Origin of the sequence: Enterobacter sp. 120016 (assembly GCF_018383635.1) — a bacterium.
GTDB classification, from domain to species: domain Bacteria; phylum Pseudomonadota; class Gammaproteobacteria; order Enterobacterales; family Enterobacteriaceae; genus Enterobacter; species Enterobacter asburiae_D.
In genome coordinates this window covers 1-55841 of the sequence record NZ_JAHAWC010000020.1, presented here as the reverse complement: position 1 = coordinate 55841, position 55841 = coordinate 1, and the positions used below count along the sequence as shown (strand labels likewise).

Below are 55841 nucleotides of genomic sequence, written 5' to 3'. Positions count from 1 at the left end.
TGACCTTCTTCTATCGTCAGATGCCTGAAATCGTTGAGCGTGGCCACGTCTACATTGCACAGCCACCGCTGTACAAAGTGAAGAAAGGCAAGCAGGAACAGTACATTAAAGACGACGAAGCGATGGATCAGTACCAAATCGCAATCGCCCTTGATGGCGCGACCCTGCACGCGAACTCGCACGCCCCTGCACTGGCCGGTGAGCCGCTGGAGCGTCTGGTGTCCGAGTTCAACGCGACGCAGAAAATGATCACGCGTATGGAACGCCGCTATCCGAAAACGCTGCTGAAGGAGCTGGTTTATCAGCCAACCCTGACCGAAGCCGATCTGAGCGACGAGCAGACCGTGACCCGCTGGGTGAACGCTCTGGTGACCGATCTCAACGAGAAAGAGCAGCACGGCAGCATGTGGAAATGCGATATCCAGCAGAACGCCGACAAGCAGTTCGAGCCTATTATTCGCGTGCGTACCCACGGCGTTGATACCGACTACCCGCTGGAACACGAGTTTGTGACCGGTCCGGAATACCGCCGTATCTGCACGCTCGGCGAGACGCTGCGCGGCCTGATTGAAGACGATGCGTTCATCGAACGTGGCGAACGTCGTCAGCCGGTAGCCAGCTTCGAGCAGGCGCTGGACTGGCTGGTGAAAGAGTCCCGTCGTGGCCTTGCGATCCAGCGCTATAAAGGTCTGGGCGAAATGAACCCGGACCAGCTGTGGGAAACTACCATGGATCCGGAAAGCCGACGCATGCTGCGCGTAACCGTTAAAGACGCGATTGCTGCGGACCAGCTGTTTACGACCCTGATGGGCGATGCGGTTGAACCACGTCGTGCCTTCATTGAAGAGAACGCCCTGAAAGCGGCAAATATCGATATTTAATCGTCGTTTTACCGCACGATAACTGGCCGCGCTTTTAGCGCGGCTTTTTTATGGGCGCAGGCATATCCAGCGACATCACGGACGGTAAACGGCTCGCCAGCGTATCTATCGCTATTCTTACCCTCAGCGGCAGATGCGGCGTCTGCTGCCACACGGCATGAACGTTGAAATGCACATCCGGTGCCTGCTTCAGGAGCGGGACGAGTTTACCCTGGTGAATATCTTTGACGACCATCCAGCAGGGCAGCCATGCAATGCCGTGTCCGGCCAGCGCAGCGTCGCAGATCGCCTGCAAATCATCCATATTGAGCGACGATCGGGGCGTAAAGGTGTGCGACGTTCCTTCGTTATCCATCAGCTGCCAGGATAACACTCTGCCTGCGCGCAAATAGTTAATGGCCGTATGCTGGGGTAAATCAGCAACGCTTTGTGGCTGGCCTTTCTTCTGCAGATAATCCGGCGCGGCGCACAGCACCATGCGGTGTTCTCCCAGCTTTCTGGCGACCAGCACGCTGCTGTCCTGAAGCGTGCCGTTACGCACCGCCATATCAAACCCTTCCTCCACCAGATCCACCACGCGGTCGCTGAATGACATTTCCAGCTCAAGCCCGGGGTGTTCCTGCGCCAGCGCTATCAGCAGCGGGGCGACACACTGGCGACCAAACAGCACCGGCATGGCAACGCGCAGGCGACCGGTGACCTGCTGTTTCCCTGTTTCAAGCAGCGATTCCGCACCCCTAATCTCCTCCAGCGCGCGCAGGCAGCGTTCATAAAAAAGGGCGCCGTTATCGGTCAGACTCTGGCTGCGGGTGGTGCGGTGAAAAAGACGTACCCCCAGCCGCTCTTCAAGGCGGGCAATGCTTTTTCCTACCGCCGAGCGTGACAAATGCAGGCGAACTGCGGCCTGCGCAAAACTACCCGCCTCCACGGCGGCCACAAAAACAGGAATATCCTTCAGCGTATCGGTCATGGATTGTATCCATTATGGCGTCAATGAAGAGAAAACTTATCGCCACTGGCGACAGTTAGTCAACGGTAGACTGTCAGGACTAAAGCTCATCTGATGGCAGGAGAAATAAAATGACAGAGACAATGCAACGCTGGTCCATGGACGCCCTCGGGCGCGAGAACCTCAAACTGACTCAGGCACCCGTTCCACAGCCCGGCCCAGGTGAAGTGCGCGTAAGGGTGAATGCCGTTGCGCTTAACTATCGCGATAAAATGGTTGTTGAAGGCACAATGCCTATCCCGCTTTCCTTCCCGTTTACCCCGGCGTCTGACATGGCGGGCGTGGTGGACAGCATTGGTGAAGGCGTTACGCGCTTCAAACCCGGCGCGCGCGTCATCTCAACCTTTTTCCCTGAGTGGATCGACGGTAAGCCGCAGGCGGACGCGCGCAATCTGCCCTATAAAACGTCCGGCGGATACTTCCAGGGCATGCTGTCCGAGTATGTGATTGTGAAGGAAGACGCGCTGGTGGCCTCCCCGGGGACTCTGGATGACGCCGAGGCCAGCACGCTGCCCTGCGCAGGGCTCACCGCCTGGTTTGCGCTGGTGGAGCGCGGCCAGCTGCGCGCCGGGCAATCGGTGCTGGTGCAGGGCACGGGCGGCGTAGCGATATTCGCCCTGCAAATTGCAAAAGCGCACGGGGCGGAGGTGTTTGTCACCTCGGGGAGTGATGAAAAACTGGCGCTGGCTAAAACGCTGGGGGCCAGCCAGGGCATCAACCGGCTGAAAGGCGACTGGGCTGAAAATACGCTGACGCTCACGCAGGATCGCGGCATCGACCATATTATCGAGACCGTAGGGGGAGAGAACCTGAAGCATTCCCTGCGCGCCGTTGCCGTTCACGGACGTATCTCCGTTATTGGCGTGCTGGCCGGGACGGAGATTACCCTCTCTGCTGGCGAACTGCTGCTGAAATCCCCCGTCATTCAGGGGATTGGCGTGGGGCACCGCCGGGCGCTGGAAGATTTTGTCCGCGCTGTTGACGTCACCGGACTGAAGCCGGTGATTGAGCATCGCTACCGTTTTAACGAGCTTGAACAGGCGTTTGAACATCTCGATCGCGGGGCGTTTGGTAAAATCGTTCTCACCCGCGAGTAAGCCTTTGTTCCCCGGGATAAGCGTAAAAGGGGTGTTTCTGTTGCGCAATGTAGCTCTATTTTTGTGGGCTTAATCGCGATAGCATGAGGCAGCACTCATTTATCCCGGGGAACTCATGGCTATCAAACTCATTGCAATCGATATGGACGGCACGCTGCTGCTGCCAGACCACACCATCTCTCCAGCCGTTAAAAACGCGATCGCCGCGGCGCGCGCGAAGGGCGTGAATGTGGTCCTGACCACGGGGCGTCCGTATGCGGGCGTACACAGCTACCTGAAAGAGCTGCACATGAATCAGCCTGGCGACTACTGCATCACCTATAACGGCGCGCTGGTGCAGAAAGCCGCGGACGGCAGTACCGTTGCGCAAACCGCGCTGAGCTACGATGACTACCTGTTCCTGGAAAAACTGTCCCGGGAAGTGGGGTCCCACTTCCACGCGCTCGATCGCAATACGCTCTATACCGCCAACCGCGATATCAGCTACTACACGGTGCATGAATCCTACGTTGCGACCATTCCTCTGGTGTTCTGTGAAGCGGAGAAAATGGACCCGGCGACGCAGTTCCTGAAAGTGATGATGATCGACGAGCCGGAGATCCTGGATAAAGCGATTGCCCGCATTCCGGCAGAGGTAAAAGAGAAGTACACCGTGCTGAAAAGCGCGCCGTACTTCCTCGAAATTCTCGATAAACGCGTCACTAAAGGCACCGGCGTGAAATCGCTCGCTGATGCGCTGGGCATTAAGCCGGAAGAGATCATGGCGCTGGGTGACCAGGAAAACGACATCGCGATGATTGAGTTCGCGGGTATGGGCGTGGCGATGGATAACGCGATCCCGTCGGTGAAAGAAGTGGCTAATTTTGTGACCAAATCCAACCTCGAAGACGGCGTGGCTTACGCCATTGAGAAGTTTGTGCTGAACTAAAAACCCGCTTGCGATACCCTGATGCGATAACTGCGCATCAGGGTATCCTCATGAAACAAATCACCTTCGCCTCCCGTAACCACCAGCTGACAAACATCAATACCTGGACGCCGGACAGTCAGTGGCTGGTCTACGACGTGCGCCCGTCCGGTGCGTCGTTCACCGGCGAAACCATCGAGCGGGTCAATGTCGGTACGGGTGAGGTAGAGGTGGTTTATCGCGCCACCGACGGCGCGCACGTCGGCGTGGTAACCGTTCATCCCGCACAGGACAAATACGTCTTTATCCACGGCCCGAAAAAACCGGATGCAGACTGGCACTACGATTTTCATCATCGCCAGGGGGTGATTGCGCAAAACGGTCAGGTGAGCAACCTGGACGCGATGGATATCACTGCGCCCTACACCCCAGGCGCGCTGCGCGGTGGCAGCCACGTCCATGTCTTCAGCCCGAACGGGCAGCTCGTCAGCTTTACCTATAACGACCATGTCCTGCACGAGCGCGATCCTAAACTTGATTTACGCAACGTCGGCGTGGCTGCGCCTTACGGCCCGGTGAACCCGCAGGGGAACCATCCCCGTGAGTATCCAGGAGCCTTCTGGAGCGTGCTGGTTAGCCGCACGACGCCTGACCCACAGCCGGGCAGCGATGAAATCAACCGCGCTTACGAAGAGGGCTGGGTGGGAAACGACAGGCTGGCGTTTATCGGCGACACCCTCTCTGCGCAGGGCGAAAAAGTACCCGAACTGTTTATCGTCGACCTACCGAAAGACGAGCAGGGCTGGAAGCGTGCGGGCGATGCGCCTCTGCAGGGCACGGCAGAGACCCTGCCAGCGCCGCCTGCCGGGGTGATGCAGCGTCGATTGACCTTTACGCATCAGAGGGCATATCCGGGCCTGGTGAACGTACCGCGCCACTGGGTACGCAGCAACCCGCAGGGGACGCAGATCGCGTTTCTGATGCGGGATGATAACGGCATTGTGCAGCTGTGGCTGATCTCTCCTGAGGGCGGCGAGCCACGCCAGTTGACGCGCACCGGGAGCGATATTCAGTCTGCATTTAACTGGCATCCTTCAGGCGACCGTCTGGGGTTTGTGCTCGAAAACCGGATCGCCTGCTGCGACGCGCAGACCGGAGAGGTGACGTTTTTGACGTCCGATCACGGCAACCCGCCGTCTGCTGATGTGGTCGTGTTTTCCCCGGACGGGCGCGTTATTGCATGGATGGAAGAGACAGGCGGTTTCCGTCAGCTTTGGGCAACGGAAACCGCGCAGAACTAGCGTGGAGGCATCTCAGCGGGCGGGATGACGGCGTTTGTGGCCAGATTCTCCTGCTCGCTTTTTTCTACCCGTGAGCGCACGGAGTTGTCCTTACGAAACATATCCCACGGTAGCAGAAGCGTATCCGCCACGGCCGTAAACGGCATGTCCAGGATAACCAGGGATTTGGTGCCCCAGTTTGTATCGTCATCGGAGATCATCGCCGCGCTGGCGCGCGTCCCCGGATATGTTCCTTCTTTACCGCCGGTGTGAGACATCACGCTCGAACACCCGCAAAGTAAAACTACCCCGCTGAACGTCGTCAGCTTTATCAGAACATTTTTCATCATCACTCAGTCATCGTTAATGGCACTGCATAGACCTGCAACTCAGGGTTATAGCGAGCCTTATCCAAAATGGATAGCCCGATAACCCCGCACTGTGGCAGCCATCGCAATTTAACCCTTTGTGCTGTTGTCCCAGTCTAAGCGAGATGCCGGAAAGTGCAAAAAAAAGTGCAGCTGTCGTGCTTGAAAAGCCCGATTGCAGACCCATTTTAAGAATGTGGCCCGATAACGAACTCGCCTGATGGGTGTTCGGGGGCGCAAAGGCCTGTCCATGGTGGAAGGCTACAATTTCTCGCTGATTTCAGGAGTTTTATTTATGCGTAACTTCGATCTTTCTCCGCTATACCGTTCTGCAATTGGTTTTGACCGCCTGTTTAACCATTTAGAAAATAACCAAAGCCAGAGCAACGGCTACCCTCCATACAATGTTGAGCTGGTTGACGAAAACCACTACCGCATCGCCATTGCCGTCGCCGGTTTCGCAGAAAACGAACTGGAGATCACCGCGCAGGATAACCTGCTGGTGGTGAAAGGTTCCCATACGGCCGAGCAGAAAGAACGTACCTACCTGTATCAGGGCATCGCCGAGCGCAACTTTGAACGCAAGTTCCAGTTAGCCGAGAACATTCACGTTAAAGGCGCGAACCTGGTCAACGGCCTGCTGTTTATCGAACTGGAACGTGTGATTCCGGAAGAGAAAAAACCGCGTCGTATCGAAATTAACTAATTACGCGGGTCGCGTGAGCGGCCCACCCAGAATTGCTTGCCGTAACGGGAGCATATGCGAATCCATCGGGATTTGCAGGAACAACTGCGCACAAAATTGAACTGTGCCGAACTCGCTTCTCAGAAGGAGATTTAGTATGCGTAACTACGATTTATCCCCCCTGCTGCGTCAGTGGATTGGTTTTGACAAACTGGCTAACGCCCTGCAAAGCAGCAATGAGCAACAGACGTTTCCGCCGTACAACATCGAAAAAAGCGACGATAACCACTATCGCATTACCCTTGCGCTGGCCGGTTTCCGCCAGGACGATCTGGACATCCAGCTTGAAGGCACTCGCCTGACCGTGAAGGGGTCGCCGGAAAAACAAGAGACCGAGACCAAATGGCTGCATCAGGGGCTGGTTAATCAGCCGTTTAGCCTGAGCTTTACCCTGGCAGACCATATGGAAGTGTCCGGCGCAACGTTTACCAACGGGCTGCTGCATATCGACCTGCTCCGCAACGTGCCGGAAGCCATCGCGCCGCAGCGTATCGCCATTAGCGAGCGGCCGGCGTTAAACAGTTAACAATCCCGCCGAACCTGTAGGTCGGGTAAGGCGCAGCCGCCACCCGACAATACTCACAGACTGCACGAAGCCCTGCCCCGGCAGGGCTTTTTTGTGCGCCATCGCCCATACAATCGCATCCGGCTCTGAGAGAATCCTTATCATAACTAAGGTTATGCACAGGAAGTGGATCATGAGTGATATCGCGTTAACCGTAAGCGTGTTGGCCCTGGTCGCTGTTGTTGGCCTGTGGATAGGGAATATCAAAATCCGTGGCGTCGGGTTTGGGATAGGCGGGGTGCTGTTTGGCGGCATTTTTGTCGGGCACTTCGCCGACAAGCTCGGGCTGGTCCTCAGCGCCGAAATGCTCCACTTCACTCAGGAGTTCGGCCTGATCCTCTTCGTTTATACCATCGGTATTCAGGTGGGGCCGGGCTTTTTCGCCTCACTTCGGGTCTCCGGATTGCGGCTCAACCTGTTTGCCCTGGGCATTGTGGTGATGGGCGGGCTGGTCACCGCAATTCTGCACAAAATCTTCGATATCCCGCTGCCCGTGGTGCTGGGGATTTTCTCCGGGGCGGTCACCAACACGCCTGCGCTCGGTGCCGGGCAGCAAATCCTGCGCGATTTGGGTATCGAACCCGGCATTGTCGACCAGATGGGGATGAGCTACGCCATGGCCTATCCGTTTGGGATTTGCGGCATTCTGCTCTCCATGTGGCTGGTACGCGTCCTGTTTCGCATTAACGTCGACAAAGAGGCGAAGGACCACGAAACCACGCTCACCAACGGCCATATGCCGATCAAAACCATCAACATTCGGGTCGATAACCCCAACCTGAACAATATGGCGATTCAGGACGTGCCGATCCTGAACAGCGCCAATATCATCTGCTCCCGCCTTAAGCGCGACGATATGCTGATGGTACCCGCGCCAGGCACCGTCATTCAGCAGGGCGATCTGCTGCACCTGGTCGGCCAGCCCGGCGATTTAAACAACGCGCGGCTGGTGATTGGTCAGGAAGTGGATACTTCGCTCTCAACCCGCGGCACCGATATGCGCGTGGAACGCGTTGTGGTGACTAACGAGCACGTTCTGGGCAAGAAAATACGCGATCTGCAGGTAAAAGAGCGCTACGACGTGGTCATCTCCCGCCTCAACCGTGCGGGCGTCGAGCTGGTCGCCAGCCCGGAGGCCAGCCTGCAGTTCGGGGATATCCTCAACCTGGTCGGGCGTCCGTCGTCCATCGACGCCGTGGCGGATATGGTGGGTAACGCCCAGCAAAAACTGCAGCAGGTGCAGATGCTGCCGGTGTTTATCGGTATCGGACTCGGCGTACTGCTCGGCTCTATTCCGGTGTACGTGCCGGGCTTCCCGGTGGCGCTCAAGCTGGGCCTGGCGGGCGGGCCGCTGATTATGGCGCTGATCCTCGGGCGTATCGGCTGTATCGGCAAGCTCTACTGGTTTATGCCGCCGAGCGCCAACCTGGCGCTGCGCGAGCTGGGCATCGTCCTGTTCCTGGCGGTGGTCGGGCTAAAATCCGGCGGGGATTTTGTCGATACCCTGGTGAAGGGCGAAGGGATGAGCTGGGTCGGTTACGGCATCTTTATCACGGCGATCCCGCTGCTGACGGTGGGAATACTGGCGCGGATGTTCGCCAAAATGAACTACCTGACCCTGTGCGGCATGCTGGCGGGCTCCATGACCGATCCGCCCGCGCTGGCCTTTGCCAACAACCTGCACGCCACCAGCGGCGCGGCCGCGCTCTCCTATGCCACCGTCTATCCGCTGGTGATGTTCCTGCGCATCATCACCCCGCAGCTACTGGCGGTGCTGTTCTGGGGGATGAGCTAGCAGGTCGTCCGGGTGGATGCGCCGCAGATGGTAGTCCACCTGGTAATCACTGGTATTTCGGAACATCACGGAATAATTGAGGAACTCGCCGCTGTCGCTGTAGGAGAGAGAGGTAATGCGCAGCAGCGGCGTCTGTTCCGGCAGGTTCATATAACCGGCCAGCGTTTTATCTGCCAGCACCGGCGTCAGGCTCTCGTAGTTGCCGCTGATGGTGATCCCGCACTCCTTCTCGATGTAATCAAACTTAGACCCCTCAAGATGCGCCAGCGAGAGGTTGCGAAACAGCTTCACCGGCATAAAGCTGTCTTCCAGCATCAGCGGCTTCCCGTCCACGTAGCGTACCCGCCGGGAAAAGTAGATCCGCTCATCCACCTGGATCCTCAGCTGGCTGGCGATGGCGGGTGGAGCAGGCATCACTTCGAACTGCAGCACCTTGCTTTTTACCTCTTTCCCCAGTTGACGCAGCACCTCCACCAGCCCTGTCAGGTTGGTGGTTTCGTGGTGGACGTCTTTGCGTGACACAAACGTGCCGCTGCCGTGCCGCCGCTCAACCAGCCCCCAGCTCACCAGCAGTTCTAGCGCCTTGCGGATGGTCATTCGCGCCACGCCGAACTCCTGCGCCAGCGCTTTTTCGCCGGGCAGAGGGCTGCCGATGTTGTAGTCCGACGAATTCAGCCGCAGCCGCAACCTGTCGGCGATAGATTTGTAGATCACAAGTAGACCTCTCTGCCCTTATCAGGGCGTGGATTGCGTCCTGACATGTCCATATTTACCGCAAAAAGTAGACCTCATTGGTCAAAATAAAACCATGAATGCGATCACGAATCGCAGCGGCACGCCATGTTCGCGCATCAGTAAGTTCTTATGCTCACCTCAGGCCAGCAAAAAACCATAAAGGCCTCTACCCCTACAGGTTGTTTCATGAGGATTTAAAAATGCTCAGTCAAATACAACGTTTTGGCGGTGCCATGTTTACCCCGGTGTTGCTGTTTCCATTCGCCGGGATCGTGGTGGGAATCGCCATCATGCTTCGCAACCCGCTGTTTGTCGGCGAAGCGCTAACGGCCCCCGATCATCTTTTCGCGCAGATCGTTCACATCATTGAAGAGGGCGGCTGGGCGGTGTTTCGCAACATGCCGCTGATTTTTGCCGTTGGTCTGCCGATTGGCCTGGCGAAGCAGGCGCAGGGCCGCGCCTGTCTGGCGGTGCTGATTAGCTTTCTGACCTGGAACTACTTCATTAACGCGATGGGGATGACCTGGGGCCACTTCTTTGGCGTCGACTTCTCCGCCGAACCGACGGCCGGTAGCGGGCTGGCGATGATTGCCGGGATCAAAACGCTCGATACCAGCATCATCGGTGCCATCGTGATTTCAGGCATCGTCACCGGCATCCACAACCGCTACTTCGACAAGCCGCTGCCGGTGTTTCTGGGGATTTTCCAGGGCAGCTCGTTTGTCGTTATCCTCGCGTTCTTCGTCATGATCCCCTGCGCCTGGCTGACGCTGCTGGGCTGGCCGAAAGTACAGATGGGCATTGAGTCCCTGCAGGCGTTCCTGCGCTCTGCCGGCGCGCTGGGCGTGTGGGTGTATACCTTCCTGGAACGCATCCTGATCCCAACCGGATTGCACCACTTCGTCTACGGTCCGTTTATCTTCGGCCCGGCGGCGGTGGAGGGCGGGATTCAGGTCTACTGGGCGCAGCATCTGCAGGAGTTCAGCCAGAGCACTCTGCCGCTGAAAACCCTCTTCCCGGAAGGCGGATTCGCGCTGCACGGCAACTCAAAAGTGTTTGGCTCGGTCGGGATTGCGTTCGCTATCTGGTACACCGCGTCGCCGGAAAACCGCGTCAAGGTGGCGGGGCTGCTGGTCCCGGCCACGCTTACCGCCGTGCTGGTGGGTATTACTGAACCGCTCGAGTTCACCTTCCTGTTTATCTCGCCGCTGCTGTTTGCCGTCCATGCGGTGCTGGCGGCGACTATGGCAACGGTGATGTACGCCTTCGGCGTGGTCGGGAACATGGGCGGCGGCCTGCTGGACCAGTTCCTGCCGCAAAACTGGATCCCGATGTTCCATAACCACGCCTCGACGGTATTCACCCAGATTGGCATCGGCGTCTGCTTCACCGGAATTTACTTCGTGGTCTTCAAAACGCTGATCGAACGTCTGAACCTGAAAACCCCCGGCCGGGAAGAGAGCGAAATCAAGCTCTACAGCAAGGCCGACTATAAGGCGGCGCGGGGGCAAACCACCGCCCCGGCAGCGGCCAGCCAGCAGGTCGGGCAGGCCGCCGGGTTCTTACAGGCGCTCGGCGGCGCGGCTAACGTCGAAAGCATCAACAACTGCGCCACCCGCTTGCGTATCGCCCTGGTCGATATGGCGAAAACGCAAAGCGATGACGTCTTCAAAGCCCTCGGCGCCCACGGCGTGGTGCGACGCGGCAACGGCATTCAGGTGATTGTCGGCCTGCACGTTCCTCAGGTGCGCGACCAGCTGGAATCGCTGATGAAAACCCCTTTATCGAATGAACAAACCACCCTGACAGAGGCTATATCATGAAAAAATTCTCAGTTGTCATTGCAGGCGGCGGCAGCACCTTTACGCCTGGTATCGTCCTGATGCTGTTAGCCAACCGCGACCGTTTCCCGCTGCGCGCCCTGAAGTTTTATGACAACGACGGCGCGCGTCAGGAGACCATTGCCGAAGCGTGCAAAATCATCCTTAAGGAACAAGCCCCGGAGATTGAATTCAGCTACACCACCGATCCTAAAGCGGCGTTTACCGATGTGGATTTCGTGATGGCGCATATCCGCGTGGGCAAATACCCGATGCGCGAAAAAGATGAAAAAATCCCGCTGCGCCACGGCGTGCTGGGCCAGGAAACCTGTGGACCGGGCGGGATTTCCTACGGCATGCGCTCTATCGGCGGCGTGCTGGAGCTGGTGGATTATATGGAGCAATACTCCCCGAACGCGTGGATGCTGAATTACTCCAACCCGGCGGCGATTGTCGCGGAAGCCACGCGCCGCCTACGCCCGAACGCCAAAATCCTCAACATCTGCGATATGCCGATCGGCATTGAAGGGCGCATGGCGCAGATTGTCGGCCTGAAGGACCGCAAAGAGATGCGCGTGCGCTACTACGGCCTGAACCACTTCGGCTGGTGGACGTCGATTGAAGATCTGAACGGCAACGATCTGATGCCGAAACTGCGCGAATACGTGGCGAAAAAGGGCTATGTTCCGCCTTCAGAAGATGCGCATACCGAAGCGAGCTGGAACGATACCTTTGCCAAAGCAAAAGACGTGCAGGCGCTGGATCCGGACACCATGCCGAACACCTACCTGAAGTATTACCTGTTCCCGGACTACGTGGTTGCGCACTCCAACCCGGAACGTACCCGCGCCAATGAAGTTATGGATCACCGTGAGAAGCACGTGTTCAGCGCCTGCCGGGCGATTATCGAAGCCGGTAACTCCGCCGCCGGTGAGCTGGAAATCGACGAACATGCGTCGTACATCGTCGATCTGGCGACGGCAATTGCCTTTAACACCCAGGAGCGGATGCTGCTGATTGTGCCAAACAACGGGGCCATCCATAACTTTGATGCTGACGCGATGGTGGAGATCCCGTGCCTGGTAGGCCATAACGGCCCTGAGCCGCTTACGGTGGGCGATATTCCACACTTCCAGAAAGGGCTGATGAGCCAGCAGGTGGCGGTGGAAAAACTGGTGGTGGATGCCTGGGAGCAGCGCTCGTACCAGAAACTCTGGCAGGCGATTACCCTGTCGAAGACCGTGCCGAGCGCATCCGTCGCGAAAGCGATTCTGGATGACCTGATCGAGGCCAACAAAGAGTTCTGGCCAGAGCTGCATTGATTTTCCTGACCGGCATCGTGGTGGTGCCGGTTTTCCTCTAATAAAAATAACCTTCAACCTTCAGTAAAACCGGGCTTTTCTCCTAATTCTCTCTCGATGTGACAATTTGCGTGCTAATCATATTTTTTACCTGCAAACCGGGCGTATAGTCCGGCGCACCAGGCACACTTTTCATACGGATATGAAATGCTCCACTCTGTCAGTATTAATGGACTTGAGCTTGCCCTTGACGGGGATGAAACCACCACCGGCGCCAGCTGTATCAGCTCCCTTCGCACCCATCAGGATACCGGAAGAGGCATGGTTCGCGTGGGCGATACAACGACGGTTTGCCCGGTCTGTAAATGCCCGGGCATCGTTGTCACCGGCACATCAGATTTCATTGTTGATGGTGCCAGGGCTGCTGTTCATGGCTCTGAAGTGAAATGTGGCTGCCCGGCAGGACAAAACCGCATTATCGTCTCTTCTTCCGCTGCCCTTTCGACAACGCCGGCCACCTTACAGAGCGCCGGACGCCCGTCATCTCGCACACAAACACAGGAACCCACCGCGGCGTCTTCTCCGCTGCCATCCTTCCCGGCTCCGGCGGCACCCGGGGCCGGGCCGCAAGAGGTGACGCTGACGATCGGCCTGTTTTTTGACGGTACGGGGAATAACGCCGTTAACACGGAGAACATGATTAAAGCCTGTACGGCCAGACACTACGACTACACCAGCGCGGAAGCCGAGGTCATTATGGCCCGGTGCGCGCGGGAGGCGTTCGGGGTATCCGGCACTGGCGCAGGCAGCTACATCGGGTATTACACCAACGTGCACTGGCTGCATACCCTCTATCAGACGGACCTGCTGCCCGACAGTACAGCGGTTCAGGCGTCACTGTATATCGACGGTATCGGCACCGAAGCGGGCAAACCCGACAGCCTGATTGGCCAGTCGATGGGGATTGCGGATACGGGCGTGATTGCCAAAACGGATAAAGCGGTAGCGGGTCTGATATCAAAAATTGAGCAGACTCTTCGAAATTTAAACAACCTTCTAAACAGACCACTATTGATTGTTAAATCAATCCAGTTCGATATTTTCGGGTTCAGCCGTGGTGCCGCTGCGGCACGTCATTTTGCCAACCGCGTCCTGGCTCAGGACAGCGCGATTATTGCCGCCATACGTCAGGGGCTGAACGGCGTTATCTTTCTGGGGCTGCCAGCCGGAAAGACCCGATTTATTGGCCTGTTTGACACCGTTGCGGCCATCGGCAGTCCGGTGAACGGCATGAATCCACACTCAGCCAGTACCGGCGAGGTGAAAATCACGCTGCCTCCCGGCATCGCGGAGAAGGTCTTCCATATCACGGCGGGAAATGAGTGCCGGTTTAACTTTGCCCTGAACAGCGTCCGGCCCGTATGGCCCGAACTGGTTCTCCCTGGCGCGCATTCCGACACTGGCGGCGGCTATCTGCCCCTGGTGCGGGAAAACCTGTTCCTGACCCGCCCCGCCACGGAAACGGTCCCCCTCAGCCAGCCGGGAAGCCAGACGCGAAGCTATACGCAGCTGATACAACAACTCCCGCAGCTGGATACGTTTCCCTGTCTCGCCCCCGTTCTGCGGACCAGCCGCATTATGGCCGAAACCTGGTATGACGACCGGCTTCCACCGGATCGCTACGGGCAGTTTCAGAAACGAAGTTTTTCGGCGCTGACGCTGCGAAACCGGTTAATTCGCAACGACTGGGCAAAGGTGGTACTGCGGGTGATGATCGAGGCGGCGAAAGAGGCTGGGGTGAATTTTAAATCTGTTCAGGATAATGATGCTCTCGTTATCCCGGAAGATTTAAGTCACTTATGTAACAAGTCCCTGCAGATGGGAAAAGCGGTACGTGATGGCAAAGTGCCGCCTGCTTTTACCCCGCAGGAAATGAACATTCTGGCTCGTTCATATATCCACTGCTCTGCTAACTGGAACCCTGTCATAAGAAATACCCGCGGTGAGATTCAGGGCGGTGCCGCGCTGGCTGAACTGCTCAGCTTTGTTAATCGTCCCGATGAAGACTGGCGGCGTACGCGCTACAACATGGAAGGAGAGTCATTTTGAAACAATGCTGCTTGTGGCTGTTTTTAATCCTGGCCACCCTGACGGGCTGCCATACAGGTGAGCCAGCAACCCCCGAAGAGACCGGCGGAATGCCTTACGGGAAATGGGACTTCGCTTTCTTCACCCCGAAAGCGCTGTATGCCGACGTCACGCAGGCGCTGGTTATTGATGAGAAGGGGGTGGTGTATTCCTTCCGGACGCTGGACTCCGTGCAGGACAGCGCTATTACTGTGGGGGCATGGAATAACGAGGTGCGGCGGCATGCCCAGTTTAACAAGGCACGTCACCCGCCCGTGATGATGCTGTTCTGCTGGGATTCGGTCATCGACAAGAAGACCTATGAGACCCGGATAGTCTTTCCGGCCTCGCTCAGGACCAGAATGCTGGCTCCTACAGGCCAGGACTCATACGGCACCACGTGGTATGACACGTTGCTGATAGGCCTGGCCCCGGAAGGCAGGGTGCGAGTCTGGCTGCAGAACAGCGGGATTGGCGAGAACCTGCCGGTAGAGCCGCAGCGGCTCACCACGCTGTCCGGTGAAAAACTGGATGCCTGCAAGGGAATTACTCAGCACCCGTATGGTTATGCTTATTACGGAGAAACGCCGGAGTTTATCAAAGGCAAAACCTACCCGTACGGACAGTGGTAAGGAAAACCAATGAAAAGGAGATTCACCGCCGTACTGGCCAGCCTCTTCCTGCTGTCCGGCTGCCATACCGGAGGGACAGCAACCCCCGAAGAGACCAGCGGAATGCCTTACGGGAAATGGGACTTCGCTTTCTTCACCCCGAAAGCGCTGTATGCCGAGGTCACCCAGGCGCTGGTTATTGATGAAAAAGGGGTGGTGTATACCTTCCGGACGCTGGACTCCGTGCAGGACAGTGCCGTTACCGTGGGAACATGGAGTAACCGGGTGCGACGGAACGCCCAGTTTAATCAGGCGCGTCACCCGCCCGTGATGATGCTGTTCTGCTGGGATTCGGTCATCGACAAAAAAACCTATGAGACCCGGATAGTTTTTCCGGCGTCGCTCAGGACCAGAATGCTGGCTCCTACAGGCCAGGACTCATACGGCACCACGTGGTATGACACGCTGCTGATAGGCCTGGCCCCGGAAGGCAGGGTGCGAGTCTGGCTGCAGAACAGCGGGATTGGCGAGAACCTGCCGGTAGAGCCGCAGCGGCTCACCACGCTGTCCGGTGAAAAACTGGATGCCTGCAAGGGAGTAACACAGTTTTCGCATGGTTACAGGTATACAGAAGATACGGTGGAGTTTATCAAAGACAAAACCTACCCGTACGGACAGTGGTAAGGAAAACCAATGAAAAGGAGATTCACCGCCGTACTGGCCAGCCTCTTCCTGCTGTCCGGCTGCCATACCGGAGGGACAGCGACTCCCGAAGAGACCGGCGGAATGCCTTACGGAAAATGGGACTTCGCTTTCTTCACCCCGAAAGCGCTGTATGCCGACGTCACGCAGGCGCTGATAATTGATGAGAAGGGGGTGGTGTATACCTTCCGGACGCTGGATGCAGTGCAGCCAAGTGGCGTTACCGTGGGAACATGGAGTAACCGGGTGCGACGGAACGCCCAGTTTAATCAGGCGCGTCACCCGCCCGTGATGATGCTGTTCTGCTGGGATTCGGTCATCGACAAGAAGACCTATGAGACCCGGATAGTTTTTCCGGCGTCGCTCAGGACCAGAATGCTGATCCCGACCGGTAAGACTACAGCCGGCGCTACCGCCTGGTATAACACGCTGCTGATTGGCCTGGCTCCGGAAGGCAGGGTGCGTGTCTGGCTGCAGAACAGCCGTGGCGGGAATGATAATCTGCCGGTAGAGCCGCAGCGGCTCACCACGCTGTCCGGCGAAAAACTGGATGCCTGCAAGGGAGTAACACAATTTTCGCATGGTTACAGGTATACAGAAGATACGGTGGAGTTTATCAAAAACAAAACCTACCCGTACGGACAGTGGTAAGGAAAACCAATGAAAAGGAGATTCACCGCCGTACTGGCCAGCCTCTTCCTGCTGTCCGGCTGCCATTCAGGTGAGCCAGCAACCCCCGAAGAGACGGGCCGGATGCCTTACGGGAAATGGGACTTCGCTTTCTTCACCCCGAAAGCGCTGTATGCCGAGGTCACCCAGGCGCTGGTTATTGATGAGAAGGGGGGGGTATACCTTCCGGACGCTGGACTCCGTGCAGGACAGCGCTATTACTGTGGGGGCATGGAATAACGAGGTGCGGCGACATGCCCAGTTTAACAAGGCGCGTCACCCGCCCGTGATGATGCTGTTCTGCTGGGATTCGGTCATCGACAAGAAGACCTATGAAACCCGGATAGTCTTTCCGGCCTCGCTCAGGACCAGAATGCTGGCTCCTACAGGCCAGGACTCATACGGCACCACGTGGTATGACACGCTGCTGATAGGCCTGGCCCCGGAAGGCAGGGTGCGAGTCTGGCTGCAGAACAGCGGGATTGGCGAGAACCTGCCGGTAGAGCCGCAGCGGCTCACCACGCTGTCCGGTGAAAAACTGGATGCCTGTAAATATGTTCCACCTCGCATTAATTTCAGTTATGCCGTGCCTGACGGATATGATCGGGAGACAAAAGAGTTTATCAAAGGCAAAACCTACCCGTACGGACAGTGGTGACGGAAACAGATAAATGGGCGCTACGTTCTGGGACTCCTGCAAAGGTCCATTCGAAATACTTAACCAGATCGACTCGCCGCGCTATGCTGAGCAAAGTAACATTCTGCCCACCGTCTTGTCTGTTGTGCTCGATAATTACACCGGCCGTGCGATGTACGGGGAACAGAAGAAGCAGACGTTGTGAGGAGTACCAATGAAAATTTCCCGCCTCGGCGAAGCGCCGGACTACCGCTTCTCTCTGGCTAATGAACGTACTTTTTTAGCGTGGATCCGCACCGCGCTGGGCTTTCTTGCCGCAGGGGTCGGTCTCGATCAGCTCGCGCCTGATTTCGCTACGCCGCTGATCCGTGAAGTGCTAGCGCTGCTGCTGTGCCTGTTCGCGGGCGTGCTGGCGATTTACGGCTATCTGCGCTGGCTGCGTAATGAGAAGGCGATGCGTCTGAAGCAGGATCTGCCCTATACGCGCGGGCTGCTGATCATCAGCACGATTCTGCTGACGGTGGCGGGCGTGGTAATGGTGCTGGTGTTCTATGGCGGATAGCCGCAAAGCGCGGCGCGAAGCGGACCCCGGCCTGCAGCCGGAGCGGACGTCACTCGCCTGGCTGCGCACGCTGCTGGGGTATGGCGCGCTGATTGCCCTGGCGATTAAGCACAACTGGCACCGCACGGGGGTGCCATTCTGGGTTTCGCTGGTTGTACTGGCGCTGGTGGCTATCATTTTATGGCGCTATACCCGCAGCCGTAACCTGATGGACGTGGCGCAGAACGACTTTGTCCAGCCGAAAGCGGTGCGGGATAAGTTCCTGATCGCGCTGGCTGTTCTCTCGCTGTCGCTGCTGTTTGCCGTAACCCACATTCAGCAAATTGTGAGCCTGTAAGCCCGAGGGCGGCTACGCCTTACCGGGCCTACAACTGCCGCGAACCGTAGGCCGGGTAAGGCGCAGCCGCCACCCGGTATAATTACTTCCCTTTCGCCAGATACTTCGCCATCTCGTCTTCCGGCACCATCCCGCCGCCGGTCGCCCACACCAGGTGGGTAACGTTGGTATGCGAATGAACGCGCACCGGCCCGGCCATCCCCGCCAGCGCCGACGGCTCCAGGCGGATCCCTTCCTCCTGCGCCAGCCAGCCGAGCATGTCGTACATGCTCTGATCGGAAAGCGTATAGAACCCGTCGAGCAGTCGCTCCATCGCGCGGCCCACGAAGCCGGAGGCGCGTCCTACCGCCAGACCGTCCGCCGCCGTGACGTTATCAATGCCCAGATCCTGCACTGCAATCTCATCGTGCAGGCCGGTGTAAACGCCCAGCAGCATGCACGGGGAGTGCGTAGGCTCCGCGAAGAAGCAGTGGACGTTATCGCCAAAGGCCAGCTTCAGGCCAAACGCCACGCCGCCGGGGCCGCCGCCGACGCCGCACGGCAGGTAGACGTACAGGGGATGATCGGCATCCACCACGCGGCCCTGTTCGGCAAACTGCGCCTTCAGGCGCTCGCCTGCAACGGCATAGCCCAGGAACAGGGTGCGGGAGTTTTCATCGTCGATGAAGAAGCAGTTCGGATCGCTTTCCGCCGCTTTTCGTCCCTGCTCTACCGCCACGCCGTAATCCTGCTCATATTCCACGACGATGACGCCGTGGCTGCGCAGTTTGGCTTTCTTCCACTCGCGTGCATCGGCAGACATATGCACGGTGACCTTAAAGCCGATGCGGGCGCTCATGATGCCGATAGACATCCCGAGGTTGCCGGTTGAGCCTACCGCAATGCTGTACTGGCTGAAAAAGTCCTTAAAGCGCGGTTCCAGCAGAATACTGTAGTCGTCTTCGAGGCTCAGCAACCCGGCTTCCAGCGCCAGTTTCTCCGCGTGGGTCAGCACCTCATAGATGCCGCCGCGCGCTTTAATCGAGCCGGAGATCGGCAGATGGCTGTCTTTTTTCAGCAGCAGGGTGCCGGGAATGGACTTCGCAGATTCTTTCTCCAGCCGCGTCTGCATCGCCGGGATCGCGACCAGTTCGGATTCGATAATCCCGCCCGTTGCCGTCGTTTCCGGGAAGGCTTTCGCCAGGTACGGCGCGAAGCGGTTGAGCCGCGCGTGCGCGTCGTCCACGTCGGCTTTGGTCAGACCGACATACGGCAACCCTTCTGCAAGCGTCGTGGTGCGCGGGTTAAGCCAGGTAGTTTCTTTCAGGGCTATCAGATCCTCAACCAGAGGAAACTGTGCGGTTAAAGTAGTGATAGTTGCGTTTTCCATAATACGTCTCTTCGCGCTCAGATAATGAAGGAAAGCAGGAATGTGCCGCCAAGTGCAAGCACCGAGGCGATAAACGTCGCCGTCGTATAGTATTTGAAGGTCTCATTCAGGGTCGCGCCGCAGTATTGCTTCACCAGCCAGAAGAGGGAATCGGTGACGATCGTGCAGCCAATAGCGCCGGAACCGATGGCAATGGTGATGATCTCCGGGCTCACGTTCGGGTAGAGCGGCAGCATCGGCGCGACTATCGCCGTGGCGCCCATCATCGCTACCGTCGCGGAGCCTACAGCGGCATGCAGCACCAGCGCCACCAGCCAGGCGAGCAGGATAGGGTGCATGTGCAGGTTCGAGAGAATATGCGCCAGCGTGTCCGCCAGCCCGCTGGTTTTCAGGATGGCGTTAAACGCGCCGCCCGCACCGATAATCAGCAAAATGTTGGCGATAGAGCCGAAGCCGTGCTCGGTGTGCGTCAGCATCGTGCCCATGCCCATATGCTGGCGGATCCCCAGCAGGTAGTAGGCGACAAACACGGCGATAAACATGGCGGTGATCGGGTTGCCGATAAACTCCAGCAGCGTATACAGCGTGCCTTCTCTTGCCATATTCAGCTCGGCAATGGTTTTCACCAGCATCAGGGCAATCGGCAGCAGCACCGTGAACAGCGTGGCGCCCAGCGACGGCAGGGTGTGCTCTTCACGCACCTTCAGGTCTGAAAATTCCGCCGGAACCGGTTTAAACGGCAGACGATTGCCAAGCAGTTTCAGGAACAGCGGGCCGCCGACCAGCGAGGCCATCAGGCCTACCATCAAACCATAAACAATGACCGTTCCGACGTCCGCACCTAATTTATTGGTCACAAACAGGGCCGCAGGATGCGGCGGCACCACGCAGTGTACCGCCATCAGCGCGGTACAGAGCGGAATGGCCAGCTTGAGCAGCGACGTGTGGGTCTTTTTGGCGATGGAAAACGCCAGCGGGATCAGCAGTACCACGCCCACTTCCACGAACAGCGTAATGCCACAGATAAGGCCCACCAGCACCATAATCACGTCCGCCGACAGCCAGCGGCAGCGCTGCAGCGTAATCCCGATGCGCTCGGCCGCGCCGGAGACTTCCATCATTTTGCCGAGAATGGTGCCCAGACCAATCACCGCCGCCAGGAAGCCCAGCGTACCGCCAATTCCGCTCTCGATGGCGTTCACCATATCCAGCGGGCTCATCCCCATCATCGCGCCGACGAAAAAGCTCGCCAGCAGCAGCGCGAGGAACGGGTGAAACTTCAGTTTTACGATGGTTAAAACAATCAACACAATGCTGACCAGCAGCGTTGCCACAACCCAGACCTGAGATCCCATATCTCACCTCACCCTTATGTCATCTGTGGGTATTGGACGAAAAAACGGCGTGGGCTGACAAACGATATAAATTGGCGTTCAGGTGAGCCAGATTGGATCAACTGAGTGACTGCGCTCTAAAAAGCGCACTTAATTCGTATTAGGTTCACATAAATTCACCCTTGAGCGGTATGCTGAGCGAAGAAACCACGCGCGAGAATTGTGATGACCGATGCAAATGAAGCCAGAAACCGGCTGTTAAACGGCTGGCAGCTGTCGAAAATGTACACCTTTGAAGTCGCCGCCCGGCATGAGTCCTTCGCCCTGGCGGCGGAGGAGCTGTCGCTCAGCCCCAGCGCGGTGAGTCACCGTATCAACCTGCTGGAAGAGGAGCTGGGCATTCAGCTGTTCGTCCGCTCGCACCGGAAAGTCGAGCTGACGCAGGAGGGAAAGCGCGTTTACTGGACGCTGAAATCGTCCCTCGACACCCTGAATCAGGAGATCCTGGACATCAAAAACCAGGCGCTCTCCGGCACGCTGACGGTCTACTCCCGCCCGTCGATTGCCCAGTGCTGGCTGGTGCCCATGCTGGGGGACTTTACCCGCCGCTACCCCTCGATTTCACTCACCATCCTGACCGGCAATGATTACGTTAATATGCAGCGAACGGGCGTCGATCTGGCGCTCTATTTCGACGATACGCCGCCAAACCATCTCTCTCATCACTTCCTGATGGACGAGGAGATTTTGCCCGTCTGCTCACCGCAGTATGCCCGCGAGCATGAACTGCTGAAAAACCCCGATAACCTCAGCCACTGCACGCTGCTGCACGACCGTCAGGCCTGGAGCAATGATTCCGGTACGGATGAGTGGCTGAGCTGGGCGCAGCATTTTGCGATGAATATGCCGCCATCGTCGGGCATTGGTTTCGATCGTTCCGATTTAGCGATTATTGCGGCCATGAACCACGTAGGAGTCGCGATGGGCAGAAAGCGGCTGGTGCAGAAACGGCTCGAGCGGGGCGAGCTGATCGCCCCGTTCGGTGAAAAGACCCTGAAATGTCATCAGCACTACTATATCTCGACGCTCTCTGGCCGTCAGTGGCCGAAAATAGACGCCTTCATCGGCTGGCTGAGAGAGCTGGCAGGTTGAAGAATTATTACGCTTTCGCTCTACACCAAATGTGAAAAAGCGTGCTAAATACAGGTAATGCTTTCGATTTATCCAGGGTAAACCGTGTTAAAGCCTTTTATTGTCTCTGCATTACTGATCTCTTCCGGCTGGGCGATTGCCGCTGAGCCGCCGCTGACGGCTGCCCATTATGCGCAGCAGCTGGGCGTCGGGATGGATGTGGACTGGGCGCGCACCGAGCGCGGCATACGCGAATTCGACCCGTTGGTAGTACGCGATTTTCGTGCAAAAGGCATTACCCACGTGCGCATCCGCGTGGCCGATGAGCCGACGGAAGCGCGGCTGATCCACCTGCGCAAGCTGGTGGAGGCCTGCGAGCAGTATGGCGTGATCCCGATAGTCGCTTATCAGGCTGATGAATATAAAAACGATCCCAAAGCCGATAACGAGAAAGAGACGATCAACTGGTGGATTGCCGTGGCGCACTATTTCGGTCAGAGCTACCCGCTGCTGGGCTTTGATCTTATTTATGAGCCGGCCGACAAGCTTAACCACAACCTCGCGTCGCTAAACCGCGTGTATGAAAAAACCATTAAAGCGATCCACGACATGGACCCGCAGCGCATGATCTTTATTGCGCCACGCCTGCGTGCCGCGCCGGAGGATTTATCCAGCCTGAAGCTGCCTGCGCACAGTCAAAATTTCCTGCTGGCGGAGTGGCATATTTTTCCGTGGGGGCCGCTGAAAAATAGCGGTAAATACCCGTGGACGTCCGGTACGGCGGCGGAGAAAGCGGCTATCCATAATCGCATCAATACCGCGCTGCGCTGGCAGCAAAAAACCGGGCACGTCAGCTGGGTCGGGGGCTGGGGCGTGGGGGAGTCAAACCACCTCACGCCAACTGCTTCGCAGCTGGCCTTCACCACCTTTATGGCCTGCGAGCTGCAAAAGGCGAAAATCCCGTATGCGCTTAACGCGGATTTCCAGTTTTACGACGGGGAAGAGGGGGCCTGGCGGTCTGCGCCAGAGCCGTTATTGCAGGCGATGATTGCGCCCGTCTGTGAAAAGCCCGGCGAGAAGCCGGGCCATCATGCGGTTAAACCGGCTGCTCGTGATGCGGGACACGCGACGCCAGCGGCAGCCAGCACAGTAAAATTAGCAGCCCCATCAGCGTCATCAGCAGGCCCAAACTAGCCTGCCCGGTCTGCGGCATCATGGCGGAGAGCCAGGCCAGCGCGCCGGAACCGATATTCTGCAAACCGCCCACCAGCGCGCCAGCCGTGCCTGCGAGGAACGGGAACGGCTCCATCGCGCCGCTGGTCGCCAGCGGGAACAGCATTCCCGCACCAAAGAAGAACAGCGCAGCTGGGATGAGCAGCGTCCAGACCGACATCACGTCAAACAGCCCCGGGATCCACATCATCAGACCCGCCAGCAGACAGCTGATCACCGACTGCCACATCAGGGTTGAGAAGCGTTTGTTCGGGCGTCCGGCAAACCACGCGCCGAAGAACGCCGCCGGGATCGGCAGAATAAACAGAATACTCACCACCATGCTGCTCAGGCCCAGCCCTGCGCCCAGCAGCACGCCGGAGCAGGCTTCGAACACCGCAATGCCCGCCAGGCCGCCGATCAGCATCAGCAGATAGCAGGTAAACGAGCCGTTACCGAAAAGCGTCTTATAGCTGGTGATGAGCTTCGTGCGCGGCGCGTCCTGCGGGCGCGTTTCCGGCATCCAGCGCGCCATGCTGAAGGTGACAATGATGCACAGCACCAGCAGGAAGGCGTAGCAGGCGCGCCAGGACCACATCGTGTCCAGCAGGCCGCCGATCAGCGGGGCCAGCAGCGGGCTGACCAGAATACCCATATTCAACAGGCTGTTGGCATGACGGAGCTGGGTGCCCTGATACATATCGCGCGGTAAGGTACGCGCCATCACCCCGCCGACACCTGTCCCGACGCCCTGCAGGGCGCTGGCGGCAATCAGTACGGTCAGGCTGTGGGTGGTTATGGCAATTACCGTCGCCACCATGAAAATGCTCATGCCCACCAGGATCACCGGGCGACGCCCGACGCGGTCGGACAGCGGGCCGTAGAAGAGCTGCGAAACGCCATAGGTCAGCAGGTAGGCTGCCATTACGCTCTGCACCGCGCCCTCGCGGACGTTCAATTCCTTTGCCATGTCGGCAATCGCCGGAATGTAGATGGTTTGCGCCATCTGACCGACGGCCACCAGTAACACCAGCATCAACAATAAGTTAACGTTCCTTTGTTTTTTCATGTCGCTGAATACTTTTGCCAAAAGAGAAAAATGAAGAATAAGTGACTACGCATTCCCATAAATGCGCGAGGAATCTACCACAGTGAGATGACAATTTAAGCATTGTCGTGGTGAATGAAAAAACCGGGAAAGGCAGGATTTGTAAACAAGAACGGCAACTAATGTTGCCAGTGATTTATGCCAGACGAAGCAGAATGGCACCGCCGGCAATTCCCAGCGCTGCGGCGATGCGCAGACCCGCAACCTTCTCTTTTAAAAGGACAAACGCGATCAGTGCCCCAAAGAGTATGGAGGTTTCACGCAGCGCCGCGACCACCGCCAGCGGTGCCTGCGTCATTGCCCAAAGCGCCAGGCCGTAAGAGCCCATGGTGCCAACGCCGCCGAGTAACCCCTTTTTCCAGTGCAGGCGCAGGTAGCCGGACGCCTCGCGCCGACGCGCCACCATCGCCCAGCTCAGCAGGCAGAAGCCGTTCATAAAGAAGGTCCACAGCGTATAGCCCAGCGCGGTTTCCGATAACCGCACGCCGGTGCCGTCCACCAGCGTGTACCCGGCAATAAAACAGGCGTTCAGCAGCGCGAGCCAGATCCCTTTGCGTGACTGCATTCGGCCATGCATCGCCATAATGAGAATCGACAGGCAGATTACCCCGATACCGGACCAGGCGAGCCAGGAGAGACGATCGCCGAGCGCCAGTACGCTGATCAGCGCCACCAGCAGCGGGGCGGTGCCGCGCATTAGCGGGTAGGTCTGGCTCATGTCAGAGACCTGATAGGTCTTCGCTACCAGCACGGTGTACACCACCTGTAAGGCGCAGGAGACGATCAAAAACGGCCAGCTTTCTGCAGATGGCTGAGGGGAAAACGGCAGTAAGACCAGAGCGATAACCGTGGCGGAGCCGCTGACGCTTATGGCGGAATAGAGCTTGTCCGTTCCGGCTTTGACGATGGCGTTCCAGCTAGCATGCAGCAGCGCGGCGAAGAGCAAAATGCAGAATACGGTGATGGTCATGGCGTATCGGGTGATGAATTGTCACTCAACTGTAACATTCACATCCTGATGCTGCCAGCCGGTTACACCGCACAAAAAAGGCGGTGCGTCACCCGCGGTTCGTCTGAGACCAGCGTAAAACCCGCTTGATGATAAAACCCGCAGGCACTGTCCGGCGCGTGGGTATTCAGGAAATCAAACCAGATGCTGGCATCGGCCATGACCACGGTCAAAAGCTGTTTGCCAATGCCCTGCCCGCGGCACTTCTCGCTGACGTAGAGATGGCGAATGCGCCCGGCGCGCGGCTGCAGGCTGAACGGATCGCGATTCAGACCACATACGCCCACCAGCTTGCCGTTGAGAAACGCACCCAGCAGCTTTTCACCCGGCGCGTTAAAGCGGTTCTCACCGCGCTGCCAGTTCTCCTCTAGCCTGCGCAGCATGTTGAAATTCAATGCGATACTTTCCGCCTTCAGGGCGATATACCCCGGCTCATCCGGTGTGACAGGCTCAATTAACAGACGCGACATAGCATTCCCTCGTTATTAAAGAGGGGCGGTTGCCCGCCCCTCTCAGGTGCGACTTGAACCTGAATTACCGAAGGAATTTCAGGACAGCATCAAGCAGTTGCAGTACTGCAACAATGAGTTTGAGGATAAGTATCACCATATCCACTACGCTCATACGCGTCTCCTTTTGGTTAAAAGGAGCACGATGCTGGCGTACCTTTCCGCCGCCTGTTGCCAGCACCTGGATTGACGTAACACAGTGTGCTCACTTCAGGGGGTTAAGGCACTGACGGCACCACCCGTTTCAGCCAGGACTTCGTTGCGCCGGTAGAACTGCGGCCCCCTCGCTCACTGCGAACACCCTCAGTATAGATAAATACTGTATGTATGAACAGTATTTTTTGGACAAAATCAGGAAGGCGATCCATACTCAAAAACGTCAAAATCCGTGCCGGAATTGCGCGTTCGTCTTCGATCGCGTATACTTTTTGCGTTGACGTAACACAGTGTGTTCTGCGGCAACCAACCGCAAAACCCTGATAAAAACCTCGCTTAGGCGGGGTTTTTTGTTTTCTGGTCTGCCCATAAAAAGATGCCCGTTGACTTATTGGCAATGCGTGTCATCATTGCCATAATGGCAACGGACGCGGCAGGCATGCAGTATGCATTTAATCTCTATGAAAGCTATTTTGGATGCGGTAACCCAGTTTCCGCAGCACAAGGAAGAACTCCTTTTTTTGGGTCGCACCATCGAAAAGAGCCATTGCCCGACACCTGCTGCGCTGAAGAAACTGTTTCCGACGCTGGATAACTTTAAGTATCTGGATAAGCATTATGTTATTGATATTGCAAACAACAATCTTAGAGTAGTGGCTCTCATATTCTTTGAAAGCCAAAAGTTTTATGTGCGACATGTTTTTACTCATAAGGAATATGACCGTTTTACGGAGAAACATCGCACTAAGGGGAAGAAATGATGATCGTCGCTGATGCAATGAAAGCTACGCATGCCCTTGTTGCGGCCGTGCCTTTACTGGGTGAACAGCCGAGCGAGAAAGATTATAAGGATGCGCTAGAGCTGGTTGAGTATCTTCTTATGAACGAGCCCGATAGCCCCTTGTTGGATATTGTGTGCGCCAGGATTAGCCGTTACGAAGCCAATCGGCCAGAGATAGTCGCATTACGCAAGGAGATGGAGTCCGTTCCCGTCGGTATTGCGGTTTTAAGAACTTTGATGGATCAGTACAACCTGACGATATCGGATTTTCAGGATGAAATTGGCAGTAAATCGATGGTTTCACGGGTTCTGAATGGCCAGAGGCAGCTTACTCTGAACCATATTAAAAAGCTGGCGGCCAGATTTGGGGTATCACCTGCTCTGTTTATTGAGTGAGTAAAAACCGACTTTTTGAGAGTTATCACCCAACAAACGAAACGTGATCCCTGACGCATTTTTGCGCAGATGAAAATATTTCCATTGTCACGCCCGAAAACCTGTGTTTGTATAAATTCAATCAATGATTCCAAACACAGGTCCCCAATGACTTCATCCATCTTCACTTCGACCCTACTAAAAACTGCGCAACCAGCCGCAGTGGTCGTCGTGCGTGTGGTGGTGGTCGTCGGCAATGCGCCGTAGGGACTGGATCAACACACGAATCCAAAACCCCGCCGGCGCAAACCGGGCGGGGTTTTTCGTTTAGGACCCCTCCCGGATACGCTAAGTAGTTCGGGTTGCAGGAAGGCGGCAAGTGAGCGAATCCCCGGGAGCGTACACAGGTACGTGACTGGGGTGAGTGAACGCAGCCAACGCATCTGCAACCTGAAATACGACGCGTAACGTCGGCCCAGAAGAAAAGGACTGGAGCATGGCAATTTCGGGCACAACATCCAACAAGACGCGTTTTACCGGCGCGCAGCTGATCGTTCATTTGCTGGAACGGCAGGGCATCACCACCGTTGCGGGTATCCCGGGCGGTACGGTGCTGCCGCTGTACGATGCGTTAAGCCAAAGCACGCAGATCCGCCACGTGCTGGCGCGCCACGAGCAGGGGGCAGGCTTTATCGCTCAGGGCATGGCGCGTACCCAGGGCAAACCGGCGGTCTGCATGGCCTGCAGCGGTCCGGGGGCGACCAACCTGGTCACCGCCATCGCCGACGCGCGCCTCGACTCCATTCCGCTGATCTGCATTACCGGCCAGGTACCGTCCTCCATGATCGGCACCGATGCGTTCCAGGAAGTGGACACCTACGGCATCTCTATCCCCATCACCAAACATAACTATTTAGTTCGCGATATCAGCGAACTGCCTCAGGTTATCAGCGATGCGTTCCGCATTGCGCAGTCCGGCCGCCCAGGCCCGGTGTGGATAGACATTCCTAAGGATGTCCAGACCGCAGAGATCGAGATCGACGTACTGCCCGAGCCGGGCGAGCGTGCCCCCGCGCCGGAATTCAGCGCTGAGAGCGTGCGCGACGCCGCCGCCATGATCAACGCCGCTAAACGCCCGGTACTCTATCTGGGCGGCGGGGCGATTAACGCTGCGGATGAAATCCGCCAGTTTGCTGAAAAAGCCAACCTGCCGACCACCATGACCCTGATGGCGCTGGGCATGCTGCCGAAAGCGCACCCGCTCTCTCTCGGCATGCTGGGCATGCACGGCGCGCGCAGCACCAACTACATCCTGCAAGAGGCTGATTTGCTGATTGTTATGGGCGCGCGTTTTGATGACCGGGCGATTGGCAAAACCGAGCAGTTCTGCCCGAACGCGAAGATCATTCACGTGGATATCGATCGCGCCGAGCTGGGTAAAATCAAGCAGCCGCACGTGGCGATTCAGGGCGACGTGGCCGAGGTACTGGCGCAGCTGATCCCGCAAACCGACGCGACCGAGCGCGCCGACTGGCGTCAGCTGGTGGCCGATCTGCAGCGCGAGTTCCCGGGGGCCATACCAACAGAAGGCGACCCGCTGAGCCACTACGGGCTGATCAACGCCGTGGCCGCCTGCGTGGACGACAGCGCGATTATCACCACCGACGTGGGCCAGCACCAGATGTGGACCGCCCAGGCCTACCCGCTGAACCGTCCGCGCCAGTGGCTGACCTCCGGCGGGCTGGGAACCATGGGCTTCGGCCTGCCCGCGGCGGTTGGTGCGGCGCTGGCTAATCCGGACCGCAAGGTCATCTGCTTCTCCGGCGACGGCAGCCTGATGATGAACATTCAGGAAATGGCGACCGCGGCCGAAAACCAGTTAGACGTGAAAATCATCCTGATGAACAACGAGGCGCTGGGGCTGGTGCACCAGCAGCAGAGCCTGTTCTACAAGCAGGGCGTGTTTGCGGCGACCTATCCGGGGATGATTAACTTTATGCAGATTGCCGCCGGTTTTGGCCTGCATACCTGCGATCTGAACGCGGAAGAAGACGCCCACGCGGCGCTGCAGGCGGCGATTTCTCGGCCCGGCCCGGCGCTGATCCACGTGCGTATCGACCCTGAACAAAAAGTGTATCCGATGGTGCCGCCGGGTGCGGCAAATACTGAGATGGTGGGGGAATAAGCCATGCAGAAACAATGTGATAACGTCATTCTGGAACTCACCGTCCGCAACCACCCTGGCGTCATGACCCACGTCTGCGGGCTCTTTGCCCGCCGGGCGTTTAACGTGGAAGGCATTCTCTGCTTGCCGATTCAGGGCAGCGAGCACAGCCGCATCTGGCTACTGGTCAACGACGATCAGCGTCTGGAGCAGATGATGGCGCAGATCGACAAGCTGGAAGACGTCACCAAAGTGGCGCGCAACCAGTCCGATCCCACCATGTTTAACAAAATTGCGGTGTTTTTCGAGTAAATCACTTAAGGTAAGAGGCTTTTGCCGGATGGCGCTGCGCTTATCCGGCCTACAAGGACTTTACACGTAGGCCGGATAAGGCGTTTACGCCGCCATCCGGCGTGTTCACGCATCAGGATCAACCCATGACCACCATCGCTCTCATCGACGACCACCTTATCGTCCGCTCCGGCTTTGCCCAGCTTCTGAACCTCGAGCTGGATTTTCAGGTCGTGGCCGAGTTTGGTTCCGGCCGCGAGGCGCTGGCGGGCCTGCCGGGGCGCGGGGTGCAGGTCTGTATCTGCGACATCTCGATGCCGGATCTCTCCGGGCTGGAGCTGCTAAGCCAGCTGCCGAAAGGGATGGCGACGATTATGCTGTCGGTCCACGACAGCCCGGCGCTGGTCGAGCAGGCGCTCAACGCGGGCGCGCGCGGCTTCCTCTCTAAACGCTGTAGCCCCGACGAACTGATCGCCGCGGTGCGTACTGTCTCCACCGGCGGCTGCTATTTAACGCCGGATATCGCCATCAAGCTGGCGGCCGGACGTCAGGATCCGCTCACCAAACGCGAGCGTCAGGTTGCGGAAAAACTCGCGCAGGGGATGTCGGTAAAAGAGATTGCCGCCGAGCTGGATCTGTCCCCGAAAACCGTACACGTTCACCGCGCCAACCTGATGGAAAAACTTAACGTCAGCAACGACGTCGAGCTGGCGCGCCGCATGTTCGACAGCTGGCAATGAGTCCCGTCTTTTCGCGGCTGATCGCCGTTGTCGCCAGCTTTTTTATCTTCTCCGCCGCCTGGTTTTGCCTGTGGAGCATCAGCCTGCACCTGGTGGAACGCCCCGAGCTGGCGGTGCTGCTGTTTCCCTTCGGCCTGCGTCTGGGGTTAATGCTCCAGTGTCCGCGCGCCTACTGGCCGGTTTTGCTCGGCGCAGAGTGGCTGATGCTGGTCTGGCTGGCGCAGGAAGTCGCCCTCGCGCACCTGCCCTTATTGATGACCGGAAGCCTGCTCACGCTTCTCCCGGTTGCCCTCATTTCCCGCTACCGCCACCAGCGCGACTGGCGCACGCTGCTGCGCCAGGGGGCGGCGCTGATTGCCGCCGCGCTGCTGCAGTCGCTTCCGTGGGTAGGCGAGAAGGAGATGCTCAACGCCCTGCTGCTGACCCTGACCGGCGGCCTGACGCTGGCACCAACCTGCCTCGTGATCTGGCACTACCTCACCAGCACCGTCTGGCAGCCGCTCGGCCCGGCGCTGGTTTCCCAACCGGTGAACTGGCGCGCCCGGCACCTCATCTGGTATTTGCTGCTGTTTGTGGTGAGCCTGTGGCTCCAGCTTGGCCTGCCCGCCGAGCTTTCACGCTTTACCCCATTTTGCCTTGCGCTGCCGATTATCGCCCTGGCCTGGCACTACGGCTGGCAGGGGGCGCTGATCGCCACGCTGATGAACGCCATTGCGCTGATTGCCAGCCAGACCTGGCACGATCATCCGGTGGATCTGCTGCTTTCCCTGCTGGCCCAGAGCCTAACCGGGCTGTTGCTCGGCGCGGGCATACAGCGCCTGCGCGAGCTGAACCAGTCCCTGCAAACCGAGCTGGCGCGCAACCGTCGTCTGGCGGAGCGTCTGCTGGAGACGGAAGAGAGCGTGCGGCAGGAGGTTGCCCGCGAGCTGCACGACGATATCGGCCAGACCATCACCGCTATCCGCACCCAGGCGGGCATTGTCCAGCGCCTGGCGGCGGAAAACGCGGGCGTGAAGCAGGGCGGGGCGCATATTGAACAGCTTTCGCTGGGCGTCTATGACTCCGTTCGCCGACTGTTAGGACGGCTGCGCCCGCGCCAGCTTGACGACCTGTCGCTTGAGCAGGCGGTGCGTTCCCTGATGCGCGAGATGGAGCTGGAAAGCCGCGGGATTATCAGCCATCTCGACTGGCGTATAAATGAGCCTGCGCTGAGCGAAGGCCAGCGCGTGACGCTGTTCCGCGTCTGTCAGGAGGGGCTGAACAATATCGTCAAGCACGCCAGCGCCAGCGCGGTCACGATCCAGGGCTGGCAGCAGGACGAGCGCCTGATGCTGGTGATTGAAGACGACGGCTGCGGCCTGCCGCCGGGCTCCAGCCAGCAGGGCTTTGGCCTGGCGGGCATGCGCGAGCGCGTGAAGGCGCTCGGCGGCACGCTGAACATCTCCTGCACCCACGGGACGCGCGTCAGCGTCAGCCTGCCGCTACGGAGTTACCATGTTTAAAACCCCTGCCAGCGCCGCGCCGATAGGCGACAAAGCGGAAATCGACTCCCGCTACCGCTACTGGCGTCGCCATATCCTGATGACCATCTGGCTCGGCTACGCGCTGTTCTACTTCACCCGCAAAAGCTTCAACGCCGCCGCGCCGGAAATCCTCGCCAGCGGCGTGATGACGCGCACCGATATCGGCCTGCTGGCGACGCTGTTTTACATCACCTACGGCCTGTCGAAGTTCTTCTCCGGCATCGTCAGCGACCGCTCCAACGCGCGCTATTTCATGGGCGTTGGGCTGATCGCCACCGGGGTGGTGAACATCCTGTTTGGTTTCTCCACCTCGCTGTGGGCCTTTGCCCTGCTGTGGGCGCTGAACGCCTTTTTCCAGGGCTGGGGCGCGCCGGTCTGCGCCCGCCTGCTCACCGCCTGGTACTCGCGCAACGAGCGCGGCGGCTGGTGGGCAATCTGGAACACCGCGCATAACGTCGGCGGGGCGCTGATCCCTATGGTGGTGGGTGCCGCGGCGCTGCACTACGGCTGGCGTGCGGGGATGATGATTGCCGGTGGCCTCGCAATTGTCGCCGGGCTGTACCTCTGCTGGCGCCTGCGCGACAGGCCGCAAACCGTCGGCCTGCCGCCGGTGGGCGACTGGCGACACGACGAGATGGAGATTGCCCAGCAGCAGGAAGGCGCGGGGCTGACCCGCAGGGAGATCCTCACCAAATACGTGCTGAAAAATCCGTACATCTGGCTGCTGTCGCTCTGCTACGTGCTGGTCTACGTGGTGCGCGCGGCGATCAACGACTGGGGCAACCTGTACATGTCCGAGACGCTCGGCGTGGATCTGGTGACCGCCAACTCGGCGGTGACGATGTTCGAGCTGGGCGGGTTTATCGGCGCGCTGGTGGCGGGCTGGGGATCGGACAAGCTGTTCAACGGCAACCGCGGTCCGATGAACCTGATTTTTGCCGCCGGGATTTTGCTCTCCGTCGGCTCGCTGTGGCTGATGCCGTTCGCCAGCTACGTGATGCAGGCGGCGTGCTTCTTCACCACCGGCTTCTTCGTGTTTGGCCCGCAGATGCTGATCGGCATGGCGGCGGCGGAGTGTTCCCACAAAGAGGCGGCAGGCGCGGCGACGGGCTTTGTCGGACTGTTTGCCTATCTCGGCGCATCGCTCTCCGGCTGGCCGCTGGCGCGGGTGATCGACGTCTGGCACTGGAGCGGTTTCTTTGCGGTGATTGCCATCGCGGCGGGGATCTCCGCTCTGCTGCTGCTGCCGTTTTTGAACGCGCAGGCGCCGCGCGAGGTGAGCGAAGCGTGATGCGCCTCACCTTTTCGCCCCGAGTGGCGCAAAACTAGGAAATTTTCCCGGTTTTACCTGGACGCTGTCTCAGGCATCTCTCCCGGCTGATTTTTACAATGCTGCAAAAATCAGCTCAGGAGTAACTCAGTCATGCTGGCCTTCTTAAATCAGGTGCGCAAGCCGACCCTGGATCTGCCGCTCGACGTGCGGCGCAAGATGTGGTTCAAACCGTTCATGCAGTCCTATCTGGTGGTCTTCATCGGCTACCTGACCATGTACCTGATCCGCAAAAACTTTAACATCGCGCAGAACGACATGATCTCAACCTACGGGCTGAGCATGACGCAGCTGGGGATGATTGGCCTGGGCTTCTCCATCACCTACGGCGTGGGGAAAACGCTGGTTTCCTACTACGCGGACGGCAAAAACACCAAGCAGTTCCTGCCGTTTATGCTGATCCTCTCTGCCATCTGTATGCTCGGCTTCAGCGCCAGCATGGGCGCGGGCTCCGTCAGCCTGTTCATGATGATCGCCTTCTATGCCCTGAGCGGCTTCTTCCAGAGTACCGGCGGGTCGTGCAGCTACTCCACCATCACCAAATGGACGCCGCGCCGCAAGCGTGGTTCGTACCTCGGCATGTGGAATATCTCCCACAACCTCGGCGGGGCGGGTGCGGCTGGCGTAGCGCTGTTCGGTGCAAACGTTCTGTTCGACGGCCACGTGATCGGCATGTTTATCTTCCCGTCGATTATCGCCCTGATCGTCGGCTTTATCGGCCTGCGCTACGGCAGCGACTCCCCGGAATCGTACGGCCTCGGCAAAGCCGAAGAGCTGTTCGGCGAGGAGATCAGCGAAGAGGACAAAGAGACCGAAGAAAACGAGATGACCAAATGGCAGATCTTTGTTGAGTACGTGCTGAAAAACAAGGTGATCTGGCTGCTGTGCTTCTCAAACATCTTCCTCTACGTGGTGCGTATCGGTATCGACCAGTGGTCGACCGTGTATGCCTTCCAGGAGCTGAAGCTCTCTAAAGAAGTGGCGATTCAGGGCTTCACCCTGTTCGAAGTGGGCGCGCTGGTCGGCACGCTGCTGTGGGGCTGGCTCTCCGACCTCGCCAACGGCCGTCGTGCGCTGGTGGCCTGCGTCGCGCTGGCGCTGATTATCGCCACGCTCGGCGTCTATCAGCACGCCAGCAACCAGTACGTTTACCTGGCGTCCCTGTTCGCGCTCGGCTTCCTGGTGTTTGGCCCGCAGCTGCTGATCGGCGTGGCGGCAGTCGGTTTCGTCCCGAAAAAAGCGATCGGCGCCGCCGATGGGATTAAGGGCACCTTCGCCTACCTGATCGGCGACAGCTTCGCCAAGCTGGGTCTGGGGATGATCGCCGACGGCACGCCGATTTTCGGCCTCACCGGCTGGGCGGGCACCTTCGCGGCGCTGGATGCGGCAGCGATCGGCTGTATCGTCCTGATGGCGATGGTCGCGGTGCTGGAAGAACGTAAGATTCGCCGTGAGAATCGCGCGCAGAAATTAAAAACAGCCTGAGTGTGCAGGTAACTTCTTTGCCCGGTGTGTGATGCCGGGCTTTTTTACATTTTCGCCGACGGCGTTAATTCCTCCTCCCCGAATTCTTCAACATCTTTTCAGTACACTATTATGGTGCCGCCCGCTGTCGAGGCGCTGCGTTTCCCGCTATGATGAGCGGCTAGTCTAAGGAGAACGCATGGTCTGGATAATGCTGGCAACGCTTGCCGTGGTGTTTGTGGTGGGATTTCGCGTCCTGACCTCTGATTCCCGCCGCGCCATCAAACGATTAAGCGAGCGGCTGGGGATCACCCCGATGCCGGTTGAGTCGATGATCGACCAGTTTGGTAAAACGTCGGGCAATGAGTTTATCCGCTACCTTGAGCGGCCGGACGAGGCGCATTTGCAAAATGCGGCGCAGGTGCTGCTCATCTGGCAGGTCTGCATTGTCGACGGCAGCGAAGAGAACCTGCATACCTGGCACCGCATGCTGCGTAAAGCCCGCCTGGCGGCACCCATTACCGATGCGCAAATTCGTCTGGCGCTTGGCTTTATGCGCGAGATGGAGCCCGATCCGCAGGAGCTTAACGCCTTCCAGCTGCGCTACAACCAGCTCTTCCTGCCGGAAGAGGGCGTGTTTTACCTGCACTGATCCCCTGTAAAAACGACAAAAGTTGTCAAATCGTTAAATCCGTCACACTTTTGATGATAAACTGCGCGACTTTTCCGCACGTTTTTATCTTCAGGTGACGCCATGACAGAACATATCCAGCCCACGACCAGACCGCAGACCAAAGAGGTTTCACGCCCCAACTGGTCGGCCGTTTTCGCCGTGGCGTTCTGCGTCGCCTGCCTGATTACCGTTGAGTTTCTGCCGGTGAGCCTGCTGACGCCGATGGCGCAGGATCTGGGCATTTCCGAAGGCGTGGCGGGGCAGTCCGTCACCGTGACCGCCTTCGTGGCGATGTTCGCCAGCCTGTTTATCACTCAGGTGATTGGCACTATCGACCGCCGCAAGGTGGTCATTCTGTTCAGCGTGCTGCTGACGCTCTCCTGCCTGCTGGTCTCCTTCGCGGAAAGCTTCACCCTGCTGCTGCTCGGTCGCGCCTGTCTGGGGCTGGGGCTCGGCGGCTTCTGGGCGATGTCGGCCTCGCTCACCATGCGCCTGGTGCCCGCGCGTATGGTGCCAAAAGCGCTTTCCGTTATCTTCGGAGCGGTCTCTATCGCGCTGGTGATTGCCGCACCGCTCGGCAGCTTCCTCGGTGGGATTATCGGCTGGCGTAACGTCTTCAACGCTGCGGCGGTGATGGGCCTGCTCTGCATCATTTGGGTGTGGAAAGCGCTGCCGTCGCTGCCGGGCGAAGCGGCGCACCACAAACAGAACATGTTCGCGCTGCTGAAGCGCCCCGGCGTGCTGGCGGGGATGACCGCCATCTTTATGTCCTTTGCCGGGCAGTTTGCCTTCTTCACCTACATCCGCCCGGTGTTTATGACCATGGCGGGCTTTGACGTCGACGGCCTGACGCTGGTGCTGCTGAGCTTCGGTATCGCCAGCTTTGTCGGCACCTCGCTGTCGTCGCAGTTCCTGAAACGCTCCCTGAAGGTCGCGCTGGCGGGCGCGCCGCTGGTGCTGGCGGTCAGTGCCACGGTGCTGGTGCTGTGGGGCAGCGACAAGTGGGTGGCGTCGGCGATTGCGATTATCTGGGGCTTTGCCTTTGCGCTGGTGCCGGTGGGCTGGTCGACGTGGATCACCCGCACGCTGGCCGATCAGGCGGAAAAAGCCGGGTCGATTCAGGTGGCGGTGATCCAACTGGCGAACACCTGCGGTGCGGCCATTGGCGGCGTGGCGCTCGACCATCTGGGGCTGACGTCACCGCTTGTAATTTCCGGCACGCTGATGCTGCTGACGGCATTGCTGGTGGCAGGGAAGGTGAAGGCGAAGTAGTGCTTTTCTCCCTCTCCCGTGGGAGAGGGTTGGGGTGAGGGCATCAGGCTACGCCGATGCCTTAACCCTTCTCCGCGAATCCATCGAAATCAGCACCACCGACGACACAATCAGCAGCGTCCCCAGCCAGTCCGGCAGGGTGAACGCCACGCCCAGCAAAATCACCGACAGTAACGCGCTGCTCAGCGGCTCGGCGCAGCTCAGGATGCTCGCCTTCGGTCCGCCGATCATCTGTGCGCCTTTCAGGTACAGACTGAACGTCAGCGCGGTGCCAATCACCACCAGATAGAAAAACGCCAGCAGCAGGCTGCCGTCAATCACGAACGTGGTTCCGCGTCCGGCGTAGAACGGCGTCAGCATTAACCCGGCAATCAACATGCTCCAGCCGACAATCGGCAGCGTGCCGTAGCGGGCGATCAGCGTTGACGGATAGCTGGTGTAAAACGCGGCGGCAAACGCCGAGGCGATGCCGAAGAACAGCGCGGCAGGCGAGATGGAGAGCGACGTCGGGTCGCCGTGGGTCACCAGCAGGAAGGTGCCGATAAGCGACGTCATGATGGCCGATAGGACAAACACGCCGGGGCGCTTTTTCCGCGCCAGCGCGAACCACGCCACGATAATCGTCGGCGACAGAAACTGCAGCACGGTGGCGGTCGCCGCGTTGGATTTTTCGATCGTCAGCAGGAAGGTGAGCTGCACGGTGAGCGCGCCGACCAGCGAGAAAATCAGCAGGCTGAGGGCGTCTTTGCGATGCTTGATGACCGAGAAAATCTTGTCGCCGTGAACGAAGGAGAGCGTCAGCAGGATCACGCCGGTAAACAGCAGGCGAACCATGGTCAGGTAAGGCGAAGAAATGTGGCTTTTCTCCATGATGTACTGCGCGCAAACGCCTGAACTGCCCCATAAAACGGCGGCGATCAGGACGTTTAGCATCCCTTTGCGTGTGGAACCCATGTTCTCCCCTGCTATGTTGTCGTTAATTCGGTCAACAGCATAGCATGGTTGTGTGCGGCCTGATGCCCTCACCCCGGCCCTCTCCCACGGGGAGAGGGAGCAAACACTAAAAACGGCAACGTTACGTTGCCGTTTTGCTTTTACCTTAGAACCACGCCTCCCACATCGCGCCGACGTTGAAGTCGTCGAGCGTTTCGTCTTTGGTGCCGTTCACGCGCGCGGTGCGTGCGTTATCCACCTTGCCGCCGGTCACGTAGAAGCGCAGCATCGGGCGGAACTCCGGCCCCATGGCGATAGACATGTTCTGCGACAGGGTCAACTTCCAGCCCTTGTTGTCGCCGCCGTTGTCGTAATCAACATGCTGCCAGCCCGCTTCCAGCCAGGTGGAGTGAACGTCGTTCCACCAGTGCATTGGGCGCACGATGGCGTTGTAGTTCTTACGGTTGTCTGTCTTATCGCGGCTGTTGTCGTAGTCGTGGAAGGCGAGGATGTACTCCACCTGCGTCGCCTGGGTGAATTTGTACAGCCCTTCGAAGCTGGCGTAGACCGTGGTCAGATCCTCGGTTTTGTTGAACACGCTGTTGTCCGCGTTATCGGAGTAGCGGGCAATCACCTTGTTCACGCCGCTGTCGTTGGTGTGGCTCAGCACCACGCCGCCCTGCCAGGCGTTCAGACGCTCATTGCTCTCCACCGCCTTGGAGTCAAAGCCGTAGTTGGCGTACAGCTCCACGTCGATCGGGCCGAGCTTCATGCCGTGGATTTTTGAGGTTGCGGCGTAGTTGCCTTTGTCGCCCGTGCCGGAACCGCCGGTACAGGTGATGCGCGACGGGTTCGCTTCGTCTTCCATCACTTCCGGGCTACAGGATTCCACCGCCGCGACGGCGGCCACGTCGAACTGCACGCCGCCGATGTCGAAGTTCTTCACCCCGGCGCCCTGGCCGTCGTGGTTCATCCAGAAGTAATCGTTGATGCCCTGCTGCGGACGCTGGTGGAAGTCACGGCCGGCCCAGAAATAGGCGTTCGGGTTGGAGGCCATAATGTTGGTCACCCCCGCGTAGGCTTTTTTCAGGTTAACTTCGTCGCCCCAGTGGTCGATCATCACGTTGATGTCCCAGATGGCGCCGTTTTCACCCTTGAAGGCCTTGGAGAGCTGGAATTCCCCGCCGTTGCCTTCGTTACCCAGACGACCAATGGCGGACGCGCCGTTGTAGGAGCCGTCCACCGCCACGTATTTCTGATCGGCGGCCTGGAAGTGCGCGCCGTAGCGGGCGTAGCCGGTAAATTTAATCCCGAACGGGATCGCCATATCGGGGGACTGCGCCGCGCTTTGCGGCTCGGTGACCACGTCCGCTTTTTTGGCGACCGCCGCATCCATTTTAGCCTGACGTTCGGCCAGGGCTTTATCCACCGCTTTCGCCACAATGGCGTCGATTTGCTCCTGGGTGAATTCTTGCGCGAGCACGGAAATTGGGCAAAGCGCGGCGATAACCGCCATGGTTAATGGAAGTTTTTTAATCGTATTCATGGTTATCTCAATATAGTTTAATTTTATTCAGACAATAACCATCCCGCTCCGATCTGACAGAGTATGTCGCTATCATCAGAACAAGTGGATCTCTATTTAGGGTGCAGAGGTATTACAGTAATTATTTCGCCATAGACTATCTCTGATATAAATGAATAATTTCTTCCGATAATTCACGCGCTAATAAGGAATTCATTAAATGATCCTGCGCGTGCACCATGATTAACGTCATCGGCTGGCGGCCTTCGCCCGCATCCTGCTCGATCAGTTTGGTCTGCATCTTGTGCGCCTGGCGCGCGTAGCCGTCGGCTTCGCGCAGCAGGGTTTTGGCCTCGTCAATGTTGCCCTGACGCGCCGCGTGCAGCGCTTCAAAGCACAGGCTGCGGGACTGTCCGGCATTGACGATAATTTCCATTACGGCTTCTTCTAGTGCGATCATCATCATTACTCTTTTTCAAAACTATTATTTAAGGCGGTGGCCGCAAACCACTCTCCGCTTTTTTTGATGGTGCGCTGCTGCGTCTTTAAATCGAGCTGGATAAACCCGTAGCGATTTTTATACGCGTTGCACCACGACCAGTTATCAATAAACGTCCACATATGGTAGCCAAGACAATTGCACCCTTCGCTAATACCCTTATGCAGCCAGGCTAAATGTTCGGAAATAAAATCAATGCGGTACCGATCGTTAATCTGGCCGTTTTCAATAAAGCGCTGCTCATTTTCGACACCCATGCCGTTTTCAGAAATAAAGCAGCGAGGGTTGCCGTAATTGTCGCGCAGGTTGACCAGAATATCGTAAATACCCGGCTCGTAGATTTCCCAGCCGCGGTACGGGTTCATCTTGCGGCCCGGCATCTCGTAGTTATCAAAGAACCACTCCGGCATAAACGGCGCCTGCGGGTTCACCGCGCTGTCGCGACACTTCACGCGACGCGGCTGATAGTAGTTCACGCCGAGCAGGTCGATTTTCCCTTCCGCAATCAGGAAACCGTCTTCCGGTTTACAGGCGGGTAATTGATCGTAGGATTTCAGCAGCGCGACCAGGTCCGCCGGGTATTCCCCCCGCAGGACCGGGTCAAGGAAGCTGCGGTTAAACATCAGGTCCGCGATGTGCGCCGCCTTCACGTCTGCCGGGTTCTGCGAGCGCGGGTACGACGGCGTCAGGTTCAGCACGATGCCAATCTCCCCCGCGTAATGCCCGGCGCGGTAAGCCTGAACCGCCTTCGCGTGGGCCAGCACGGTGTGGTACGCCGCAGTGGCCGCCCGACGAAAATCCACCACGTTCGGATAGTGGAAGTCGTACAGATAACCGCCCTCCACCGGGACGATGGGCTCGTTGAAGGTAAACCAGTGCAGCACGCGATCGCCAAACAGCTCGAAGCAAATCTGCGCATAGCGGGCGTAGGCCTCCACCACGTCGCGGTTTTCCCAGCCGCCGATTTCCTGCATCGCCATCGGCATGTCGAAGTGGAACAGGGTGATAAACGGCGTGATGCCCTGTTCATTCAGCTCATCAATGACCTGATTGTAAAAATCGACCGCCTCCGGGTTCACTTCACCGATACCGTCGGGGATCAGGCGCGCCCAGCTAATCGAGGTGCGAAAGCTGTTGTGGTTCAGCTGCTTTAACAGCTGAATGTCCGTTTTCCAGTGCTCATAAAACGTGGAGGTCTGCTGCGGCCCCACGCCGTTGTGAAAACGGTTCGGCTCGCGGGCAAACCAGTAATCCCACGTGGTTTCCCCCTCTCTTGCCCCTTCCGTCTGGAGAGCGGAGCTCGCGCTGCCCCACCAGAAGCTATCGGGAAATGCGTATTTCATGGCTCTTCCTCTTTGACTTAATTGCTGGCGGCTTCAGCGTTACCGACGGTCGCCTGAGCTTTCTGCTCTTCGTTTTTGATGAGCGTACGCTCATAGGCTCGCAGGAACGGCAGGTACATCAGCGCGGACATCACCATACAGACCAGGCACATCACCACCGGGCTGAGCGCCCAGTTTGCCGCCCATGAGGCGCCAATCGGTGCAGGGGTGGTCCACGGGGTCAACGACACAACCTGCGCCAGCCAGCCGAGCCTGGTTGCGCCGTACGCCAGGCAGGCGTTGACCAGCGGAACGCATACGAACGGGATAAACAGCATCGGGTTCATGATGATCGGCGCGCCGAACAGAATCGGCTCGTTGATGTTAAAGAAGCTTGGCACCACGCCCATTTTGCCGATGGTGCGCAGGTGGGTAACGCGGCTGCGCAGCAGCAGGAACGCCAGCGGCAGCGTGGAGCCTACGCCGCCAATCAGCAGGTAGTGATCCCAGAAGCCCTGCAGGTAAACGTGCGGCAGCGCCGCGCCGGCCGCCAGCGCTGCCTGGTTTGCGGAGAGGTTCGCCATCCAGAACGGGTTCATGATGCCGGTGACAATCAGCGAGCCGTGAATACCGGCGAACCAGAAAATCTGGCACAGCAGCACGGAGAGCAGAATGGCGGGCAGTGAGTCAGAGGCGGACACCAGCGGCTCCAGCAGGTGCATGATGGCCTGCGGGATGATCATTCCGGTCTGCGCTTCGATGAACAGGTTCAGCGGGTGCAGCGTGCCGATCACCACCATCACCGGGATCAGGATCTCAAACGAGCGCGCCACGCCGGTGGGCACTTCTTTCGGCAGGCGGATGGTCACGTTGTTCTGCTTCAGCCACGCATAGACGCGGGTGGAGTAGATGGCGGTGATCAGCGCGGTAAAAATCCCCTGTCCTGAGAGATACTGGGTCGAGATTTTGCCATCGGCATACGGCGCGGCGACCAGCAGGAAGGCCATAAAGGCCAGCAGGCCGGACATCACCGGGTCGAGGTTAAACTGACGCCCCAGGCTTGCCCCAATTCCCACCGAGATGAAGAAGGTCATCACGCCCATGCTGAGGTTAAACGGCAGCATCAGCTGTTCGCGATAGGTCTGGGAGAAATCCAGCCAGCCGCGGGCGAAGCTGTTGGTGGTATCCGCCGAGAACGGCGGGAAGATGAACACCAGCATAAACGAGCCGATGATCATAAACGGCAGCGCGGCGGTAAAGCCGTCGCGGATGGCAATCACATACTTTTGCTGGCCCAGCTTGGCGGCCAGCGGGGTAATTGACTGCTCAATCACCGCGACCATGGATTGATATAACGAACTCATGTGAACACCTTTTAGTGTGCCGCTTCGATGAGCGACAGAGCATAGTCCAGTACTTTATCGCCACGCTGCATGCCGTAGTCCATCATGTCGATGGGCTGTACCGGAATGCCTTGCGTCGCCGCCTTGTCTGAGAGCGTCTTTAACATGTATTTCACTTGCGGTCCGAGAAGGACAACCTGGTATTGCGGAAACTGCGTATCAAATTCGGAAACACCGTACGCATCAATCTTCACCGGCAAACCACGTTCTTTCGCGATATCGACCATTTTGCTGACCAGCAGGCTGGTGGACATCCCGGCAGAGCAGCACAGCATAATCTTGAACATCGACAACCATCCTCTAAATGTAAAAAGTTATTGCGAGGATGATTGGACATTATACGGAAACCGGTTTCCATTCATAAAAGACAGAAGTGTGATACCCATCAAGATCCCTTACTTATGAGGCTAATTAACCGGATGTGCATCACATAATTTGGCTGTTTTGACATCATTTTGAGTGGAAACGGAAAATCGGTTTCCATGGAAAACGGAAACGGATATACTCCGTTCTGGCTATAATGTGAGCCGAAGCGGTCATGGAATTTGCAGGCGCGAGGTAAGCCTGTCAGGGGAAAGAGATGTCGACAATCAATGATGTATCACGTCTTGCCGGGGTATCTAAAGCCACGGTATCGCGAGTGTTGAGCGGGTCGCGTGGCGTAAAGGAAGCCAGCCGTCAGGCCGTACTGAAAGCGGTGGATGAGCTGAACTACCGGCCTAACGTGATTGCCCAGTCGCTGCTGAGCCAGTCGACGGGCTGTATCGGGGTCATTTGCGCGCAGGAAAACATTAACCAGACCACCGGTTATCTCTACGCGCTGGAAAAACAGCTCAGCCAGCATCAAAAACACCTCCTGCTGCGCTTCGCGCACAGCAAAGCGGAAGTGATGCACGCCCTTGAAGAACTCTCCTGCGGCCTGTGTGACGATATCCTGGTGATTGGCGCCCGTTTCCCGCTGGACGTGGATATGGACAACGTCATTTTGGTGGACTGCATGGAGTCTGATAATTCCAACAGCATCCAGTTCGATCACGCCTTTGCCGCCGAAACCGCCTGTAACTACCTCACCAGCCAGGGGCGTCGCCAGATTGCGCTGATCCACCCGCACGGCAGCGGTTTTGCTGACCAGGTGCTGCTCGGCTACAAGCATGCGCTGGAGAAAAATTTCCTGCCCTTCAATCGCAGCCTGGTCTTTATGGACGCCACCTCCTCATCCGTTGCGCTGCAGGAGCTGCTTAACAACGCCAGCACCCTGAATTTCAACGCGCTGCTGGTGGCGGACGAGCAGGAAGCCCAGCGGGTGATCCCGCAGCTGCAGGCGTTCAATAAATCCGTGCCGGACGACATTATGGTCTTCAGCCTTGCCGGATCGCTGCACCTGCCGGGCATTCCGGTGATCCCGGCGATTGAATATTCCATGGACGCGATGGCGGCGCGCATCGTGAGCTGGCTGACGGAGAAAACGCAGATGCTCGGATCCTACGTTCTGCGGGGGGATTTAATTATCCCGGACATGCGTAAGCGCTAAAAATGTTGTGTAGGCCGGGTAAGCGCAGCGCCACCCGGCGAGAACTCAATAATCTTCCAGACAATCCACCTGACCCACCGCCGCCCAGTAGGCGTCCAGGTTGTCGCGCTTCACGGCGGTAATGGCGTTTTTGATCAGCAGCTGATTGGCCTCGGACGACAAAATCATCTCCTGCCAGGCCTTATCGCTCTGCTTTTTCTGTGGCGTACAGGTTTTCTTAATATCTTTCAGGACCTGCTGCTTTATTTGCGCCTCTTTCGCCGGATCCTCCTTTTCCTGAGCATGGACAAACGCGGCGAAGAGCAGACAAACCAGCAGGCAGACCAGGTGCGCAGCTTTCATCGAAACCCCCTTTAAGAGACACATGCTTCCCATGAAATATATCGTTACATTCAGTGTAGCGATTCCAGCCGAAAGTATGATTTTCTCTTTTCTGCGCATGAGAATCGCCCACCGATAAGGTTACTGGATCCCCCCGCCCAGCGACTGCCACAGCGTGATGCGGTTCTCCAGGTCGGTTTGCTGCAGCGCAATCAGCGATTCCTGCGCCGACCACAGCGACCGCTGCGCGGTCAGTACCGTCAGATAATCTCCCGCGCCCGCCTTATAGCTGCGCGTTGCCACGTCCAGCGTTTTCTGCTCCGCCGCCACGTATTCGCGCTGGGCGTCGAGCTGCTCGCTCAGGGTTTCACGTCGCGCCAGCGCGTCGGCCACGTCCTTAAACGCGCTCTGGATGGCTTTCTCATAGGTGGCGATCAGCCCCTTCTTCTCCGCTTCCGCGTAGCGCAGCTGCGCCAGGTTGTTCCCGCCGCTGAACAGCGGCAGGGTGATGGACGGCGCGAACGACCAGACCTTCATCCCGTGGCTGAACAGAGATGAGAGCGAATCGCTGCCGACGCCCGCGCTGGCGGTCAGTGAAATGGTCGGGAAGAAGTTGGCGCGCGCCGCGCCGATATTGGCGTTGGCGCTCAGCAGGTTATGTTCCGCCTCCTGAATGTCCGGGCGGCGCAGCAGCGCGCTGGAGCTGACGCCCGCCGGGATCAGCGTGATGGCGTTATCGCTCAGGCTCTCGAGCGTGCCGGGCAGCAGGTTCTCCGGCACCGTATCGCCCGCCAGCAGATTGAGGGCATTTTTGTCCTGCATCACCAGCGTCCGGTAGCTCGCCACGCTGGCGCGCGCCTGCTGGTAAACCGCCATCGCTTCGCTGACGTCCGTCGCCGCCGCAACGCCCACTTCCTGCTGGCGCTTCACAATCTTGAGTGAGTTCGCGGCGCTCTCCATCGTGGATTCCGCCAGCGCCAGGTTGCTGTTATCCGCCGCCAGCGTCACCCAGGCCGTGGTCAGCTCGCTAACCATCGTCAGGCGCGTGTTCTGCGCGGTGAACTCGCTGGCAAGCCAGGTTTCACGCGCGGCGCGGGAGAGGCTCTGGTTGCGGCCAAACAGATCCAGCTCGAAGCTGGAGACCGCGCCGTTGGCTTCGTCGCTGGTGGTCACGCCGCTCGCCAGCGTGCGGCTGCGTGTATGGCTCAGCTCGGCGTCCACCGTCGGGAACAGGGACGAGCGCGTTTCACCGTACTGGGCGCGGGCGGCATCGATATCCGCAATCGCTTTTTGCACGTCGCGGTTGCTGTTCAGCGCCATCGTCACCACGCTTTTCAGACGCGCGTCGTTCATTACCTGCTGCCACTGGCTCACCACGGCGGTGGCTTCGCCGTGCGCGCCGGGCAAAGTTGCCGGGACGGGGGCGTCCGGGCGTTGATACGTTGGATCTAACGACACGCAGCCTGCGCTCAGCAGGGCTAACGCTAAAATAGATACACGAAACATTATGACCTCCGGTTCGCGTGTTTACCGGAGAACAGACGTTTCACCAGTACAAAGAATAAGGGGACGAAGAAGATCGCCAGCAGCGTCGCGGCCAGCGTCCCGCCGATAATGCCGGTACCAATTGCCACGCGGCTGTTGGCGCCAGCCCCAGTTGCCACGGCCAGCGGCGTCACCCCTGCGATAAACGCCAGCGAGGTCATGACGATCGGCCGCAGGCGCGTCTGGGCGGCACGCAGCGCGGCGCGCGTCAGGGAGTACCCTTCCGCTACTTTGGCTTCGGCGAATTCCACAATCAGGATGGCGTTCTTCGACGACAGGCCGATGGTGGTGAGCAGCGCTACTTGGAAATAGACGTCGTTGTTCAGGCCGCGCAGGGAGGCGGCCACGGCCGCGCCCAGCACGCCAAGCGGGATCACCAGAATGACCGAAATCGGCACTGACCAGCTCTCATACAGCGCCGCCAGGCACAGGAACACCACCAGGATGGAGAGGGCATAGAGGCTCATCGCCTGACCGCTCGCCAGTTTTTCCTGCAGCGACAAACCGCTCCACGCCCAGGTGCTGCCGGACGGCAGATTATTCGCCAGCTGCTCCATTTTGCTCATCGCCGTGCCGGAGCTTGCGCCGCTGGCGTTTTCGCCCTGAATCTCATACGCCGCCGAGCCGTTGTAGCGCACCAGGCTTTCCGGACCATACTCCCAGCGGGTGGTGGCGAAGGCGGAGAAAGGGGTCATGGTGCTGTCGCTGCCGCGCACATACCATTTGTTGAGATCCGACGGCACGGCGCGATAGTCGCTGTCGCCCTGGATGTAGACCTTTTTCACGCGGCCGCGGTCGATAAAATCGTTCACGTAGGTCCCGCCCCAGGCGCTGGAGAGGGTGTCGGTGACGTCGCCCAGGGACAGCCCCAGCGACACGGCCTTGTTGTTGTCGATATCCACCTGAAGCTGCGGCATCTGCGGCAGATCGTTGGCGCGCACGGCGTGCAGCGAGCTGTCCTGGTTGGCTTCACCAATCAGCTGGTTACGCAGTTTGAGCAGCGCGTCGCGGTCGGTGCCGCCGCTGGCCATCAGCTCAAAGGTAAAGCCGTTGCTCTGGCCCAGGCCGTCCACCGCAGGCGGCGTCATGGCAAAGATGGTTGCATCGCGGATGGTGCTTAGCTCCTGCGTGGCGCGCAGGGCGATGGCCTGAGCGGTATTCTCATCGCCTTTACGCTCTGACCAGTTTTTCAGGGAGACAAACGCCATCCCGGCGTTCTGGCCGCTGCCGCTGAAGCTGAAGCCCTCAATGGTGAAAATAACGTTGGTGTTGGCTTTCTCTTTCGTGAGGAACCATTCGCGCACCTGGCGGCTGACTTCGGCGGTACGTACCGTCGTTGCGCCGGCCGGCAGGGTGTACTGCACCATGATTTCGCCCTGATCTTCCGTCGGCAGGAAGCTGCCCGGCAGCTTAAGCATGGCGAAGCCCATTGCGCCGCAGAGCAGGGCATAGATGACCAGCATGCCGCCGGAACGGCGCAGAGCGCGCAGGATCTTGTTCTGATAGCCGCGCTCGGTCTTGCTGTAGAAGCGGTTAAACGCGCCGAAGAAGCCCTTTTTGTGCGGCGCCGTGTGGCTCAGAATCGAACCGCACAGCGCGGGCGTCAGGGTCAACGCCACCACCACGGAGAGGAGCATCGCTGAGATAATGGTGACCGAGAACTGACGGTAAATCACCCCGGTGGAGCCGCCGAAGAAGGCCATCGGCAGGAATACCGCAGAGAGCACCAGCGCAATGGCGACCAGCGCGCCGGAGATTTCACCCATCGATTTCTCGGTGGCTTCCCGGGCGGGCAGGCCCTCGTCGCGCATAATACGCTCGACGTTTTCCACCACCACGATGGCGTCATCCACCAGGAGCCCAATCGCCAGCACCATCGCAAACAGCGTCAGGGTGTTGATGGAGTAGCCGAACAGCGCCAGCACGCCGAAGGTGCCCAGCAGAACGACAGGCACCGCCAGCGCCGGGATCAGCGTCGCGCGGATGTTTTGCAGGAACAGGTACATCACCACCACCACGAGGATAATGGCTTCGAACAGGGTCTGAATCACGTCCTCAACGGAGATCTTGATGAACTCGGTGCTGTCTTTCGGGTAGGCCACGTCGTAGCCTTCCGGCATCAACTTTTTGAACTCAGCAATCTTGTCTTTTACCGCCGTCGCAGTGTTGAGCGCGTTTGCGCCCGGTGAAAGCATCACCGCCATACCCGCCGCCGGGTGGCCGTTCAGCTTCGCGGTGGCGGTATAATCTTCGCTGCCCATCTCCACGCGGGCAACGTCGCTGATGTGCACGACCGCGCCGCTGGGCTGGCTCTTCACGATGATGTTTTTGAACTGATCCACCGTTTGCAGGCGCGACTGGGCGCGGACGGTGGCGGTCAGCTGCTGGGCGTTCGACGAGGGCAGCGCGCCGATTTTACCGGCGGAGACCTGCACGTTCTGGGCTTCAATCGCGCTCTGCACGTCGGACGGCATCAGCGAATAGGACGCCAGCTTCGCCGGGTCGAGCCAGATGCGCATCGCATATTCCGCACCGAACACCTGCAGGCTGCCAACGCCCTCCACGCGCGCCAGCGGGTCCTGCATATTGCTCACCAGCCAGTCGGCGATATCCGAGCTGCTGGCGGCGTCGGTTTTATCGTACACGCCCATGATCAGCAGGAAGTTGCTCTGCGATTTCTCGACGGTAATGCCGGACTGCTGCACCTCGGTCGGCAGGCGGGATTCTGCCTGCTGGACCTTGTTCTGCACCTGCACCTGGGCAGTGTCCGGATCGGTTCCCTGCTCGAAGGTGACGTTGATGCTTACCGACCCGTCCGAGCTGCTGGTGGAGGTGAAGTAGAGCAGGTTATCCAGCCCGGTGAGCTGCTGCTCGATCACCTGCGTCACGCTGTTTTCCAGCGTCTGCGCTGAGGCGCCGGTGTAGGTAGCGGAGATTTTGATCGACGGCGGGGCGACGTCCGGGTACTGCGCTACCGGCAGCGTGCGGATCGCCAGCATCCCGGCGAGCATGATAAGAATGGCGATAACCCAGGCAAAGACCGGGCGACGCACGAAGAAACGGGAAAACATCAGGCGTTTCCTCCGCTGGCTTTCATCTCTTCGGCTTTCACTTCCTGCCCGGCGGCCACCTTGTCGGTGCCTTCCACAATCAGCTTATCGCCCGCCTTCAGGCCGCTCAGCACCAGCCATTTGTCGCCGTAGGTGTCGCCCGTCTCCAGCTGACGCTGCTCGACCTTGCTGCTGGCGTTTACCACCAGCGCGGTGGCGGCGCCTTTGGCGTCGCGGGTGATGCCCTGCTGCGGGGCGAGGATCGCGTCGCTCATGACGCCTTCATCCACCCTGGCGCGAACGAACATGCCCGGCAGGAGCTGATGCTGCGGGTTCGGGAAGACGGCGCGCAGCGTGACCGAGCCGGTCGATTCATCCACCGCCACTTCGGTTAACGCCAGACGGCCTTTCTCGCTGTAGGTGCTGCCGTCTTCGAGGATTAACGACACGCTTAGCGTATCGCTGTTAGTGGCAAGGGTTTGCTTACGTAAACGCAGCAGATCGGCGCTGGAACGGGTGAGATCGACGTACATGCTGTCCAGTCCGCGAACGGTGGCGAGCGCGGTATCCTGCTGGGCGGTCACCAGCGCGCCGGGCGTGACGGAGGAGATGCCGATGCGTCCGGCAATCGGTGCGGTGACGGTGGTCCAGTTGAGGTTAATGCGCGCGCTCTCCTGCGCGGCCTTCTTTGACTCGACGCTGGCCTTGTCCTGCGCGCAGGTGGACTTCGCGTCCTCTGCGTCCTGACGCGACACGCCGTCGTCTTTCACCAGCTGCGCATAGCGCTGGGCCTTCTGGCAGTCGGCCTGCACCAGCGCCTGCGCCTGCTTCAGCGCGGCGGCGGCTTCATCGTAGGCAGCGCGGTAGCTGGAAGGGTCAATTTGATACAGCGCCTGTCCGGCTTTAACGGTATCGCCTTCGGTGAACAGCCGCTTCTGAATAATGCCGCCCACCTGCGGGCGCACTTCGGCGCTCATGGCGGCGGTGGTGCGGCCCGTCAGCTCGCTGACGACGGACACAGGCTGGCTCATGAGGGTGACAATTCCCACATCCGGAAGAGGACGCTGGGGAGCAGATGTTTGCGCATTATCGCACCCTGTCAGGAGGAGTAATGCCGCGATGGAGGTTGTTATGGTTTTCATAATCTTTTTCCAGGGTGAACGATGCCTGCCCTGTTAATCGCTTAACAGGGAGGAGGGCTATTTAAAGACACAGCGATACCGCATCTCTGGCTGAGCCAGAAATGTAAAAATGGGGAATTACTTATTCCCGCTAATTATTCATATGCGATTACTTCGCAGAGAAAAGCATATTTAAAATATCCTGATAAAGAGGTTCTAATTGTTCTGACGGGACTTTTAATGGCGTGAGTCGACGATAAATCGTCCCCTCAATCATCACTGCGGTAATCTCCACGCAGCAGCGAATATGCTCGTCGCTCAGGTGGGGAAACTGTTTTTTCAGATGCGCGCAGGCGTTGGCAAACATGCGCGATTCGGCTTCTATCAGCATCGTTGCCACCTGCGGATTGCGCGTGGCCTCGGCGGACATTTCCAGCATCAGCGCATCGTCATCTTCGTTGAGGGTCTGTCGCCAGGCGAGCGCCTGCGGCATCCCCTCCACCAGGGTTTTACCCTGCATCTCCTCGATGCGCGAGTCGATGATTCGCCGGATCATCTCTTCGATAATCGCGTCTTTGTTGCTGAAATAACGGTAAATTTGCCCGACGCTGAGCTTCGCCTCGCTGGCAATCTGCGACATGCTGGCGGCGTGAAATCCGCTGGCGCGAAAGCAGCGGCGCGCGGCGATGATGATCTCGTCCTGACGTTGTTTTTGTCTTTCTTCCAGTTTCGTACTCATCGTCGGCTACCGTGTAAAAATGAGAATGATCGTTCTCAGTATACGTTTTAGGTGCGTATTGGAAAGGCTTTTTTTATTTACATATTGAATGAATATTTCCAGGGTTAAACAATGGAGGAAATAAGGAGTTTTTATGAAGGTGAAGCTGTGAGATATTCAGATTGCGCTGAAAATAAGGAGAACAATATGCAGTTGAGCATCACTGAAAAAGTTACGCCAGAAGAAAAAGAAGAGTTATTAACGGGGCTGAGATCGTATAACGGGCAGTTTTTAGATCTGGCGACCTTCAGCGGGGATATTGGCGTTTACGTGCGGGACGAAAAAGGCATCATGCTCGGTGGGCTAATTGGGGTGCGTAAAGGCGACTGGCTGAATATTGATTTTCTGTGGGTCAGCGAGACCGTGCGCGGATCCGGCGTTGGCAGCCAGCTCATCAGAACGGCCGAAGAGGAAGCCCGACGCAAAGGCTGCAGGCACGCGCTGGTCGATACCGCCAGCTTCCAGGCGCGCCCGTTCTATGAAAAACAGGGGTACCAGCTGCAGATGTCTTTGCAGGATTATCCGTATGAAGGCATGCAGCGGCACTATCTGACGAAAGCGCTTTAACCGCCGATCCCGGTGCCGATCACGGCAAGCGCATGACGGACAATGATTTCCGGCGAGAGGGATTTTAGCCTCTCGTCATTGCGCATGCGTGAGAACGGCACCAGCACCAGGCTCAGCAAGGTCGTAAACAGCAGCTCCGGTGCCAGCGCCTGATTCAGCTTCCCCTCCTGCTGCCAGCCTTTGATGGTGGCAAGCGTCGCCTGATACTTCTCGTCACCAAACCGCGCCTGAAGATGGGTGCGCAGTACCGGCATTTCGCCAATCACCTCCTGCATCCACAGCGGCGCAAACCAGTGATGCTGTTCTGCCAGTTCGGCCAGCACCTTGACCATTTCCGTCAGGGCGTTCACCGGCGAATCCCGGTTATCGGCAAAAATCGTCCCGATCCTCTCGCGTAACGGCAGAAAACGCTCCTCAATCATCGCATCCAGCAGCTGCTCTCGGGAGTTGAAGTAATAGTGCAGCATCGCGGGCGTGACGCCCGCCTCTTTGGCAATGGCGTTGAGTGAGGTGTTGGCGATCCCCTGACGGGAAAAGAGGTTCAGGGCGATATCCAGCAGCTGTTCGCGGCTGGCGGTAACGCGTTTACCTCCGCGAGGGCGGCCGGGGCGGCGCGGTTCAGAATTGTCTTTTAATGCTGGCATGACCACGGTGCCTCTTGATCTTATTCATCACTTCCACAAATATTAATTATGCGATTAATTAATTTCAAGCGATCTCTTATGGAATCCGACGTCATGACCCCAACCGTGCAAAAAGCGCCGTCGATTAAGCTGCTGTTCAGCGCGCTGTTGCTGGTGATGCTGCTTTCGGCGCTGGATCAGACCATTGTCTCTACCGCGCTGCCGACCATCGTCGGCGAACTTGGGGGGCTGGATAAGCTCTCCTGGGTGGTAACGGCCTATATTCTCAGCTCCACCATCGTGGTACCGCTGTACGGCAAGTTCGGCGATCTGTTTGGGCGTAAAATCGTCCTGCAAATCGCGATTGTGTTGTTCCTCCTGGGCTCGGCGTTGTGCGGGCTGGCGCAAAACATGACCCAGCTGGTGCTGATGCGCGCCCTGCAGGGGCTGGGCGGCGGCGGCCTAATGGTCATCAGCATGGCCGCCGTCGCGGACGTGATCCCGCCAGCCGATCGCGGGCGCTATCAGGGGCTGTTTGGCGGCGTATTCGGGCTGGCGACGGTCATTGGGCCGCTGATCGGCGGGTTTATCGTCCAGCACGTCTCCTGGCGCTGGATTTTCTACATCAACCTGCCGCTGGGGCTGTTTGCCCTGCTGGTGATTGGTGCGGTGTTCCACGGCAGCGCGCGGCGCAGCAAGCATGAGATTGACTATCTGGGGGCGATTTACCTCAGTATGGCGCTGCTGTGCATCATCCTGTTTACCACTGAAGGCGGCACCGTTCGCCAGTGGAGCGACCCGCAGCTGTGGTGCATTTTGGCCTTTGGCCTGACGGGCATTGCCGGGTTTATCTATGAGGAGCGGCTGGCGTGGGAGCCGATCATCCCGCTGTCGCTGTTCCGCGACCGCAGCTTCCTGCTCTGCAGCCTGATTGGCTTTATCATTGGCATGTCGCTGTTCGGCTCGGTGACCTTCCTGCCGCTGTACCTGCAGGTCGTGAAAGACGCCACGCCAACGCAGGCCGGCCTGCAGCTCATCCCGCTGATGGGCGGGCTGCTGCTGACCTCCATTATCAGCGGGCGGATCATCAGCCGCACCGGGAAATACCGTCTGTTCCCGATCCTCGGCACGCTGCTCGGCGTGGTGGGGGTGTTTTTACTGACCCGCATTTCTATCTCGTCTCCGACCTGGCAACTGTACCTTTTCACCAGCGTGCTGGGCATGGGGCTGGGCCTGGTGATGCAGGTGCTGGTGCTGGCGGTGCAAAACAGCGTGTCGGCGGATCAATACGGCGTAGCCACCTCTGGCGTCACGCTCTTCCGTTCTATTGGCGGGGCCATTGGCGTCGCGCTGTTTGGCGCGGTGTTCACGAACGTTCTGCAGTCAGGGCTGGTCGACAGGCTGCCTGAAGGGGCGGAACTGCCGCGCGAGCTGAACCCGACCGCCATTCATCATCTGCCAGACGCCCTGAGGCTGGACTATCTTGATGCGTTTGGCTCGGCCATCCACGCGGTATTCCTGCTGGCGGCGGGGATTATGGTGCTGGCGTTTGCGCTGTCGTGGTTTTTACGTGAGGCGCCGCTGCGTCGGCAGGCGTGACTCCATCGCCCGGTGGCGCTTTGCTTACATGGCCTACAACACCTCCGCGCGTAGGTCGGGTAAGCGTAGCGCCACCCGACAATAGGCCGCATATAACGTATCCTTCTTATTGATTCCTTTTCGTTTTTTAGAGAGCCGTTGCGTTGTCGATATAGTCTTCTAAACGTTTATCAAAAGGATCTGTCTCGTGAAACTTCGACTGGGTGCGCTTCTCCTGACTGGCCTGCTGCTCGCGGGCTGTGACCAAAACAGCAATGATGCCAAACACATTAAGGTTGGCGTCATCAACGGCGCTGAACAGGACGTGGCGGAAGTCGCCAAAAAGGTGGCAAAAGAGAAATATGGCCTGGACGTGGAGCTGGTCGGCTTCAGCGGCTCGCTGTTGCCCAACGATGCCACCAACCAGGGCGAACTGGATGCCAACGTCTTCCAGCATCGCCCTTTCCTTGCGGAAGATAACAAGGCGCATGGCTATAAGCTGGTGGCCGTGGCCAACACCTTTGTTTTCCCGATGGCCGGCTATTCCCGCAAAATCAAATCCGTGTCTGACCTGAACGACGGGGCAACCATTGCCATTCCAAACGACCCGACCAACCTTGGCCGCGCGCTGTTGCTGTTGCAAAAAGAGAAGCTCATTACCCTGAAGCCGGACACCGGGCTGTTGCCGACGGCGCTGGATATTACCGCCAACCCTAAGCACCTGAAAATCATGGAGCTGGAAGGGGCGCAGCTGCCGCGGGTGCTGGACGACCCGAAAGTGGATGTCGCCATCATCAGCACTACCTATATTCAGCAAACCGGGCTGTCGCCGGTGCATGACAGCGTCTTTATTGAAGACAAAAACTCGCCGTACGTGAACATCGTGGTGACGCGCGAAGATAACAAGGATGCGGAGAACGTGAAGGCGTTTATCCAGTCGTATCAGTCGCCTGAAGTGGCAAAAGCGGCTGAGACGATCTTTAACGGCGGGGCAGTGCCGGGCTGGTAAGGGAACCGGCAGAAAACGCGGTGTCTTCAATTGGCCCGATTCCATCGGTAATCGCCCTTTAGCCCACAGCGCCAATAGTGACGGATGGCTATCCTCCTTATCACACCAACCGGAGGATAGCCCATGAACATTACCCATATTCGCAACGCCACCCAGCTGATTTCCTACGCCGGAAAACGTCTTTTAATTGACCCGATGCTGGCCCCGAAGGGCGCTTATCCGGGCTTTCCCGGCACGGCGCATGCCGAACGCCGTAACCCGACGGTCGAACTCCCCGTGGACGTGAACACGCTGCTGGACGCCGACGCGGTGATCGTCACCCATACCCATGACGATCACTGGGATCGCGCTGCGGCAGAGCTGATCGCCAAAGACAAACCGATCTACGTGCAAAACGACCGTGACGCCGCGCTGCTGCGCAGCCAGGGGTTTAGCAACCTGACGGTCATGACCGACGCGACCTTCTTCGGCGATATTCAGATTACGAAAACCCAGGGCGGGCAGCACGGTACCGATCGCGCTTACGCCCCACCGCGAGGGCGGACAGGCGCAGTTCATCGCCCTGCCTGTTCCGAAAGATACCCGTGACGGACGCATTAACTGCCTGATCGACTACCTACAGCAGCACATTACCGAACCGCATAGCCTGGACTCGCTGGCGGAGGTGGTTTCGATGAGCCGCCGCACCCTGACCCGTCATTTTATTAAAGCCACGGGGATGAGCGTCGCCGACTGGCTTACCGCCGAGCGCCTGCGGCGCAGCCAGATCCTGCTTGAAGCCGGAAATATGCCGATTGAACGCGTGGCCGAGCTGGTGGGATTTAATTCCGCCGTCACCTGGCGACAGCAGTTTAAGGCGCGTTTTGGGGTGAGCCCCGCGGAATGGCGAAAAACGTTTCGGCTTCATGCCTAGTGTATTACGGCTAACTCAAGATTTAAGGATGAGTTAAATCATTTCTCATATTTTCTTAATCAACCTCTCACTTTTCTGAAAAAGTATTTTCTTTGATGCCCCCTAAAGCAAATTAGATATACTCGCATTAAGAATGCTCCTATATTTCGGAAATATTAATTGCGAATAAATTTTGTGGCATGGATGAATAGCAATAAAATAAAAAAAAGAATAATTTCATTAGCAAATTATATTGTTTTTATCTTATCGGTTGCGCTTTTTTCAGCGAGCGTGAACGCTGCCCCCTTGTCGCCAGCCGATCGCGACGCTATTCAGCAGCAACAGCAGCAGCTTTTATTACAGAACCAGCAACAGCGTGAAGAGCTGGAGCGCAGTATTCCTCGCCCCGCGCCCGCCAGACCGCTGCCCGTTACCGGCACCGGGCCCTGTTTCACCATTAATACCATTACCCTTTCCGGCGCGACCTTAATCCCCCCGAAAACCCGTCAGGCCCTTGTTGCGCCGTGGCAGGGCCGGTGTCTGGATATGGCGAAA

At 58.3% G+C, this 55841-nt stretch carries 56 protein-coding genes, 3 pseudogenes and 1 other annotated feature (1 of these 60 running past the window's edge); of the genes and pseudogenes, 38 read left to right on the top strand and 21 right to left on the bottom strand.

The window, feature by feature from the left end:
• Window positions 1-881 carry the end of a DNA topoisomerase (ATP-hydrolyzing) subunit B gene (gyrB, locus tag KIF87_RS20670; RefSeq protein ID WP_029741443.1) on the top strand. 1531 nt of this gene lie to the left of the window's left edge, so 881 of the gene's 2412 nt are visible here — the last part of the coding sequence; its start codon lies off the left edge, out of view; it ends in the stop codon at window positions 879-881.
• Window positions 882-915: 34 nt separating this feature from the next.
• Here the strand turns inward: gyrB and KIF87_RS20665 are convergent, their stop codons facing one another.
• A complete protein-coding gene (locus KIF87_RS20665) occupies window positions 916-1851 on the bottom strand; it encodes a LysR family transcriptional regulator (RefSeq protein ID WP_213330463.1) in 936 nt (311 codons plus the stop codon).
• Between the two features lie 110 nt (window positions 1852-1961).
• Between KIF87_RS20665 and KIF87_RS20660 the strand changes: the two genes are divergently transcribed.
• The 3 genes from KIF87_RS20660 (at window position 1962) to KIF87_RS20650 (ending at window position 5195) form a co-directional block, all read left to right on the top strand.
• Entirely contained in the window at window positions 1962-2987 is a 1026-nt protein-coding gene (locus tag KIF87_RS20660; protein WP_213330461.1) for a zinc-dependent alcohol dehydrogenase family protein, read from the top strand.
• Window positions 2988-3102: 115 nt separating this feature from the next.
• The gene (gene yidA, locus KIF87_RS20655) at window positions 3103-3915 is read left to right on the top strand and encodes a sugar-phosphatase (RefSeq protein WP_213330459.1); all 813 of its coding nucleotides are present in this window, start codon (window positions 3103-3105) and stop codon (window positions 3913-3915) included.
• Window positions 3916-3965: 50 nt separating this feature from the next.
• Entirely contained in the window at window positions 3966-5195 is a 1230-nt protein-coding gene (locus KIF87_RS20650; protein ID WP_213330457.1) for a YidR family protein, read from the top strand.
• Here KIF87_RS20650 and KIF87_RS20645 read toward each other — a convergent pair.
• A complete protein-coding gene (locus KIF87_RS20645) occupies window positions 5192-5524 on the bottom strand; it encodes a YceK/YidQ family lipoprotein (protein ID WP_024907391.1) in 333 nt (110 codons plus the stop codon). The two genes, KIF87_RS20650 and KIF87_RS20645, sit on opposite strands and share 4 nt — an antisense overlap.
• A gap of 248 nt (window positions 5525-5772) precedes the next feature.
• Window positions 5773-5844 (top strand) — a sequence feature (ROSE (Repression Of Heat Shock gene Expression) occurs in the 5'-region of heat shock genes and acts as an RNA thermometer to modulate expression.).
• On the opposite strand from KIF87_RS20645, the gene ibpA reads away from it, so the two are divergent.
• From ibpA to KIF87_RS20630, 3 genes are all read left to right on the top strand, one after another.
• Window positions 5838-6248 (top strand): small heat shock chaperone IbpA, encoded by a 411-nt coding sequence (ibpA, locus tag KIF87_RS20640; protein ID WP_008500162.1) that lies wholly within the window; start codon window positions 5838-5840, stop codon window positions 6246-6248. Its footprint overlaps the feature before it by 7 nt.
• Window positions 6249-6384: 136 nt before the next feature.
• Window positions 6385-6813: a small heat shock chaperone IbpB gene (gene ibpB / locus KIF87_RS20635; protein ID WP_108417247.1), complete on the top strand. Its 429-nt coding sequence runs from the start codon at window positions 6385-6387 to the stop codon at window positions 6811-6813.
• A 172-nt stretch (window positions 6814-6985) separates the two neighbouring features.
• Complete coding sequence (locus KIF87_RS20630; RefSeq protein WP_032662051.1) at window positions 6986-8647, top strand: putative transporter; 1662 nt, start codon at window positions 6986-6988, stop codon at window positions 8645-8647.
• Here the strand turns inward: KIF87_RS20630 and KIF87_RS20625 are convergent.
• Window positions 8615-9361: a GntR family transcriptional regulator gene (locus KIF87_RS20625; protein ID WP_213330455.1), complete on the bottom strand. Its 747-nt coding sequence runs from the start codon at window positions 9359-9361 to the stop codon at window positions 8615-8617. The genes KIF87_RS20630 and KIF87_RS20625 overlap by 33 nt on opposite strands.
• A gap of 221 nt (window positions 9362-9582) precedes the next feature.
• Here KIF87_RS20625 and KIF87_RS20620 point away from each other — a divergent pair, with 221 nt between their 5' ends.
• The 11 genes from KIF87_RS20620 to KIF87_RS20575 all read left to right on the top strand — a co-directional run bounded on the left by KIF87_RS20620 (window position 9583) and on the right by KIF87_RS20575 (window position 18148).
• On the top strand, window positions 9583-11205 hold the full coding sequence (locus KIF87_RS20620) for an alpha-glucoside-specific PTS transporter subunit IIBC (protein ID WP_213330453.1): 1623 nt from the start codon (window positions 9583-9585) through the stop codon (window positions 11203-11205).
• Window positions 11202-12524 (top strand): 6-phospho-alpha-glucosidase, encoded by a 1323-nt coding sequence (locus KIF87_RS20615; RefSeq protein WP_213330451.1) that lies wholly within the window; start codon window positions 11202-11204, stop codon window positions 12522-12524. Before KIF87_RS20620 ends, KIF87_RS20615 begins: the two co-directional genes overlap by 4 nt.
• A 186-nt stretch (window positions 12525-12710) precedes the next feature.
• Window positions 12711-14612, top strand: a complete 1902-nt coding sequence (locus tag KIF87_RS20610) for a type VI secretion system family protein (RefSeq protein ID WP_213330449.1) — start codon at window positions 12711-12713, stop codon at window positions 14610-14612.
• Complete coding sequence (locus KIF87_RS20605; RefSeq protein WP_502757630.1) at window positions 14606-15262, top strand: DUF2931 family protein; 657 nt, start codon at window positions 14606-14608, stop codon at window positions 15260-15262. Before KIF87_RS20610 ends, KIF87_RS20605 begins: the two co-directional genes overlap by 7 nt.
• A 9-nt stretch (window positions 15263-15271) precedes the next feature.
• Complete coding sequence (locus KIF87_RS20600) at window positions 15272-15925, top strand: DUF2931 family protein (protein WP_213330445.1); 654 nt, start codon at window positions 15272-15274, stop codon at window positions 15923-15925.
• Between the two features lie 9 nt (window positions 15926-15934).
• The gene (locus KIF87_RS20595; protein ID WP_213330443.1) at window positions 15935-16594 is read left to right on the top strand and encodes a DUF2931 family protein; all 660 of its coding nucleotides are present in this window, start codon (window positions 15935-15937) and stop codon (window positions 16592-16594) included.
• A 9-nt stretch (window positions 16595-16603) separates the two neighbouring features.
• Entirely contained in the window at window positions 16604-16852 is a 249-nt protein-coding gene (locus KIF87_RS23330; protein WP_249665990.1) for a DUF2931 family protein, read from the top strand.
• Between the two features lie 4 nt (window positions 16853-16856).
• Window positions 16857-17270 carry a DUF2931 family protein gene (locus KIF87_RS20590; RefSeq protein WP_349628249.1) on the top strand — a complete coding sequence of 138 codons (414 nt, stop codon included), beginning with the start codon at window positions 16857-16859 and terminating at the stop codon, window positions 17268-17270.
• A 13-nt stretch (window positions 17271-17283) separates the two neighbouring features.
• Entirely contained in the window at window positions 17284-17454 is a 171-nt protein-coding gene (locus KIF87_RS20585) for a hypothetical protein (protein ID WP_213330441.1), read from the top strand.
• 9 nt (window positions 17455-17463) lie between these two features.
• The gene (locus KIF87_RS20580) at window positions 17464-17811 is read left to right on the top strand and encodes a YidH family protein (RefSeq protein WP_023309821.1); all 348 of its coding nucleotides are present in this window, start codon (window positions 17464-17466) and stop codon (window positions 17809-17811) included.
• Window positions 17801-18148 carry a DUF202 domain-containing protein gene (locus KIF87_RS20575; RefSeq protein WP_032662043.1) on the top strand — a complete coding sequence of 116 codons (348 nt, stop codon included), beginning with the start codon at window positions 17801-17803 and terminating at the stop codon, window positions 18146-18148. The genes KIF87_RS20580 and KIF87_RS20575 overlap by 11 nt, the downstream gene beginning before the upstream one ends.
• An 82-nt stretch (window positions 18149-18230) precedes the next feature.
• Here KIF87_RS20575 and dsdA read toward each other — a convergent pair whose 3' ends face one another.
• Entirely contained in the window at window positions 18231-19517 is a 1287-nt protein-coding gene (gene dsdA / locus KIF87_RS20570; protein WP_213330439.1) for a D-serine ammonia-lyase, read from the bottom strand.
• Between the two features lie 17 nt (window positions 19518-19534).
• Entirely contained in the window at window positions 19535-20872 is a 1338-nt protein-coding gene (gene dsdX, locus KIF87_RS20565) for a D-serine transporter DsdX (RefSeq protein ID WP_213330437.1), read from the bottom strand.
• Between the two features lie 204 nt (window positions 20873-21076).
• On the opposite strand from dsdX, the gene dsdC reads away from it, so the two are divergent.
• Window positions 21077-22003, top strand: a complete 927-nt coding sequence (gene dsdC, locus KIF87_RS20560) for a DNA-binding transcriptional regulator DsdC (protein ID WP_213330435.1) — start codon at window positions 21077-21079, stop codon at window positions 22001-22003.
• An 84-nt stretch (window positions 22004-22087) separates the two neighbouring features.
• The gene (locus KIF87_RS20555) at window positions 22088-23176 is read left to right on the top strand and encodes a cellulase family glycosylhydrolase (protein WP_213330433.1); all 1089 of its coding nucleotides are present in this window, start codon (window positions 22088-22090) and stop codon (window positions 23174-23176) included.
• Here KIF87_RS20555 and emrD read toward each other — a convergent pair.
• The 4 genes from emrD to tisB all read right to left on the bottom strand — a co-directional run bounded on the left by emrD (window position 23079) and on the right by tisB (window position 25935).
• Window positions 23079-24263 carry a multidrug efflux MFS transporter EmrD gene (emrD, locus tag KIF87_RS20550; RefSeq protein ID WP_032662106.1) on the bottom strand — a complete coding sequence of 395 codons (1185 nt, stop codon included), beginning with the start codon at window positions 24261-24263 and terminating at the stop codon, window positions 23079-23081. The two genes, KIF87_RS20555 and emrD, sit on opposite strands and share 98 nt — an antisense overlap.
• Window positions 24264-24438: 175 nt before the next feature.
• Complete coding sequence (locus KIF87_RS20545; protein WP_213330431.1) at window positions 24439-25272, bottom strand: EamA family transporter; 834 nt, start codon at window positions 25270-25272, stop codon at window positions 24439-24441.
• A gap of 62 nt (window positions 25273-25334) precedes the next feature.
• A complete protein-coding gene (locus KIF87_RS20540; RefSeq protein WP_213330429.1) occupies window positions 25335-25781 on the bottom strand; it encodes a GNAT family N-acetyltransferase in 447 nt (148 codons plus the stop codon).
• 64 nt (window positions 25782-25845) lie between these two features.
• Window positions 25846-25935, bottom strand: a complete 90-nt coding sequence (tisB, locus tag KIF87_RS20535; RefSeq protein ID WP_023309830.1) for a type I toxin-antitoxin system toxin TisB — start codon at window positions 25933-25935, stop codon at window positions 25846-25848.
• A gap of 487 nt (window positions 25936-26422) precedes the next feature.
• Between tisB and KIF87_RS20530 the strand changes: the two genes are divergently transcribed.
• The 11 genes from KIF87_RS20530 to nepI all read left to right on the top strand — a co-directional run bounded on the left by KIF87_RS20530 (window position 26423) and on the right by nepI (window position 36589).
• The gene (locus KIF87_RS20530; RefSeq protein ID WP_032662028.1) at window positions 26423-26737 is read left to right on the top strand and encodes a type II toxin-antitoxin system HigB family toxin; all 315 of its coding nucleotides are present in this window, start codon (window positions 26423-26425) and stop codon (window positions 26735-26737) included.
• Window positions 26734-27153 (top strand): helix-turn-helix domain-containing protein, encoded by a 420-nt coding sequence (locus KIF87_RS20525; RefSeq protein WP_139156876.1) that lies wholly within the window; start codon window positions 26734-26736, stop codon window positions 27151-27153. The genes KIF87_RS20530 and KIF87_RS20525 overlap by 4 nt, the downstream gene beginning before the upstream one ends.
• A 147-nt stretch (window positions 27154-27300) precedes the next feature.
• Entirely contained in the window at window positions 27301-27399 is a 99-nt protein-coding gene (gene ivbL, locus KIF87_RS20520) for an ilvB operon leader peptide IvbL (protein WP_057979964.1), read from the top strand.
• A 229-nt stretch (window positions 27400-27628) separates the two neighbouring features.
• Window positions 27629-29317, top strand: coding sequence for an acetolactate synthase large subunit (gene ilvB, locus KIF87_RS20515; protein ID WP_213330427.1), 1689 nt, complete (start codon window positions 27629-27631; stop codon window positions 29315-29317).
• A gap of 3 nt (window positions 29318-29320) precedes the next feature.
• Window positions 29321-29608: an acetolactate synthase small subunit gene (gene ilvN, locus KIF87_RS20510; protein ID WP_015570113.1), complete on the top strand. Its 288-nt coding sequence runs from the start codon at window positions 29321-29323 to the stop codon at window positions 29606-29608.
• A 125-nt stretch (window positions 29609-29733) separates the two neighbouring features.
• On the top strand, window positions 29734-30327 hold the full coding sequence (uhpA, locus tag KIF87_RS20505) for a response regulator transcription factor UhpA (RefSeq protein ID WP_213330425.1): 594 nt from the start codon (window positions 29734-29736) through the stop codon (window positions 30325-30327).
• Entirely contained in the window at window positions 30324-31829 is a 1506-nt protein-coding gene (gene uhpB, locus KIF87_RS20500; protein WP_213330423.1) for a signal transduction histidine-protein kinase/phosphatase UhpB, read from the top strand. The genes uhpA and uhpB overlap by 4 nt, the downstream gene beginning before the upstream one ends.
• Window positions 31822-33141: an MFS transporter gene (locus KIF87_RS20495; RefSeq protein WP_213330421.1), complete on the top strand. Its 1320-nt coding sequence runs from the start codon at window positions 31822-31824 to the stop codon at window positions 33139-33141. The genes uhpB and KIF87_RS20495 overlap by 8 nt, the downstream gene beginning before the upstream one ends.
• Before the next feature lie 132 nt (window positions 33142-33273).
• The gene (uhpT, locus tag KIF87_RS20490) at window positions 33274-34665 is read left to right on the top strand and encodes a hexose-6-phosphate:phosphate antiporter UhpT (protein WP_213330419.1); all 1392 of its coding nucleotides are present in this window, start codon (window positions 33274-33276) and stop codon (window positions 34663-34665) included.
• A 178-nt stretch (window positions 34666-34843) separates the two neighbouring features.
• Window positions 34844-35296: a DUF1198 domain-containing protein gene (locus KIF87_RS20485; protein WP_047646739.1), complete on the top strand. Its 453-nt coding sequence runs from the start codon at window positions 34844-34846 to the stop codon at window positions 35294-35296.
• A gap of 102 nt (window positions 35297-35398) precedes the next feature.
• Window positions 35399-36589: a purine ribonucleoside efflux pump NepI gene (nepI, locus tag KIF87_RS20480; protein WP_213330417.1), complete on the top strand. Its 1191-nt coding sequence runs from the start codon at window positions 35399-35401 to the stop codon at window positions 36587-36589.
• Between the two features lie 48 nt (window positions 36590-36637).
• Here the strand turns inward: nepI and KIF87_RS20475 are convergent, their stop codons facing one another.
• The 6 genes from KIF87_RS20475 to KIF87_RS20450 form a co-directional block, all read right to left on the bottom strand.
• On the bottom strand, window positions 36638-37543 hold the full coding sequence (locus KIF87_RS20475; RefSeq protein WP_213330415.1) for an EamA family transporter: 906 nt from the start codon (window positions 37541-37543) through the stop codon (window positions 36638-36640).
• 145 nt (window positions 37544-37688) lie between these two features.
• A complete protein-coding gene (locus KIF87_RS20470) occupies window positions 37689-39068 on the bottom strand; it encodes a carbohydrate porin (RefSeq protein WP_213330413.1) in 1380 nt (459 codons plus the stop codon).
• 136 nt (window positions 39069-39204) lie between these two features.
• On the bottom strand, window positions 39205-39507 hold the full coding sequence (locus tag KIF87_RS20465; protein ID WP_213330467.1) for a PTS lactose/cellobiose transporter subunit IIA: 303 nt from the start codon (window positions 39505-39507) through the stop codon (window positions 39205-39207).
• 5 nt (window positions 39508-39512) lie between these two features.
• Window positions 39513-40889 (bottom strand): 6-phospho-beta-glucosidase GmuD, encoded by a 1377-nt coding sequence (gene gmuD / locus KIF87_RS20460; RefSeq protein ID WP_213330411.1) that lies wholly within the window; start codon window positions 40887-40889, stop codon window positions 39513-39515.
• Between the two features lie 17 nt (window positions 40890-40906).
• Window positions 40907-42232, bottom strand: a complete 1326-nt coding sequence (locus KIF87_RS20455) for a PTS sugar transporter subunit IIC (protein WP_213330409.1) — start codon at window positions 42230-42232, stop codon at window positions 40907-40909.
• 11 nt (window positions 42233-42243) lie between these two features.
• Window positions 42244-42558, bottom strand: a complete 315-nt coding sequence (locus tag KIF87_RS20450; RefSeq protein ID WP_213330407.1) for a PTS sugar transporter subunit IIB — start codon at window positions 42556-42558, stop codon at window positions 42244-42246.
• Window positions 42559-42851: 293 nt separating this feature from the next.
• On the opposite strand from KIF87_RS20450, the gene KIF87_RS20445 reads away from it, so the two are divergent.
• Window positions 42852-43802, top strand: coding sequence for a LacI family DNA-binding transcriptional regulator (locus tag KIF87_RS20445; protein ID WP_047646737.1), 951 nt, complete (start codon window positions 42852-42854; stop codon window positions 43800-43802).
• A 45-nt stretch (window positions 43803-43847) separates the two neighbouring features.
• On the opposite strand, the gene KIF87_RS20440 is transcribed toward KIF87_RS20445, so the two are convergent.
• The 5 genes from KIF87_RS20440 to KIF87_RS20420 form a co-directional block, all read right to left on the bottom strand.
• Window positions 43848-44243, bottom strand: coding sequence for a YicS family protein (locus KIF87_RS20440; protein WP_332908266.1), 396 nt, complete (start codon window positions 44241-44243; stop codon window positions 43848-43850).
• 21 nt (window positions 44244-44264) lie between these two features.
• Window positions 44265-45629: an efflux transporter outer membrane subunit gene (locus KIF87_RS20435; RefSeq protein WP_213330405.1), complete on the bottom strand. Its 1365-nt coding sequence runs from the start codon at window positions 45627-45629 to the stop codon at window positions 44265-44267.
• Window positions 45629-48739 carry an efflux RND transporter permease subunit gene (locus KIF87_RS20430; RefSeq protein ID WP_213330403.1) on the bottom strand — a complete coding sequence of 1037 codons (3111 nt, stop codon included), beginning with the start codon at window positions 48737-48739 and terminating at the stop codon, window positions 45629-45631. Before KIF87_RS20430 ends, KIF87_RS20435 begins: the two co-directional genes overlap by 1 nt.
• On the bottom strand, window positions 48739-49860 hold the full coding sequence (locus tag KIF87_RS20425; RefSeq protein WP_213330401.1) for an efflux RND transporter periplasmic adaptor subunit: 1122 nt from the start codon (window positions 49858-49860) through the stop codon (window positions 48739-48741). The genes KIF87_RS20430 and KIF87_RS20425 overlap by 1 nt, the downstream gene beginning before the upstream one ends.
• A gap of 148 nt (window positions 49861-50008) precedes the next feature.
• Entirely contained in the window at window positions 50009-50578 is a 570-nt protein-coding gene (locus tag KIF87_RS20420; protein WP_213330399.1) for a TetR/AcrR family transcriptional regulator, read from the bottom strand.
• A gap of 186 nt (window positions 50579-50764) precedes the next feature.
• Here KIF87_RS20420 and KIF87_RS20415 point away from each other — a divergent pair, with 186 nt between their 5' ends.
• Window positions 50765-51184 carry a GNAT family N-acetyltransferase gene (locus KIF87_RS20415; RefSeq protein WP_213330397.1) on the top strand — a complete coding sequence of 140 codons (420 nt, stop codon included), beginning with the start codon at window positions 50765-50767 and terminating at the stop codon, window positions 51182-51184.
• Here the strand turns inward: KIF87_RS20415 and KIF87_RS20410 are convergent.
• A complete protein-coding gene (locus tag KIF87_RS20410; RefSeq protein WP_032661988.1) occupies window positions 51181-51828 on the bottom strand; it encodes a TetR/AcrR family transcriptional regulator in 648 nt (215 codons plus the stop codon). The two genes, KIF87_RS20415 and KIF87_RS20410, sit on opposite strands and share 4 nt — an antisense overlap.
• A gap of 78 nt (window positions 51829-51906) precedes the next feature.
• Here KIF87_RS20410 and KIF87_RS20405 point away from each other — a divergent pair, with 78 nt between their 5' ends.
• The 5 genes and pseudogenes from KIF87_RS20405 to KIF87_RS20385 form a co-directional block, all read left to right on the top strand.
• On the top strand, window positions 51907-53406 hold the full coding sequence (locus KIF87_RS20405; protein WP_213330395.1) for an MDR family MFS transporter: 1500 nt from the start codon (window positions 51907-51909) through the stop codon (window positions 53404-53406).
• 187 nt (window positions 53407-53593) lie between these two features.
• Complete coding sequence (nlpA, locus tag KIF87_RS20400) at window positions 53594-54394, top strand: lipoprotein NlpA (protein WP_213330393.1); 801 nt, start codon at window positions 53594-53596, stop codon at window positions 54392-54394.
• A gap of 123 nt (window positions 54395-54517) precedes the next feature.
• Window positions 54518-54928: pseudogene (locus tag KIF87_RS20395) on the top strand (MBL fold metallo-hydrolase); the annotation flags it as partial.
• Window positions 54915-55307: pseudogene (locus tag KIF87_RS20390) on the top strand (GlxA family transcriptional regulator); the annotation flags it as partial. The pseudogenes KIF87_RS20395 and KIF87_RS20390, both read left to right, overlap by 14 nt.
• Window positions 55308-55592: 285 nt before the next feature.
• A pseudogene (locus tag KIF87_RS20385) lies at window positions 55593-55841 on the top strand (POTRA domain-containing protein); the annotation flags it as partial.

What these genes read in the sequence shown, in the direction of transcription:
- KIF87_RS20665 (WP_213330463.1), bottom strand. Translation starts at nt 1,851, where the DNA reads ATGACCGATACGCTGAAGGATATTCCTGTTTTTGTGGCCGCCGTGGAG.
- KIF87_RS20660 (WP_213330461.1), top strand. Translation starts at nt 1,962, where the DNA reads ATGACAGAGACAATGCAACGCTGGTCCATGGACGCCCTCGGGCGCGAG.
- yidA (WP_213330459.1), top strand. Translation starts at nt 3,103, where the DNA reads ATGGCTATCAAACTCATTGCAATCGATATGGACGGCACGCTGCTGCTG.
- KIF87_RS20650 (WP_213330457.1), top strand. Translation starts at nt 3,966, where the DNA reads ATGAAACAAATCACCTTCGCCTCCCGTAACCACCAGCTGACAAACATC.
- KIF87_RS20645 (WP_024907391.1), bottom strand. Translation starts at nt 5,524, where the DNA reads ATGATGAAAAATGTTCTGATAAAGCTGACGACGTTCAGCGGGGTAGTT.
- ibpA (WP_008500162.1), top strand. Translation starts at nt 5,838, where the DNA reads ATGCGTAACTTCGATCTTTCTCCGCTATACCGTTCTGCAATTGGTTTT.
- ibpB (WP_108417247.1), top strand. Translation starts at nt 6,385, where the DNA reads ATGCGTAACTACGATTTATCCCCCCTGCTGCGTCAGTGGATTGGTTTT.
- KIF87_RS20630 (WP_032662051.1), top strand. Translation starts at nt 6,986, where the DNA reads ATGAGTGATATCGCGTTAACCGTAAGCGTGTTGGCCCTGGTCGCTGTT.
- KIF87_RS20620 (WP_213330453.1), top strand. Translation starts at nt 9,583, where the DNA reads ATGCTCAGTCAAATACAACGTTTTGGCGGTGCCATGTTTACCCCGGTG.
- KIF87_RS20615 (WP_213330451.1), top strand. Translation starts at nt 11,202, where the DNA reads ATGAAAAAATTCTCAGTTGTCATTGCAGGCGGCGGCAGCACCTTTACG.
- KIF87_RS20610 (WP_213330449.1), top strand. Translation starts at nt 12,711, where the DNA reads ATGCTCCACTCTGTCAGTATTAATGGACTTGAGCTTGCCCTTGACGGG.
- KIF87_RS20600 (WP_213330445.1), top strand. Translation starts at nt 15,272, where the DNA reads ATGAAAAGGAGATTCACCGCCGTACTGGCCAGCCTCTTCCTGCTGTCC.
- KIF87_RS20595 (WP_213330443.1), top strand. Translation starts at nt 15,935, where the DNA reads ATGAAAAGGAGATTCACCGCCGTACTGGCCAGCCTCTTCCTGCTGTCC.
- KIF87_RS23330 (WP_249665990.1), top strand. Translation starts at nt 16,604, where the DNA reads ATGAAAAGGAGATTCACCGCCGTACTGGCCAGCCTCTTCCTGCTGTCC.
- KIF87_RS20585 (WP_213330441.1), top strand. Translation starts at nt 17,284, where the DNA reads ATGGGCGCTACGTTCTGGGACTCCTGCAAAGGTCCATTCGAAATACTT.
- KIF87_RS20580 (WP_023309821.1), top strand. Translation starts at nt 17,464, where the DNA reads ATGAAAATTTCCCGCCTCGGCGAAGCGCCGGACTACCGCTTCTCTCTG.
- KIF87_RS20575 (WP_032662043.1), top strand. Translation starts at nt 17,801, where the DNA reads ATGGCGGATAGCCGCAAAGCGCGGCGCGAAGCGGACCCCGGCCTGCAG.
- dsdA (WP_213330439.1), bottom strand. Translation starts at nt 19,517, where the DNA reads ATGGAAAACGCAACTATCACTACTTTAACCGCACAGTTTCCTCTGGTT.
- dsdX (WP_213330437.1), bottom strand. Translation starts at nt 20,872, where the DNA reads ATGGGATCTCAGGTCTGGGTTGTGGCAACGCTGCTGGTCAGCATTGTG.
- dsdC (WP_213330435.1), top strand. Translation starts at nt 21,077, where the DNA reads ATGACCGATGCAAATGAAGCCAGAAACCGGCTGTTAAACGGCTGGCAG.
- emrD (WP_032662106.1), bottom strand. Translation starts at nt 24,263, where the DNA reads ATGAAAAAACAAAGGAACGTTAACTTATTGTTGATGCTGGTGTTACTG.
- KIF87_RS20545 (WP_213330431.1), bottom strand. Translation starts at nt 25,272, where the DNA reads ATGACCATCACCGTATTCTGCATTTTGCTCTTCGCCGCGCTGCTGCAT.
- KIF87_RS20540 (WP_213330429.1), bottom strand. Translation starts at nt 25,781, where the DNA reads ATGTCGCGTCTGTTAATTGAGCCTGTCACACCGGATGAGCCGGGGTAT.
- tisB (WP_023309830.1), bottom strand. Translation starts at nt 25,935, where the DNA reads ATGAGCGTAGTGGATATGGTGATACTTATCCTCAAACTCATTGTTGCA.
- KIF87_RS20530 (WP_032662028.1), top strand. Translation starts at nt 26,423, where the DNA reads ATGCATTTAATCTCTATGAAAGCTATTTTGGATGCGGTAACCCAGTTT.
- KIF87_RS20525 (WP_139156876.1), top strand. Translation starts at nt 26,734, where the DNA reads ATGATGATCGTCGCTGATGCAATGAAAGCTACGCATGCCCTTGTTGCG.
- ivbL (WP_057979964.1), top strand. Translation starts at nt 27,301, where the DNA reads ATGACTTCATCCATCTTCACTTCGACCCTACTAAAAACTGCGCAACCA.
- ilvB (WP_213330427.1), top strand. Translation starts at nt 27,629, where the DNA reads ATGGCAATTTCGGGCACAACATCCAACAAGACGCGTTTTACCGGCGCG.
- ilvN (WP_015570113.1), top strand. Translation starts at nt 29,321, where the DNA reads ATGCAGAAACAATGTGATAACGTCATTCTGGAACTCACCGTCCGCAAC.
- uhpA (WP_213330425.1), top strand. Translation starts at nt 29,734, where the DNA reads ATGACCACCATCGCTCTCATCGACGACCACCTTATCGTCCGCTCCGGC.
- uhpB (WP_213330423.1), top strand. Translation starts at nt 30,324, where the DNA reads ATGAGTCCCGTCTTTTCGCGGCTGATCGCCGTTGTCGCCAGCTTTTTT.
- KIF87_RS20495 (WP_213330421.1), top strand. Translation starts at nt 31,822, where the DNA reads ATGTTTAAAACCCCTGCCAGCGCCGCGCCGATAGGCGACAAAGCGGAA.
- uhpT (WP_213330419.1), top strand. Translation starts at nt 33,274, where the DNA reads ATGCTGGCCTTCTTAAATCAGGTGCGCAAGCCGACCCTGGATCTGCCG.
- KIF87_RS20485 (WP_047646739.1), top strand. Translation starts at nt 34,844, where the DNA reads ATGGTCTGGATAATGCTGGCAACGCTTGCCGTGGTGTTTGTGGTGGGA.
- nepI (WP_213330417.1), top strand. Translation starts at nt 35,399, where the DNA reads ATGACAGAACATATCCAGCCCACGACCAGACCGCAGACCAAAGAGGTT.
- KIF87_RS20475 (WP_213330415.1), bottom strand. Translation starts at nt 37,543, where the DNA reads ATGGGTTCCACACGCAAAGGGATGCTAAACGTCCTGATCGCCGCCGTT.
- KIF87_RS20470 (WP_213330413.1), bottom strand. Translation starts at nt 39,068, where the DNA reads ATGAATACGATTAAAAAACTTCCATTAACCATGGCGGTTATCGCCGCG.
- KIF87_RS20465 (WP_213330467.1), bottom strand. Translation starts at nt 39,507, where the DNA reads ATGATCGCACTAGAAGAAGCCGTAATGGAAATTATCGTCAATGCCGGA.
- gmuD (WP_213330411.1), bottom strand. Translation starts at nt 40,889, where the DNA reads ATGAAATACGCATTTCCCGATAGCTTCTGGTGGGGCAGCGCGAGCTCC.
- KIF87_RS20455 (WP_213330409.1), bottom strand. Translation starts at nt 42,232, where the DNA reads ATGAGTTCGTTATATCAATCCATGGTCGCGGTGATTGAGCAGTCAATT.
- KIF87_RS20450 (WP_213330407.1), bottom strand. Translation starts at nt 42,558, where the DNA reads ATGTTCAAGATTATGCTGTGCTGCTCTGCCGGGATGTCCACCAGCCTG.
- KIF87_RS20445 (WP_047646737.1), top strand. Translation starts at nt 42,852, where the DNA reads ATGTCGACAATCAATGATGTATCACGTCTTGCCGGGGTATCTAAAGCC.
- KIF87_RS20440 (WP_332908266.1), bottom strand. Translation starts at nt 44,243, where the DNA reads ATGCGCAGAAAAGAGAAAATCATACTTTCGGCTGGAATCGCTACACTG.
- KIF87_RS20435 (WP_213330405.1), bottom strand. Translation starts at nt 45,629, where the DNA reads ATGTTTCGTGTATCTATTTTAGCGTTAGCCCTGCTGAGCGCAGGCTGC.
- KIF87_RS20430 (WP_213330403.1), bottom strand. Translation starts at nt 48,739, where the DNA reads ATGTTTTCCCGTTTCTTCGTGCGTCGCCCGGTCTTTGCCTGGGTTATC.
- KIF87_RS20425 (WP_213330401.1), bottom strand. Translation starts at nt 49,860, where the DNA reads ATGAAAACCATAACAACCTCCATCGCGGCATTACTCCTCCTGACAGGG.
- KIF87_RS20420 (WP_213330399.1), bottom strand. Translation starts at nt 50,578, where the DNA reads ATGAGTACGAAACTGGAAGAAAGACAAAAACAACGTCAGGACGAGATC.
- KIF87_RS20415 (WP_213330397.1), top strand. Translation starts at nt 50,765, where the DNA reads ATGCAGTTGAGCATCACTGAAAAAGTTACGCCAGAAGAAAAAGAAGAG.
- KIF87_RS20410 (WP_032661988.1), bottom strand. Translation starts at nt 51,828, where the DNA reads ATGCCAGCATTAAAAGACAATTCTGAACCGCGCCGCCCCGGCCGCCCT.
- KIF87_RS20405 (WP_213330395.1), top strand. Translation starts at nt 51,907, where the DNA reads ATGGAATCCGACGTCATGACCCCAACCGTGCAAAAAGCGCCGTCGATT.